Here is a 45,032-nt window from a genome sequence, read left to right as displayed (position 1 = left end):
CGGGATGGAGCAGCATGGTAGCTCGTCGGGCTCATAACCCGAAGGTCGTTGGTTCAAATCCAGCTCCCGCAACCATTTCTCTTAGTCAAACATATCTTGCAGCAACAATATCAGATATCGTTATCGTAATTTCTCATCGATTTATCTAGATTTTCAAGGTATACTAAGAGCACGGTAAACCCATGCACTATGGGTCCAGTTACAAAAGCCCCGAATTTCGGGGTTTTTTGTTATTTGACAATCGAATTAACTGGGCTTTATGCCCTTTTTTTATGTCTGGGGGTGGGCTTGTCCACATTAGAGCAAAAATTAACAGAGATGGTTTCGGCACCAGTGGAAGCACTAGGCTTTGAGTTTGTAGGCTTAGAATTTGTTCGCGGGCGTACGTCGACACTGCGTATTTTCATTGATAGTGAAGAAGGCATCACTGTTGATGACTGTGCTGATGTCAGCCATCAAGTGAGTGCAGTATTGGATGTCGAAGATCCAATTTCTGTGATTTATAACCTTGAGATATCGTCACCGGGTATGGAACGTCCACTGTTCACCATCGCTCATTATGAGCGTTTTATGGGTGAAGAAGTGGCTCTGTCACTGCGTATAGCGATGCAGAACCGTCGTAGATGGCAAGGAATTATCAAAGCCGTTGATGGTGAAATGATTACGGTTACTGTAGATGGTAAGGATGAGGTGTTCGCCCTCGGCAACATCCAGAAAGCTAACTTAGTACCACACTTTTAATTAAGTTCAATGAGGCAACTAGGATGAACAAAGAAATTCTGGCTGTTGTTGAAGCGGTTTCTAACGAAAAATCCCTCCCTCGTGAAAAAATCTTCGAGGCTCTGGAAACTGCGCTGGCGACAGCAACGAAAAAGAAATATGAGCAAGAGATTGATGTTCGCGTAGAAATCGATCGTAAATCGGGTGATTTCGATACGTTTCGTCGTTGGGTGATTGTTGAGGAAGTCACAATGCCAACGCGTGAAATTACACTGGAAGCTGCACAATTTGAAGATCCTGCATTGCAGCTAGGTGAATACGTCGAAGACCAAATCGAATCAGTTGTATTTGACCGTATTACCACGCAAACCGCTAAGCAAGTTATCGTACAAAAAGTTCGTGAAGCTGAGCGTGCGATGGTGGTTGACCAATTCCGTGAGCAACAAGGTGAAATCATCACTGCTCAGGTTAAAAAAGTTAACCGTGAAAACATTACCTTAGATTTAGGTAATAATGCAGAAGCTGTGATCCTGCGCGAAGATATGCTACCACGCGAGAACTTCCGCCCTGGTGACCGTATCCGCGGAGTCCTGTATGATGTTCGCCCTGAAGCTCGTGGCGCACAGCTTTTTGTAACTCGTTCTCGTCCAGAGATGCTGGTTGAATTATTCCGCATCGAAGTACCAGAAATTGGCGAAGAAATCATTGAGATCAAAGCTGCGGCTCGTGATCCCGGTTCTCGTGCAAAAATCGCAGTAAAAACGAACGACAAGCGTATCGATCCAGTTGGAGCTTGTGTTGGTATGCGCGGTGCTCGAGTTCAAGCGGTTTCTAGTGAATTAGGCGGCGAGAGAATCGACATTGTGTTATGGGATGATAACCCAGCGCAATTCGTTATTAATGCTATGGCTCCGGCAGATGTGGCATCTATTGTGGTTGATGAAGACAACTGTACGATGGATGTTGCCGTTGAAAGCAGTAACTTAGCACAAGCAATTGGACGTAATGGACAAAACGTTCGCTTAGCGGCTCAGTTACTGAAAATCCACCGTGGTGATGACAAGTGGGAACTGAATGTCATGACAGCGGAAGAGCTGAATGCAAAACATCAGGCAGAAGCACACGCTTCTATTGAAACATTCACTAAGCATCTAGATATTGATGAAGAGTTTGCTACAACACTTGTTGAAGAAGGCTTCTCGACATTAGAAGAACTGGCTTACGTGCCTATTAAAGAACTTCTGGAAATTGACGGTCTTGATGAAGAAACCGTTGAAGTTCTACGTGAAAGAGCAAAAGCTGCCCTCACCACAATTGAACTAGCTCAAAAAGAGAGTTTGGGTGATAATCAGCCAGCAGAAGATTTGTTGAATCTTGATGGTATGGATCGTACTCTGGCCTATAATTTGGCTACTCACGGTATCTGTACACTGGAAGATCTTGCTGAGCAGGGCATCGACGACCTGATTGATATCGAAGGTCTGAATAATGAGAAAGCAGGTGAACTCATTATGGCAGCACGTAATATTTGCTGGTTCGGAAACGATGCGTAAACACTGTAGCAGGAAGGAACGGCATGACAGAAACTGTAAAATCACTGGCAACGGAAATTCAAACCACAGTTGAACGCCTGGTACAGCAATTTGCTGAAGCAGGGATCGCGAAAGGTGCGAATGACTCTGTTAGCCAGACTGAAAAAGAAACTTTACTGAACCACTTAAACCGTGAACAAGGCGGAGCAGCGGGTCAGCCAAGTAAATTAACACTGCAGCGTAAAACTCGTAGTACGCTGAGTGTTCCAGTCACCGGTGGCAAAAGCAAATCGGTAAATGTTGAAGTCCGCAAAAAACGCACTTATGTGAACCGCGACGCTGAAGAAGCGCAAGCGGAAGAGCAGGCGCAGCGTGAAGCGGAAGAGCAAGCACAGCGCGAAGCTGAGGAACTGGCAAAACGTGAAGTTGAAGCGAAACGTGCAGCGGAAGATGCTGCAAAACGTGACGCTGAAGCTAACGCAAAACGTGAAGCCGAAGAGAAAGCAAAACGTGAAGCAGCTGATAAAGCTACGCGCGAAGTAGCGGAAAGAGAAAAAGTGAAACAAAGCGAAAATCAAAAACCAAGCAAAGCGGCGACAGAAAGTAACGCTGACAAACAGCGTCTTGAAGCCGAAGCTGCCCAACTGAAACGCAAAGCGGAAGAAGAAACTCAACGTAAAGTTGAAGCTGATGCGCGTCGTGTTGCTGAAGAAGCCCGTAAAATGGCTGAAGAAAAAGCGGGAGACTGGAACTCAGAGAGTAAATCTGAAGAAGACAGCGACTATCATACAACGACATCTACTCACGCTCGTGCGGCAGAAGATGAAAGTGATGAGAAAGAAGAAGGTCGTCGTTCACGTAACCGTACCGCAAAAGCACCTCGTCAAAAGAAAGGTAATAAACTTTCTGAAAAAGCGGATCGCGAAGAAGAACGCGCAGCTGGTCGTTCAGGTCGCTCTAAAGGTAAGCAACGTAAAGGTAGCTCTTTACAACAAAGCTTCACCAAACCTGTTGCAGCAGTAAACCGTGATGTCGTTATCGGCGAAACTATCACTGTTGGCGAATTAGCGAACAAGATGGCGGTTAAAGGCTCTCAAGTCATCAAAACGATGATGAAAATGGGCGCAATGGCAACCATCAACCAAGTGATTGACCAAGAAACTGCACAATTAGTTGCAGAAGAAATGGGTCACAAAGTTATTTTGCGTCGTGAGAATGAGTTAGAAGAATCGGTAATGAATGACCGTGACACTGGCTCCGCAGTAAGAGAACCTCGCGCGCCAGTTGTTACTATCATGGGTCACGTTGACCACGGTAAAACCTCTTTACTGGATTACATTCGTTCAACGAAAGTAGCATCAGGTGAAGCAGGTGGTATTACTCAGCACATCGGTGCATACCACGTTCAAACTGACAAAGGTATGATCACCTTCTTAGACACCCCAGGTCACGCCGCGTTTACATCAATGCGTGCTCGTGGTGCTCAGGCAACGGATATCGTTGTTCTGGTTGTTGCTGCGGATGATGGTGTTATGCCTCAAACAATCGAAGCTATCCAGCATGCGAAAGCAGCGGGTGTGCCAATCGTTGTTGCGGTAAACAAAATGGATAAACCAGAAGCTGACCCAGATCGCGTCAGAAATGAGCTGTCTCAGTACGGCGTTATTTCTGAAGAGTGGGGCGGTGACACTCAGTTTATCGGTGTATCTGCGAAAGTCGGTACCGGTATCGATGAACTGTTAGATGCTATTTTACTGCAAGCTGAAGTTTTAGAACTGAAAGCAGTCTATGCAGGCATGGCAAGCGGTGTAGTTGTTGAATCTTACCTAGACAAAGGTCGTGGTCCAGTTGCTACAATCTTAGTTCAAGAAGGTACATTGAACAAAGGCGACATCGTGCTGTGTGGATTTGAATATGGTCGTATTCGTGCAATGCGCAACGAATTAGGTAAGGAAGTGCTGTCTGCGGGTCCTTCAATGCCAGTTGAGATTCTGGGTCTGTCCAGCGTTCCTTCTGCCGGTGATGAAGCTACCGTGGTTCGTGATGAGAAGAAAGCGCGTGAAGTTGCCCTGTATCGTCAAGGTAAATTCCGTGATGTGAAATTAGCTCGTCAGCAGAAATCTAAACTGGAAAACATGTTTGCTAACATGGAAGAAGGTAAAGTTTCTGAACTGAATATTGTACTGAAAACTGACGTTCAAGGTACCTGTGAAGCTATCACTGACTCTCTGATGAAACTGTCAACTGATGAAGTTAAAATTAAAATCATTGGTTCAGGCGTGGGTGGTATCACCGAAACTGACGCAACTCTGGCAGCGGCTTCTAATGCGATTATTCTTGGCTTTAACGTCCGTGCGGATGCATCTGCTCGTCGTATAGTTGAAAGCGAAAGTGTTGATTTACGTTACTACTCAGTTATCTATAGCCTGATTGATGAAATCAAACAAGCGATGAGTGGTATGTTGGCACCAGAATACAAACAGCAAATCATGGGGCTTGCAGAAGTCCGTGATGTATTTAAATCACCGAAATTTGGTGCAATTGCTGGTTGTATGGTTACTGAAGGTACCATCAAACGTAATAATCCAATTCGCGTTCTGCGTGATAACGTGGTTATCTACGAAGGTGAGCTGGAATCACTGCGCCGCTTTAAAGATGACGTTAGTGAAGTTCGTAACGGTATGGAATGTGGTATCGGTGTTAAGAACTACAACGATGTCCGTACCGGCGATATGATCGAAGTCTTTGAAATTATCGAAGTTAAGCGTTCAATCGACGGTTAATTTTGTGAGTACCCACGAGAGATTGTGGTGACAAAATAGTATTGATGAGGGGGCGATTGCCCCCTTTATTGTCAGGAGATATAACGATGGCAAAAGAATTCAGTCGTTCTCAGCGCGTAGCGCAAGAAATGCAAAAAGAAATTGCGATTATCTTGCAGCGTGAGATCAAAGATCCTCGTATTGGAATGGCAACCGTTTCTGGTGTTGAGCTGTCACGGGATCTGGCATACGGTAAAGTCTTTGTTACTTTCTTTAACTTTGCGAATGAAAAAAGTGAAGAAGAGATGGTGGCTGACGGTATCAAAGCCTTAAATGAAGCATCAGGTTTCATTCGTTCATTACTGGGGAAAGCGATGCGTTTACGTATTATTCCTGAATTAACGTTTGAATATGACAACTCATTGGTTGATGGTATGCGTATGTCTAACTTAGTCTCAAACGTGATCCGTAGTGACGAAGAACGTCGTGCTGGTACAGATAGTAAAGAGGAAAAATAATGGGGCGTCGTCGTAGCGGGCGCAATATTGACGGCGTTGTGCTGTTAGATAAGCCCACCGATATTTCCTCAAATGATGCGCTGCAAAAAGTGCGGCGCTTTTTCAACGCGAATAAAGCAGGGCATACGGGAGCACTTGACCCGTTAGCGACGGGTATGCTGCCGGTCTGTCTTGGTGAAGCGACGAAATTTTCACAATTTTTACTCGACTCAGATAAACGTTATCGGGTGATTGCGCGCCTTGGACAGCGAACGGACACTTCCGACTCCCATGGCGAAATTATCTGTGAGCGTGACATTACCTTTACCGCGAAGCAACTCGAAGAGGCTCTAGAGCATTTTCGTGGTGATACGCTGCAAGTTCCTTCCATGTATTCTGCGCTGAAACATCAAGGGCGCCCACTGTATGAATATGCGAGAAAAGGAATTACGGTAGAGCGTGAAGCGCGTCCTATCACGGTGTATGAACTTCAGTTTATTCGTTGGGATAACAATGAATTAGAACTGGAAATTCACTGCTCTAAAGGCACCTATATTCGTACTATCATTGACGATTTAGGGGAAATGCTTGGATGTGGTGCACATGTGACGTATCTGCGTCGTGTACAAGTGGCAAATTATCCTTACGATCGTATGGTCACTTTGGAGCAATTAGCTGCTTTACGGGCAAAAGTGGATGCGGGTGAAGGTTCGTTTGAATCCCTACTCGATTCCCTATTATTGCCAATGGATACCGCTGTGGTTCATTTTCCTGCGGTGAATATCACTGAAGAAACGGCTGCGTATTTTAAACAGGGTCAGCCTGTGCGTGGTGATGTCAAAGACCTTGCAGAAGGCGATATGATTCGTGTCACTTGCGGTTCAGAGCAGCGGTTTATCGGTATTGCTCTGATTAGTGAAGATGGACGTATTGCACCAAAGCGTTTGGTCGTTGAAAATGAACCGTCCGCATAATGGCGCTTATTGCTTTGCTGTCTTAAGCAGCGTAGAATGGCGGCGCTAAATCTTGAGATGCTAAATTAGAGATTGGCTCTCATCACTTAAATTTATATTATTTTGGAGTTTATTATGTCTCTAAGTACTGAAGCGAAAGCGAAAATCGTTGCTGAATTCGGCCGCGGTGAAAACGACACGGGTTCAAGCGAAGTTCAAATCGCTCTGTTAACTGCTCAAATCAACCATCTGCAAAGCCACTTTTCAGAGCACAAAAAAGATCACCACAGCCGTCGTGGTCTGCTGCGTATGGTTGCTCAGCGTCGTCGTTTACAAGCTTACCTGAAAGGTAAAGATATCGCACGTTACACAGCGCTGATCGAGCGTCTGGGTCTGCGTCGTTAATCTTGTCAGTTTCAGAGGAAAGGGGCCAAATGGCCCCTTTTCTTCTAAAAGTTAGTTGAAAGTTGAAGTAATACTCGAATTATACTTAACTAAAATGTTAAGCTATTATCGATAATTGACTGTTTTAATTAAAACCACTGAAAACTACATCCGATTCGCGCGGCTAATGAGAGGATTGATGATTGGAATATCAATCCTCTCATTAGTCGCGAGGCTGTAGTCAGAAAATAAACCATGCTACGTGAGAATCTCTCGTAGCCTTACAAAAAGGGTAATATTTTGTTAAATCCTATTGTTCGTAAGTTCCAGTATGGCCAGCATACCGTTACATTAGAAACCGGCATGATCGCACGCCAAGCAACGGCTGCGGTGATGGTAAACATGGATGACACCGCAGTATTCGTGACTGCTGTGGCACAGAAAAAAGTTAAAGAAGGGCAAGATTTCTTCCCTTTAACTGTTAACTACCAAGAGCGTACTTACGCAGCGGGTCGTATCCCAGGCAGTTTCTTCCGTCGTGAAGGTCGTCCTGGTGAAGGCGAAACCTTAGTTGCGCGTCTGATTGACCGTCCATTACGCCCTCTGTTCCCAGAAGGCTTCCTGAACGAAATCCAAATCATTGCTACCGTTGTATCTGTTAACCCACAAGTTAACCCTGACATCGTTGCGATGATCGGTGCATCTGCTGCACTGGCACTGTCTGGTGTTCCATTCAATGGTCCTATCGGTGCTGCACGTGTTGGTTTCATTAACGACCAATACGTTCTGAACCCAACTGCAGACGAATTAAAATCAAGCCGTCTGGATTTAGTGGTAGCAGGTACTGACAGCGCAGTATTAATGGTTGAGTCTGAAGCTGAACTGTTAAGCGAAGAACAAATGCTGGGTGCAGTTGTATTTGGTCATGACCAACAACAAGTTGTTATCCAGAATATCAACGAATTAGTGAAAGAAGCGGGCAAAGAGAAGTGGGATTGGCAGCCAGAGCCAGTTAACCAAGCTCTGCACGACCGTGTTGCTGCACTGGCTGAAAGCCGTATGGGCGATGCTTACCGTATCACTGAAAAACAAGAGCGTTATGCTCAAGTTGACCTGATCAAAGAAGAAGTGATTGGCGCGTTGGTTGCTGAAGACGAAAACGTTGATGTTTCTGAAGTGTCAGACATTCTTGCTCACTTAGAAAAACAAGTTGTTCGTAGCCGCGTAATCCGTGGTGAGCCGCGTATTGATGGTCGTGAAAAAGATATGGTTCGTGCATTAGACGTTCGTACTGGTGTTCTGCCACGTACTCACGGTTCTGCACTGTTCACCCGAGGTGAAACTCAGGCACTGGTTACTGCAACATTAGGTACAGAGCGTGATGCACAAGTTATCGACCAATTAATGGGCGAATACACTGACCGCTTCTTATTCCACTACAACTTCCCTCCATACTCTGTTGGTGAGACTGGTATGGTTGGTTCACCTAAACGTCGTGAAATTGGTCACGGTCGCTTAGCGAAACGTGGTGTGCTGGCAGTTATGCCTTCACAAGCAGAATTCCCGTACACTGTACGTGTGGTTTCTGAAATCACTGAATCTAACGGTTCTTCTTCAATGGCATCGGTATGTGGTGCATCTCTGGCTCTGATGGATGCTGGTGTGCCAATTAAAGCTGCTGTTGCGGGTATCGCAATGGGTCTGGTGAAAGAAGGTGACGATTTCGTTGTCCTGTCTGACATCTTAGGTGATGAAGACCACTTAGGTGATATGGACTTTAAAGTAGCGGGTAGCCGTGACGGTATCAGCGCACTGCAAATGGACATCAAAATCGAAGGTATCACTCGCGAAATCATGCAAGTTGCTCTGAACCAAGCTAAAGGTGCGCGCCTGCATATCCTTAGCACAATGGAACAAGCAATCAATAGCCCGCGTGAAGAGATCTCTGAATTTGCTCCACGTATTTACACCATTCGCATCAACCCAGACAAGATCAAAGATGTCATCGGTAAAGGTGGTTCTGTAATCCGTGCATTAACGGAAGAAACAGGTACAACGATCGAGATCGAAGATGATGGTACTGTGAAGATCGCTGCGACTGATGGTCTGAAAGCGAAAGAAGCGATTCGTCGTATTGAAGACATTACCGCAGAAGTTGAAGTGGGTCGTATTTACCAAGGTAAAGTGACTCGTATCGTTGATTTCGGTGCATTCGTTGCTATCGGTGGTGGTAAAGAAGGTCTGGTTCACATTTCTCAAATCGCTGACAAGCGTGTAGAGAAAGTGACTGATTACCTGCAAATGGGTCAAGAAGTTCCTGTTAAGGTGTTAGAAATCGACCGTCAAGGCCGTATTCGCCTGAGCATGAAAGAAGCTGTCGCTGGTGAAGAAGCTCCAGTACAGCAGGAATCAGCAGAATAAGCTGACCTAAAGTGTAGCGCCTGATAAACTTGGGCGCTATCAGCCTAAATTTGCTGACTAGTGGTAATGTAAGGGCGTAGTATGCAGAACTGTATTAACTTTCGTTTTTTAGATAGTCGCACCTTAGTTCGTGTGCTATCGGCGTTTATCTTTTTTATTATTATTGGATGTAGTAATAAAGATTGGCGTAAAAACGAGGTTTTCGCGGTTCCATTGCAGCCTTCATTGCAACAAGAAGTGATTCTGGCTCGTATGGAACAAATCCTTGCGAGCCGATCTTTAACCGATGATGAATACGCGCAGCTTTTATATGAGCGCGGAGTATTGTATGATAGTCTCGGTTTAAGGGCGCTGGCACGTAATGATTTTTCAACTGCGTTGTCAATCCGTCCGGATATTCCTGAAATCTTTAACTTTTTAGGAATATATTTTACGCAGGCTGGCAACTATGATGCCGCCTATGAAGCGTTTGATTCTGTTTTAGAGCTTGATCCAACTTACAATTTCGCGCGTATGAATCGTGGCATCGCATTATATTACGGTGGACGATACAAATTAGCGCAGGATGATCTGCTGGCGTATTATCAGATAGATCCAAATGATCCTTTTCGTACTCTGTGGCTTTATCTCGTAGAAAAAGACATAGACCCGCGTATGGCGCAAGACAATCTTGCAGCCCGCTACAATCAAGCGGAGAAAGGGCAATGGGGCTGGAATATCGTAGAATTCTATCTTGGCAATATCAATGAAACAACATTGATGGAGCGTTTGAAAGAGACATCTACGGATAACACTTCGCTCGCTGAGCATCTCAGTGAAACTAACTTCTATTTAGGTAAGCATTACCTAAGTCTGGGGGATAAGGATAGCGCGGCTGCGTTATTCAAACTGACGGTAGCTAACAACGCACACAGCTTTGTTGAGCACCGCTACGCATTGTTGGAATTGGCGCTGTTAGGCCAAGAACAAGACGACCTATTAGAATCGGGCCAGCAATAGCTGACGAACATTTCTCTATCAATTCTTAAACCATCATCCATCATGGGTGAGGGTTTATTTGTTCGTTTAATAACACAATTTGAGCCAGTTCACATTTTAAATGATAATGACCGAAATGATTTTCGCTCCGTTATGTAAACTGGCCGCCATTAAGTATGAGGCACCTTTACATGACGACTGAGACCGATATGTCTTTTGCTGATCTAGGTTTATCAGCATCTATTTTGAACGCACTAAGCGACCTGGGATACGAAAAACCATCTCCAATCCAGCAGCAATGTATTCCATTGTTATTGGATGGTAACGATGTATTAGGTATGGCACAAACTGGTAGTGGTAAAACCGCTGCATTCAGCTTGCCATTACTGCACAACATCGACGCTGATCTAAAAGCGCCACAAATTTTAGTTCTTGCACCAACTCGTGAGTTGGCAGTACAAGTTGCTGAAGCAATGAGCGATTTCTCTAAACATATGAACCGTGTAAACGTGGTTGCCCTGTACGGCGGTCAACGTTATGACGTTCAGCTTCGCGCATTACGCCAAGGACCACAAGTGGTCGTAGGAACTCCGGGTCGTCTGCTTGACCACCTGAAGCGCGGTACTTTAGACCTTTCTAACCTGAAAGGCTTAGTATTAGACGAAGCTGATGAAATGCTGCGTATGGGCTTCATTGAAGATGTTGAAAACATCATGAGCCAAATCCCAGCAGAACACCAAACTGCGCTGTTCTCGGCAACAATGCCAGAACCAATCCGTCGTATTACTCGTCGCTTTATGAAAGATCCTAAAGAGATCCGTATTCAGGCGAGCATTACTACCCGTCCAGACATCGCTCAAAGCTACTGGACTGTTTACGGTATGCGTAAAAATGAAGCGCTGGTGCGTTTCTTAGAAGCTGAAGATTTCGATGCAGCGATTATTTTCGTTCGTACGAAAAACGCAACGTTAGAAGTTGCAGAAACTCTTGAGCGTAATGGCTACAACAGTGCGGCACTGAATGGTGACATGAACCAAGCACTGCGTGAGCAAACATTAGAGCGTTTAAAAGACGGTCGTTTAGATATCCTGATCGCAACTGACGTTGCAGCACGTGGTCTGGATGTTGAGCGTATCAGCTTAGTCGTTAACTACGACATCCCAATGGATGCAGAATCCTACGTCCACCGTATCGGTCGTACTGGCCGTGCAGGTCGTGCGGGTCGCGCATTACTGTTTGTTGAAAACCGTGAGCGTCGCTTGCTGCGTAACGTTGAACGTACGATGAAGCTGACTATTCCTGAAGTTGAGCTGCCAGATGCAGATCTGTTAAGCCAACGTCGTCAGGCTAAATTTGCTGAACAAATTCAACAGCAATTAGAAAGCAGCGACTTAGATCAGTACCGTTCACTGTTAGCGAAAATGTCTCCATCGGAAGATGTTGATATGGAAACTTTAGCAGCAGCATTACTGAAAATGGCTCAAGGCGAACGCGCTCTGATCCTGCCACCAGATGCACCGCGTCGTCCACGTCGTGAATTCAACGACCGTGATGACCGTCGTGGTAATGACCGTCGTGACCGTAACAGCAACGGTAATGGTTTTGACCGTGCAGAACGCGGTGATCGTGGCGCTCGTCGTGAACGTCGTGATGTTGGCGATATGGAAATGTACCGTATCGAAGTGGGTCGTGATGACGGTGTTGAAGTTCGTCATATCGTTGGTGCGATTGCTAACGAAGCGGATATCAGCAGCCGTTACATTGGTAACATCAAATTGTACGGAACTCACTCTACAATTGAATTACCAAAAGGTATGCCAGCTGACGTGTTAACTCACTTAAGCCGTGCACGTATCCTGAACAAACCAACTCAAATGCAACTGATCGGTGATGCTCAGCCATTTGAACGCCGTGGTGGCGGTGAGCGTCGTGGTGGCCCACGTCGTGAAGGTGGTAGCGAAGGTGGCTTCGGTGCAGGTCGTCGCAATGACCGTGGTGGCGATCGTGATGGTCGTCGTGGCGGTGGAGACCGTGAAGGTTTCAGCGGCAACCGTCGTGGTGGAAATCGTGATGGTGCTAACCGTGGTGAGCGTGGTAACTCAGCGCCACGCCAAGAGGGTAACAATGCAGCGCCACGTCGTCGTAGCAGCAGCCATAACGCATAATAGTGCTATCCAGCCACGGAAATGTGGCTGAGATAAATACAAAAAACCCGCATTTTAAAATGCGGGTTTTTATTTTAAGGGAGGCATTTACAGCACCCTCCTTACTGTGGGGTATCAAATTCACATAAATCCTGATTTTTTTAGCTCTTTAACATTGAAATGACGGAGAGGGCTATCACCACTTAATATTTGGTCTAATTGTTTTATTTGTTGCATATACACCGGCTTCAATTCTGAAGAAATATAACGGTATCCACCTTTAAGATAGTCTCTAACAATTTCAATTTTGATATTTTTATCGAGTGAATTTAGGTTATCAGCCGTAAAAATTAAACCAAAATCAACAGGTACAATTTGATTATCTTCTGTTACCAAAAAGTTGTCGGGTTTAGCGTCAGCGATAAAAAAACCTTTTTCGTAGAGCTGTTTTATTCCCTCACTGGTTTCAATAGTAGTAGTTGGAAGCTTACCTTTAATAAATGGCATTTTAATGGCGTTATTGACAATAATGGCATTAGGAACAACATTATTCGATTTGCGATTATACAAGTTACACATATTAATTTCATGTTGGGCTGCGATAAGATCAAATGTTTTAAATTTTTTGACAACTGAATCACCACAACGGTAAATGCGTCCTCTTGCTCCAATTCCTATGGTTTTTTCATCATTGCCTTGATGTTTTTTTATTTGTATTAATGTTTGTGCATTTTCTTTCCAAACCTCCAGTGTTTGATAAATAGCACAACACTTTTTATTCGTGGTAATACTTGATATTTGAGTGATGAATTGAGATATAGCTTTTTTATTTACGGTTCTCGAAATTTGTTTATACCCAAGAATATGAGCGATATCTTGCTCATTGAGTTGAAACTGTGAATTTATAACTTTTTGCAGTTTATCGAGTGTTTTCGAGGACAACTTATTGTTACCGCTTTTCTTACTAATAGCACTCTGAAACGTATCGGTGCGTATATTTATTTTGTGGCTGGAAAATTGAACCATGTTCCTATCTCTTATATTTGTATAAAAATTACCTACTTCTGATTGCGCAATAAAAACATATATATTAGAGATTGTCTTTCATGAAGCGATATAATCAATGGTTATTAATGGCTTGTTTTACTGTAGAACATTGTGGATAGGTACTCCTCGACTATTTACAGCTCAATAAAGCTTTTGCTTGCCGCTGAGGCATGGGGAGAGTATCGCGACTGACGAGTACTTTTTTAATGCGGCGATTAAACGCCCCATAGACCATTTCTGTAAATAGGCGCTCTTCGACCAGACTGACACCCCCATCAATAATTTCAAGGGCTTGTACCAATACACGATGCCGAGAAGCGAAAGGGCGACGGACATTTAGTCCCATATCACACACCAATTGATACAGGACTGATTCAGCATTAAAAAAATCTCCGACGACCATTCGCTGGGTTGAAAACTCTCCGGTAGCACTATGCTCCTCGTGAGTCTCAAGGTTTTTCAACGTCATCGAATTTGTCCGAATTTGCAGGTAAAAATCAGCCATAACCTCTTCTCCTGTACGATTCGCTAAATCAATCCTAGTGCTTCTTTTAATGGTTTTAAATAACGGCGACTAACCGGAATATGCTCTCCTGAGCATAGCACTAATTCAGCTTGCCCATTATCGCCAAATAAAATTTCACTGAGCTGTGTCATATTGACTAAATATTGGCGATGACACCGAACTAACGGTGTGCGCATTTCCAAGGTCCGTAACGTTAATTCAGTGAATCCTTCTTGCCCTTGGGTACTCATAACATAGACACCACTCATACGTGAAGTAACGTATTGTACGTCCTCTAATTTCATTAGATAAATTCGGCTGTGTCCGGTACAAGGAATAAACTTGAGTGGCTCGTTATTATCCAGTAGTTCTAAGTTTTGTTTGTGCTTGCCTTGTCGTAAACGCGCTAGGGTTTTTGCTAGTCTTTCGGGTTCAAGAGGTTTGAGGAGGTAATCGAACGCGTGTTCTTCAAAGGCTTGAATCGCAAATTCATTAAATGCGGTCAGAAAGACGATATGTGGGCGCTCTTCAGGATCCAGCATACGTACCATTTCCAGCCCAGTCACGCGAGGCATTTGAATATCTAAAAACACCACATCAGGCTTTTTTTTGTGAATTAAACTAATGGCTTCTATCGCATTGGCACACTCGCCAATAATTTCGATATCGTCATGTTCCTCAAGTAAACAGCGCACGTTTTCGCGAGCTAGGGGTTCGTCATCAACGATCAATACATTCATAGCGTTATAATCATTTATTATGTGCAATGTTATTAGGTGGACATGTAAGGTAAGCGAATTTTCACGCGGGTGAATTTTTCTGGTTCATATTCCACGCCGATCCCATATTTTTCACCATATTTCAGGCGCAAGCGTTTGTCGACTAAGCCCATTCCTAAGCCATCAGATTGCCCGCTTGGTTGGTATAAACCGGCATTATCTTCGATTTCAATATAGACATGTTCACTGCGAATATAGCTGCGTATTGTAATGTATCCGGTATTTAATAACTGTGAAGTACCGTGTTTTATTGCATTTTCGACAATGGGTTGCAGCGTAAATGCCGGCAATTCTACCTGTTTGACTTCATCAGGGATGTCTAAATGGATCTGCAAATTTTCTTGGAAGCGGGCTTTTTCAATTTGCAGGTACGCATTGATGTGCTCAATCTCTTCCCCTAATGTCGCATTCTGCTCTGGACGTTTTAAGTTATTGCGAAAGAAGGTCGAAATATATTGCACTAGCTGACCTGCTTGCTGGCTATCTTTGCGGATCACGGCTTGTAATGTATTCAGTACATTGAACAAGAAGTGCGGGTTGACTTGGGCATGGAGTAGTTTGACCTCCGATTGCAGCAAGGATTGTTTGTTGCGTTCGTATTGCCCAGCCAAAATTTGTGCGGAAAATAAGCTGGCGATCCCTTCACCGAGGGTACGGTTAATGGAACTGAATAAGCTATTTTTGGCTTGGTATAATTTGATGGTTCCAATGACCCGCTGATTCTCACCTCGCAGGGGGATCACAAGGGTTGAGCCAAGTTTGCATGAAGGGCTTAACGAGCATTTATACGGGGTTTCATTACCATCGGCATAAACCACTTCATTATTATCGATAGCCTGCCGTGATTGGATGGATGAGATAGGTGTGCCGGGAATGTGGTGATCGGAGCCTAACCCGATAAAAGCGAGAATTTTTTCTCTATCCGTAATGGCGACCGCGCCAATATCTAACTCTTGGTAAATAATTTTTGCCACTTTCATACTGTTATCAGCATTGAAGCCTTTACGCAGAATCCCTTCGGTACACAGAGCAATTTTTAAGGCTTGAGCAGAGAATGCGGTGGTGTATTTCTCAACGATAGCGCGTCTGTCGAGCAAAATGCGGATAAACATCGCGGCACCAACGGTATTGGCAATAATCATCGGCGCAGCAATGTTTTTTACTAATTCATAGGCTTCATCGAAAGGGCGAGCAATGAGCAAAATAATCAGCATTTGGATGACTTCAGCGAAAAACGTCACGCAGCTGGCAGTCACAGGGTTAAAAATTTTATTAATTTCCCCCCGTTTCATATAGTGGCGATGCACCAGCCCACCAATTAAGCCTTCGATAATAGTAGAGATCATACAAGCGAAAGCGCTCATCCCACCCAAAGAGTACCGGTGGAGCCCACCAGTAAACCCGACAGCAAAACCTACCGCAGGGCCGCCTAACAATCCGCCAAGTACAGCACCAATAGCACGAGTATTAGCTATGGAGTCATTGATATGTAAACCAAAATAAGTACCGATGATGCAAAATACGGAAAAAATCAGGTAGCACATCACTTTATGAGGTAAGCGAATGGTCACCTTAAGAAGTGGGGTGACAAGTGGCGTGCGGCTGAGCGCCCAAGCGATGACGAGGTAGACGCACATTTGTTGTAAGAGGAGTAATATTAGATCGAATTCGTACATGCTCGTCATATTTCACATTATGGGGGTGTTGACTACGTTCAGCCCCTCTAGTCACATACTTGTGTATGCTCCTAGAGGTATCTTCTCTTGTCGCCTACCCACAATGCGAACTATTTAGAGCATGGCTCGTCATATTTCACATTATGGGGGTGTTGACTACGTTCAGCCCCTCTAGTCATATACTTGTGTATGCTCCTAGAGGTATCTTCTCTTGGTCGATTTAGCCATATACTTTTGGGGGGATATTGTATCTTATTGGGCTGGTTAAGTAATCGTCATTTAATAATTAGTAAAACATCATTATTTGACATAAAGCCAAAAGCCCCTCAGACTAAAAAAATGACCTCAGAAGCGTGATTTTGCGCACAAATTTATTAACGCTCGTGTGAGTTTGTTGTCATAATAAAAAAGTAGTTTCCTCCGTTATTATTCAAGGCCCACATAAATAATGAAAAAAAGAACCATCATACTGATCTTGCTTATGCTGATCTTAATTGCTGCTGCGGCACTTTTTCATTCCCATAATCAATTTTTATTATTGCAAGGGGAAGTGGATGCGCCTGAAGTTATCGTGACTTCAAAAGCCAAAGGTAGAGTCATGGAACGCCATGTAGAACGAGGGGACGATGTGAAAAAAGGGCAATTGCTCATCACACTTGAGAGCCCTGAGCTACAAGCTCAATATGCGGCATTAAAAGCAGCGAAAGATCAAGCTCAAGCGCAACTCGATCAATCCTTAAATGGTACTCGTGAAGAGACCCTACGAGACTTGCAAGCGGCATTAGCCCAAGCCAATTCCCAATACCAAAATGCAGCTCGCGAATTTACGCGTTTAAGTAATCTTTCTGGTAAAGGCTATGTTTCTGCGAATGAACTGGATACAGCCCGTAAAGCAAAAGAGGTGGCTTTCCAGCAAGTTCAAAGTGCAAAAGCGCGTTTGGAAGAGGGAAAAAATGGTGATCGTATTGAGCTACGTCAACAATATGAAGCTGCGGTAAATCAAGCCGAACAGAAACTGGCTGAGCTCCAAGTTCAACTGGATGACTTGCAAGTTAAAGCCCCTGTTGATGGCGAAGTGGGACCAATCCCTGCGGAAATAGGGGAGTTATTTAATGCGGGTAGCCCATTAATTTCACTGATTAGTCTTCCTCAAGCATACTTTGTGTATAACTTACGTGAAGACATTTTAGTGGGTGTGAAAAAAGGGGATAAAATCGAATTAACCGTACCAGCCTTAGGGGACAAAACGGTTGAAGCAGAAGTTCGCTACATTGCACCAAAAGGGGATTACGCGACCAAGCGTGCGACTCGAGCAACGGGTGACTTCGACTTAAAAACCTTTGAAGTTCGTCTTTATCCACAACAACCGATTGAAGGACTGCGACCGGGGATGAGTGTCTTGTGGCATTGGGATAAATAACAGGTGACGCCATGAAATTAAAATTCGCTTGGCATGGATTCGAACATGCCTTTAGCCGCGAAACTCAAATGGCGATCCGCAGCCCAGTCTTTCACTGGCTGAGCTGGCTATTTCCCTTGATGCTGTTCACGTTAGTCAGTGCTAACTTTTCAGAGGGGACCCTGATGGATGTCCCTGTTTCCGTGGTAGATAACAATAACAGCCCTATTTCGCGTCAGATCATTCGTGACCTTGATGCTGGTCCACATGCGGATGTGAAAGCGATTGATGGCAACCTCGTGACGTCTATCAAGCAGTTGGGTAGCGCGAAAGATTATGCCCTATTGTACATTCCTCATAATTTTGAAGAAGATATACTGCGTGGACGTCAACCTGAATTACGTATGTATTACAATGCATTATTCTATGCATCCGGCAGCTACGCGATTCAAGATTTTAGTGGGTTAGTCGCGGAGCTTAACGCAAAATACCGCCAAGAAATGGCGAAATCAATGGGGCAAGCTTTGCCGCCATTGGCACAGGTCACATTGTCTTACGATAGTTTATTTAACCCAAGTGGTAGCTATATTTATTACCAGCAATTTGCTGCTACCATTCATATGCTGCAATTATTTGTCGTGACCGCCACTATCTATACGATGTCGCGGGGAACCATCTTACAGAGTGTGAAGCCTTTCTCTATGGCGTTGCTGGGTAAAATGGCACCGTATACGCTATTTTTCACGACATTACTGATAGTGGAGCTAGCAGCGTTAGTCTCTATCTTTGATGCAAAAGTTGTTGGGAATCCGTTGTATATGATGCTGGTGGGCTTTTTCTATGTGATTGCAGCACAAAGCATCGGGTTACTGCTATTTAGTTTTACCTCCAGTGCCATTATGGCTTACAGCTTAATCGGGATGTTGGTGAGTATCGCGCTAGCCTTTTCGGGGATGGCAGTACCGGAACTTTCCATGGTGTTACCTGCACGAATCATTTCTAATGCAGAGCCGCTCACCCACACCTTAAATGCAATGTTTGATATATTCTTACGGGAAATTTCGTTTGAACGTATTGTCGAAGTTTGTCTGTTTTTGTTGATTTACCCGTTACTCACGGCATTTTTGATTCGTAAGCGTCTAGTCAAACGACTGGAAACCCAAGGAAGTATCGTATGATGACGGTCTATTTCGCGACGTTTAAAAAGGTGCTTTTAGGGATGCTGGAAAAGCCGATGTGGCTGTTGCTACTCGTGTCTTTATGCATCATGAGTTTGGTCTACGCGCGTCCTGTTCTGTGGGATTTACCGGTGGCGGTCATCGATATGGATCACTCTGGCGCGAGCCGTGAATTGATCCGCGATTTGGATGCCACACCCAAAGTGCAGCTACACAGCTATGATAATCTAGCGCAAGCTCGGCAGGATATGATTGCAAGGCAGCTATTTGCGATCGTGATTATTCCAACAGATTTTGAAAAGCATCTGTTGAGTGGGAAAAACATCACCGTACCTGTCTACGGCGATGCGACAAACCGTCTTGCCAGTGGGCAAATTCAGCAAGAATTATCGAAAGCCTATCAAACCTTACTGAGTGCGTATAATACCCAGTTATTGGAGAATGCGGGTTTCAGTCCCGAACAGGCTAAAGTGATTATTGCGCCGGTCAGAAGTGAAACGGAGGCATTGTTTAACCCCGGTATTAGTTTTGCCGCGATTATTTTCCCTGGCTTGTTAGTGATGCTGTTACAGCACTCCTTGCTGATTGCTTGTGTGCGGGTCAGCATCGCCATTCGTTCTACACCAAAAGGTAAGCCACCATTGGCTGTCTATCTGGGCGCTTTGTCTGCGCTGGTGCCAATCTGGTTGTTTCTTTCGACCGTATTCTTTGCACTGTGGCCGTGGATATTGGGTTATCGGCAAGAAGCACCACTGTACCAAATTTGGATGCTGACCTTCCCATTCTTACTCGCAGTCATTGGTTTAGGTAAGCTTGTGACAGAATGTCTACGCAGTGTTGAAATGATTTACCTGACATTGGCATTTATTACCACGCCGGTGTTTTATATGTCAGGAACAATTTGGCCGTTACAAGCAATGCCTGACTGGGTGCGAATGATAGCGTCTGCGCTGCCATCCACATGGGCGACGAATGCCATGGCAGGTATCAACCAAATGGGGCTACCGTTTAGCGATATCTTGATGGACATTGTGATGATGTTAATTCTTGGTGTGATTTACTCATTTATTGGGGTATTCATTGGCATGCTGCGAGATGGCGAACTACGCCACATTAGCCAGACTGTACATCGTTGGCGCAAACATCTTCATAAATAGTCAAAAAGAGGTTGGTTTCCAACCTCTTTTTTTATGCCATTATTCCTCGGCGAGGCTGAGGCTTAAATTGCACTCTTCAGGTGTTGAAACAGAGTATGTCCGTCCATTCGCATTGGTGGTGCCGTGATAGGCTTCACCGTTGCAGTCATTAATAATGATGTAGTTGACTGAAGAGAGGGGCAAATCATTTTCATCGGTTAAGAGGAAGCTCAGGTTGTAATCGTCTCCGCCGATTTGGGAATGAATATTGCCATTACTTTTGGCAGCGAGTCCTGCAATAACAAATGGACCTGTTTTATTCTCTTTGTCTAGTTTGCCAACCGCATTATCTTGGGTTCCTGCTACGATATGGGCATTTTCAGGCACTGCAATAATTTTCTTACCTTTAAATACCACACGATAATAGCCTGAGTCGGAATAACTGACGTCTTGATTTTTTTCGAGATCCGCTTTGGTGTATTCAAGGGACGTTGAGCATCCTGCTAAAAAGATTGTCATAACGAGTAGGGTGCGTTTTATCACGGGCATTTCCTTATAGGTCTGTGAGTTTGATTGCTTATCTAATCTACAGCAGTGCAATCAGATTCAAAGGAGATAACTCCGTATATCTTTGGGGCATATTCAGGTTATAGGCTTATTATTGAGGCTATACGGAATGGGAAGTCATTAGCCATTATATGAAAGCTAATTGACGGTGGGAATGAAGCCGCGTTGATCAGACCGCCCTCATTCCCATCAAGAGTATTATCCTGCTAGCGTCAATCCGGCAATATTACGCCAATAGCCATTGCAGCTTTGCTCTGGGATAGTCAGGGGGGATTGCCCGTGTTGATTAGCTTTAAACTGTTTAATCACATTAAGGGATTCAAGGTCTTCTGGGGAAACGCGCACAATGTCCACCAAATCTCGCATTGATGAAATATCGTTACCTAAGTTATAGCAGTAGCCACTCAGAGTTTGGATGCCGTTCAGTGTGAAAACTTGCTGCTGTTCTTGTGACAGCACTTTGCGCCCTTGAGGATAATTGATGCAGCAGGTTTCGCATTCATCTTTTTGGCGGTTTTCAGAGCGAGCCGTAAAACAGCGGGCAGAATAGGCAAGGGGCAGATGACCGTAGCTGAAAACCTCAATCTCAAATTTATCGCGAATACCAAGGTCTTCACATTGATTGAGCAGATTCACCAGCCAATCACGGGAGAGCTCAACAGGCATACACCAACGTACCATCCCTTGACGCAGCAAAATATTCAGGGAAGGGGCGTTATAGCAATTGAGCCCATGACCTGCCACAAATGGCAATTTACGCTCCGTTAGCATGTTGATGACGCCAAAATCGTGAGCTTCAATCATAAACTCACCATTATCAACTAACTTACTGATTTCTTTAAGTTCAGATGGCGCTTGTAGTAGAGCAAGCGTGCTGAGAATAATTTGTTTTCCACTTCCTGCGAGTTGCTTGGCAAGGTCAATCCAATCATTGGGTTTCATGTCTCGGCGCTTGCTGCACACGGTTTCCCCGAGATAGATAATGTCTGCTTCACTGTTTGCCGCATGCTGATAAAAATCATGTAAGGTTGATGTTGGCCAATAGTAAAGCACTGAGCCTAATGCATATTTCATTGTCTTACCCATTCTCTATGCTGGTGAATAATGCGCATCCGTTACTGCCATTTACGATGATAAGCGCCAAGGGTTGTTTGACTGCCTTCAGAAAGGTCACCAAGGGCTTTAAGCCATCTAGGATCGGTTACAAAACCCTCGGGATTGGTTTTATAACGGTTAATTGCCTGACGCCAAATTTTAGTGACTTGAGTTACATAGGCGGGGCTGCGTTGGCGTCCTTCAATTTTCACTGACGCAATATTGGCGCGCATTAGCTCTGGTAATAGCTCAATCGTGTTGAGGCTGGTGGGCTCTTCCAGAACATGGTATTTATGGTCATCCACTAAATAGCGCCCTTTACACAGCGTTGGGTAACCCGCATTTTCATTTTTCTGGTAGCTGTCGATCAGTACCTCATTTAAACGCGACTCCATACCCTTATCAGTGTGCTGCCAGCGAACAAAACGGGCGGGAGAGCAAGCTCCAACAGTATTAGGTGACTCCCCTGTGAGATAGGAAGAAAGGTAGCAGCGACCTTCAGCCATGATACACAGGCTGCCAAAAGCAAATACTTCTAAGGGAACTGGGCTGGTTTTGGCGAGTTGCTTCACTTGGTGAATCGACAGTACGCGAGGTAGCACCACGCGGTGAACTTGGAAATTGCGTTCATAGAAACGGATAGCTTCAGTATTCGTGGCGGATGCCTGTACAGAGACATGGCGTTCAATATGTGGGTATTTATTGGCGGCATATTCTAATATCGCAATGTCGGCGAGGATCAGTGCATCCGCGCCTAAATCAGCCGCTAAATCCACGGAGTTCTGCCAACGTTGATAGCCATCAGGGTGGGCAAACGTGTTAATTGCGATATGTAATTTACGTTTACGTTGATGAATATAACGTTCTGCTTCATGCAGATTTTTTTCTGTAAAATTCAATCCTGCAAAATGACGTGCGTTGGTATCATTTTTTAGACCGATGTACACCGCATCGGCACCATTATCAACGGCCGCTTTCAAGGCAGGTAAATTCCCAGCTGGGCAGAGTAATTCCATTCGCGTTGTCTCTGTATAAAAATTTAGCAATTGGTCATTCTAGTCAACAGGTCAGATTGAGGTTTTGATTTAGCGCAGAGAAGCTTGGAATGTTGCAGGCAAGATGATTATTTCGTGACTATTATAAAAGTGTAGGAATTATTGAAAATAAATATTGGCGAGATGGATAAAGATTGATATAGGATCGGTATCATCACGTTATTTTTTGGCAAAATATGTCCATATATCGGATAAATGGCGATATATCTCTGTATATCTTTATATCTACACATCAATGTTATCTATAATCGTCCACATTATAGGTATTAAAATTGCCCAAGCGGCTACTTATCCAGTAGCAATGCCCAATGGACAGATAATTGATACGGGAGTTAGCACTGTGTTTGGTAAAATTCGTTCTCAACTGATCACCCAAGGTCCTTCATTTTTGAAGTTTCCTTTGAAAGTGACCCCATTTGTCGTACAGCGTCAAATACTCGAACAACTATTAAGTTGGCAGTTTCGTGAGTCTGTCAAAGAAGGCGAACTCGATTTTCTGGAAGGGAAATGGCTGAAAGTTGAGGTTCGGGATTTAGAGCTGGTTTGGTTTATCAGCTTACAAGAGGGTCAGCTGGTGGTTCAAAAACAGGCTGAACCTGATGTGAGTGTCAGCGGCAATGCGAATGACCTCGTATTGATCGCGGCACGTAAAGAGGATCCAGATACGCTCTTTTTCCAGCGCCGCTTGGTCATTGAAGGGGATACTGAATTAGGTTTATACGTTAAAAACTTAATGGATGCCTTTGAACTTGAAAATATGCCAGCACCATTGCGTTTCGGCTTACTGCAACTCGCTGATGTGATTAAAACCGTACAAGACAATGAGGACGCAGAGCATAAAACGCCAGCGTTAACTTCATGCTAATCCGTGTAGAAATTCCGGTTGATGCCATGGGTATCGACACGCTATTGCGTGAAACGTTTCCCACTGAAGGGGAGGCTGATCTTGTTCAGCATCTTCGTGAAGATGGGCTATTAACCCTCGGTGTCGTAGCAACCAACGATGACGGTGAAGTGATTGGTTATGTTGGTTTTACACCTGTCGATGTCAATGGTGAAGATGTTCAATGGGTGGGACTCGCGCCATTAGCCGTCAAAAAAGAGTACCAAAGCCAAGGTATTGCGGAAAAACTGGTCTATGAGGGGTTAGATAGCCTCAACGAGTTTGGTTATGGTGCTGTTGTGGTATTAGGCGATGAAGGCTATTACGGACGTTTTGGTTTTGAACCCGCTTCAAATCATGATTTGCGTTGCCAATGGCCAAGCTTGCAAAAACACTTTTTAGTCTATGGACTCGAAAATGGCGCGATTGACCAACATAAAGGCGAAGTCACTTACTCATCGCACTTTGATAGCGTGTAAGCCGCTAAATAATGTTGTAAATCATCAGGCTGGTCAATGACCAGCCTTTCTTTTGCCTGTTTACTCAACTGTTTGACACGATATTCTAACCGAGACGCCTCAGCGCGATCCCCTGCTGTACAATGAAACACTAACGTTAAAGGGGCTTTGCCTTTTAACGCTTTAGCCCCTATCCCCGATTCATGTTGTTTAAATCGCCGCGGAACATCCGTAGTAATCCCACAATATAAGGCGTTATTTTTTTGCCGAATCAAGTAAAGCGACCAATTACGCGATGTCATTTCGTTTTTCTTGCGATTAAATTTAGCATTCTGTGCTGATTTATAAGGGAAATTCAGTTGGCTTGCAGCGAATTTTCTCGTGAACATTAATGTTTATAACATACTAAATTATAAATAAAAAATGATATAAAGCTGTCACAAATTTGCAACCTCAATATAGGTTTGCATTCAAAAAATTTGAATAACTATAGCAAAATTAGCTAATTTTCATCTCTAAATAAAGCGCATAGTATGATCCATATCACAGGGAAACACGAAAAACCCCTGTTAATTTCAAACATACAATGAGGAAGTTTACCATGAAAAAATCAACATTATTTGCTGCTGCTTTAGCTTTAGGTGCTGTATCATTTGGTTCAATGGCGGCTGAAGAAGTTAGACAATCTAGTGAGCCTGCTGCGGGTTATGTGACTGTAAGTGGTGCTGCTGGCGTCAATGACCTGACTGCACAATTAGCCAAAAAAGCTGATGAAGCTGGCGCAAAATCTTTCCGTGTGATTTCTGCAAGCGGTGAGAATGAGATGAGTGGTACAGCAGCAATCTACAAATAATTCTACTCGTCAGATTTACTCGTCATACTTCGAGCCGCAGCGTTGTTGGCTGCGTTCACTCCCACTAGTCAGATACTAGTGTATGCTCCTAGCGACTCGTTCGCTTGCCGCCTAGCTACAACTCGAATTATTTAGAGTAAAAGCGAGGAGGAGAGGAGGAACTAGAAGGGAAGTATGGTCGATTTTGAGCAGTAGCTTCGAGTGCTAGCATTGCTGATATAGAACCTTATGTTAGGTGCAACTCGAATGAGTAAGTTATAGTAGTGCGAACTAAGTACAGATAACGTTCAGAACAGCTTAAGCACGCCCAGCCATTTTTATGGGCGTGTTCTGAACGGTCTAACATGGACATTCGCAATGACACCCGAAAACACCTTACAACATATCCAGCGCTATATTGCTCGCCAACACGTTTTTTCCCTGTTTACCTCCTACCAAGATGATATTTGGGCTGCCAGTTGCTACTACGCGTTTGATCGCCAAAATATGCGTTTAATTTTCATGACATCCCCAGATTCGCAACATGGTCAGCTCATGCAAGCAAACCCTCGTGTCGCAGGAACGATCTCTGCACAAACTAAGCAAGTGGGCAAAATTCAAGGTGTTCAATTTGTTGGGGAAATTCGCCAATTTGACAGTGAAGAGGCTGATGCGCAGAAAGCATTTTATTGCCAGCGATTCCCTATTGCCATAGAGGCGAAGCTGCCGATGTGGCAGCTCCAGTTACAGACAGTGAAAATGGTGGATAACACATTAGGGTTTGGTACCAAACTCCATTGGTCGCAAGATATTTAACGTAGCCGATGAATGACTTGGTTGCTGCTACCGCGCCATAACAGCGCGGGGTCATACAGTTCCTGTTCAAATTTTCCATCAATCAGCGTATTCACAAAGCTGACGACTTTCTGCTGTTCCAGTGTTAGCTCATCAAGTTTATAGCCTGTCCACATCCAGATGTCTTTGTCTGGGCAGACGGCTTTCACTCGCTTCACCAACCGCAAGATGGCTGGCAAATTAGCGGGATGCAAAGGATCGCCTCCTGAGAGAGAAAGTCCTTGTCGGCGAATACGTGTATCCTGCAAGTCTTGGATAATTTGGTCTTCCATTTTTTGGGTAAAGGGAATGCCAGAGTCCACTCGCCACGTACTTTGGTTATAGCAGCCGCGGCATTGGTGGACACACCCTGCGACAAACAGTGTGCAGCGTGTACCGGGTCCATTAACCACATCCACAGGATAATATTGGTGATAATTCATACCATTTGTCCGAAGTTAACCTATGCGTTCATTAACCAAGCTGACCATTTCCTAAGTGTTTGATACGGCGCTTCACTTCTTCTTGTTTACCCGCATTAAATGGTCGTGCATCTGGGCTACCTAAATAGCCACATACGCGGCGGATCACCGAAACACGGTTAGTATCGTGGTTGCCGCAAGCTGGGCAGGTAAAGCCCTTGCTCGTACAAGAAAACTCCCCAGAAAAACCACAGTCATAGCATTCATCGATAGGGGTATTCGTCCCGTAGTAAGGAACATGCTGATAGCTGTAATCCCATACATCCTCAAGAGCTTTGAGGTTGTGCTGTAAATTCGGGTATTCGCCGTAACAGATAAAACCGCCGTTAGCGAGTGCTGGGTACGGCTGCTCAAAATCGATTTTATCGTAAGGATTTACCTGTTTTTCGACATCTAAGTGGAAGCTGTTGGTGTAGTAGCCTTTGTCTGTCACGCCATCCACGACGCCAAATTCGGCAGTATCTAAGCGGCAGAAACGGTCACACAGGTTTTCACTCGGCGTGCTGTATAAGCTGAAGCCATAGCCTGTCTGCTCTTTCCAGTCATCGGTAGCTTGGCGCAGACGGTTTACGATAGCCACGGCTTTTTCGCGTAATTGCTCACTGTCATACACATGGGTATCGATGCCAAATAGGGCATTGATAGTTTCGTGTAATCCAATATAGCCTAATGAGATAGAAGCACGCCCATGTTTGAAAATTTCGGCCACGCTATCATTGGCTTTTAAGCGAACGCCACAGGCGCCTTCCATGTATAAAATAGGTGCGACACGGGCTTTGACATTTTCTAAGCGGGCAATGCGAGTCATCAGCGCTTTTTTAGCGATAGCTAAACGCTCATCAAGTAGTGCCCAGAATGCATCTTCGTTACCTTGGGCTTCCAGCGCAATTCGCGGTAAGTTTAGGCTGATGACACCGAGGTTGTTGCGACCATCATGGATTTGTTTGCCATCTTCTTCATAGACGCCCAAGAAACTGCGACAGCCCATCGGTGTTTTAAAGGAGCCAGTGACATCTACCACTCGGTCGTAATTAAGAATGTCTGGATACATGCGCTTACTCGCACATTCCAAAGCTAGCTGTTTGATGTCGTAGTTAGGATCACCGTATTTGTGGTTCAATCCATCTTTGATGGCAAACACGAGTTTTGGGAAAACCGCGGTTTTACGATTTTTGCCTAGCCCTGCAATACGGTTTTTGAGGATTGACTGCTGAATGAGCCTAGCTTCATGGGAGGTTCCTAATCCAAAACCAAACGTGACAAATGGTGTTTGCCCGTTTGCGGTATGCAGTGTATTCACTTCATACTCTAAAGATTGGAAGGCATCGTAACACTCTTTTTCAGTACGGTTTTTTGCGTAAGCCTCGGCATCAGCAATTCCCCACTCTTTGGCGACTTTTAGGTGTTTTTCATGGCTGATAGCCACGTAAGGCGCCAAAATTTCATCAATTCGGTTGATAGTGGTACCGCCATAAATATGGCTAGCAACTTGAGCGATAATTTGTGCTGTAACGGCAGTGGCAGTCGAAATGGATTTTGGTGGCTCAATTTCAGCATTTCCCATCTTAAAGCCGTTGGTTAACATGCCATCAAGGTCGATAAGCATACAGTTAAACATCGGGAAGAAAGGGGCATAATCGAGGTCATGATAGTGAATTTCACCCTTTTCATGAGCAAGTACCACATCGCGTGGCAAAATATGCTGTTTGGCATAATGCTTAGCGACGATCCCGGCTAATAAATCACGCTGGGTTGGGATCACTTTACTGTCTTTATTCGCATTTTCATTGAGTAAAGATAGGTTACTTTGCTCAATTAATCCGCGGATTTCGTGAGTCAGTTGGCTGCGCTTTTCGCGTTCGCTATCTCTATCATGACGATACTCAATATAGGCACGTGCCAGATCTTTATAAGGTCCAGACATCAGCTGGTTTTCGACAGCATCTTGGATTTCGGCGATATCCACTTTTTCTCGATGACACAGTTGTTCAGAAACAACCGTAGCCACTTGCAGACAATAATCATCATCTTTGACATCTACCGCCGCGGCTGCACGTCGCACCGCTTCTTGAATGCGCGGGAGATCAAAATTGACCTGACAACCATCTCGTTTTATAACCACCGTTTTCACTGTCATACTCCTTATTAAATCCCTCACAGGACTGGCGATAGCGTCCATTATCTTTTATCAGTATGGGGCATCCCTGTGAAAGAAATGTGAATTTTTACTACATGTAGTGTCTAGTGAATTAATTAAAGCACAATATGTAGGATATTGCCTTTTTTTAGCTGACGGTAATTTGATTTAAAACAAGGAAAAAAATAATTTGTATGAATATCAAAAGTGCAGGCAGTAATTAAATTGTGCGTTCGATAATTTAGTGAGCCATAAGGTTAGGTGGCGGATATATCCAAGGGGCTATCGTGGCAAAACGTGACGAAGAGAAGAAAATCGCCTTGAGATACAGTGAATAACCTGAAAGTTGATAAGTATATTTAGAATGAAGCTAATAAAAAAAGCCTGCTGACAATGTGTTAGCAGGCTATCAGACTGACAATCTGAAACTGAATAAAACTATTTACGCACCGCGATAGCTTCGATTTCGATTTTCACATCTTTTGGCAAGCGAGCCACTTCAACACAAGAACGCGCTGGGAATGGCGCATTATGTTGTTTGAAAAATTCTTCATAAGTGGCATTAACGGTAGCGAAGTCATTTAAATCTTTCACAAAAACGGTCGTTTTTACGATATTGGCAACGCCCAAACCTGCTTTTTCTAAAATCGCTTTCACGTTCGCCAGTGATTGACGGGTTTGTGCTGCGATATCTTCAGGTACATTACCGGTTTTTGGATCAACAGGAATTTGACCTGAGGTCATAACCATACTGCCTAAATCGACGCCTTGAACGTAAGGACCAATAGCGGCTGGTGCATTTTCAGTGCTGATTTCGTATGACATAGTTTCTCCGTTTATCACGTAAAAAAGGGTTTGGACGCTATTATAGACACGGAACGGCATCCATACAAAGACGCAGTCTACGCCTAAATACCTTACTGATTATTGATCACGGCGTCTCTATCGAACTCTTTTTCACAGAATTTGCAGGTTAATGCCACATGTTTTGCTCGTTGTTTAATGCGGAAGCTGCTGGAAACTGGCTCATTATGGCTAATACAGTTGCTATTAGGGCACACCAGCACGCTGTCGATTTGTTCTGGTAATTTCAGGTCTAATTTTTCCACCACTTGATAATCTTCGATACGATTAACGGTAGCTTCTGGCGCATACATCGCCAATTGGTTGGCTTGTTCTGGGGTTAAAAAGGTATTTTCGATTTTGATAATGTCTTTTTTGCCCATATTGCTGGAGGGTAAATTCAGCCCAATAGTGATGCGCTCATCGGTTTTGGTGAGCTTAAACAGCTTTAGCAATTTGAATCCAATTTGAGCAGGGATATGGTCGATGACAGTGCCGCAACGGATGGCTTCAACTTGTAATTTATGGTCGTGTGTCATGGTGTTCTCCTCAGATTGCCAGTTCTTTATTTAATACCAGAGACAGCAGCGCTTGGCGCGCGTAGATTCCATTGCCTGCTTGCTGAAAATAATACGCGTAAGGAGTGCTATCGACATCCACGGTAATTTCATCAATGCGTGGTAGCGGGTGCAGCACTTTTAAATTGTCTTTAGCGTTGTGCAGGTCTTGGGCTCGCAGGATGAACTGAGCTTTGACATTGGCGTATTCTGATGGGTCTAAACGCTCTTTTTGAACGCGAGTCATATACAAAATATCCACTTCTGGAATGACATCATCAACATTGTTATGCAGGCTGTAAGTGGCCCCTTTTTCATCCAGAATATTCAGGATATGAGGTGGCATCGACAGCACTTCTGGGGAAATAAAGTAGAAGTGATTACCTTCAAACTTCGATAGCGCTTGAGTCAGTGAATGCACCGTTCTGCCATATTTCAGGTCACCGACCATCGCGATTTTCAGGTTCTCTAAGCGGCCTTGAGTTTCTTGGATAGTAAACAGGTCTAACAGGGTTTGCGTTGGATGCTGGTTAGAGCCATCGCCAGCGTTGATAATTGGGACAGAACCTGAGAACTGGCTAGCTAAACGCGCGGCACCTTCTTGTGGGTGGCGCATCACAATCGCATCAACATACTGGCTGATAACGGAAATGGTGTCTGCAAGAGTCTCGCCTTTCTTACCTAATGAGGTATTGGCGCTATCGGAGAAGCCGACGACAGATGCCCCTAAACGATGAATGGCGGTTTCGAATGACAGACGGGTACGCGTCGATGCTTCGAAGAAACAGCTGGCGATAACTTTATGCTTCAGAAACTCGGGTTGAGGTTGCTGCTTTAATGAAGCGGCCACTTTAAGAACTAATTCAAGGTCGGTTTTATCTAAATCGTTAATTGAGATTATGTCGCGGTGATATAACGGATTCGGCATCGTGATTCTCCTGTATCAGCAAGACTTGCTATCTAGTAGGCCAAAAAAAAGCCCCTCAATGAGGGGCTTTTTTATCAATACGGCGGGGAAAAACAGGCTGTCCTGACCGCGTGATGGCAGTGCGGTGTCGGTATTCTCTTTCAAAAATAGAGCAGCAGTGTTCATGGTTTCTCCCGGCAAATTGTGGCGCATTATACGCGTGTGACACAATGACGCAAGCGTTTGCGAACAGAAAAATGAAAAATTTTTACTTATAATCTTATCTTTGCCTTACCTTTGCCCCAATCTCTTTGCCACTCTCTCCAACTTCATCATTAATAACAGCGTGATAGCGACGAGGACGATAGTCAAGGCAGAGCCATCGGCGATATTTCCACGGTCGGTCAGGCTGAAAATGGACACTGGCAATGTCGCCCAACCTGGGGGATACAGCATCATGGTGGCACCCAGTTCGCCGAGGGACAAAGATAGGCTCAAGGCGACTGCGGAAATCATCCATGGCATCAACAGCGGTAGGGTGACATGGCACAAGCGATACCACGGAGAAGCCCCTAAACTGAATGCCACATTTTCAATATCAGCGGAAATGCGGGTTAACCCAGTGGAGACATTGCTGAAGGTGAACGCTGAAATCAGAACAAAATGAGCGGAAAAAACAATCCAGAACGTCCCATTCATTTGCAAATAGCCTTGGCTAAATGCCACTAAGATCCCTAAACCTATCGACACCGAAGGAATAGCACTCGGCAAATAGAACACAATACCCAGATATTTTTGTACTTTGGCACTATGGCGACGTAAGGCTAGGGCTGCCCACAGACCGCAAAACAGTGCAAACAGACTGGCGCAAAAGCCGATAATCAGGCTGGATAAAATGGCTTCCCATGCTGGACCCCGAAACGCATTCACAAAGTGTTCGAAGGTAAAGCCGGAGGGCAAAATACCATTCCATTGCTGGCTAAAGCTGGACATGAGAATCATCACTAATGGCAGCAAAAATAGGCAAGAAAATAGCGTGATGGCGATGGCGGTTGAAATGGCTCGCCCAGTTTTAGACCAAATTAACATGGTTATTTTTTCACTCCGAAACGGGTTGTTGCCATGCGATACAGGCTAAAGAGTCCCACAGACAGCAAAATATTAATTAACGCTATCATGCACGCGACGCTGTAGTCAGATTCCAAAATGGCTTTGCTGTAGACCATCATCGGCAAGGTATTTACTCCTTTTGCTCCGATAAACAGCACGATGCCAAATTCGTTGGTGGTCAGCAGTAAACACAGGCTGCCGCCTGCGAGTAATGCAGGAAGTGCCGCAGGAAAAATCACTTGGCTGATAACGCGGGCAGGGTGCGCCCCTAAAATACTGGCAGCTTCTAATTGGCTTTTATCGATTTGGCGCAGCGCTGCCATTAGCGGGCGCATCACGAGCGGAGTAAAGACGGTGATCTCCGCCAGAATCACGCCATTAATCGAGTATAAAAAGTCCACAGGAGGCAGTTCAAAATCAAACAGCGCCATTAATGTGCCATTGAGTAACCCCGCCGAACCATAAATAAAGGTAAACGCGAGGGTGATCAGAAATGTCGGCAGTGCGATAAAAGTATCAATGACTTGGGTAATAAAACGGCTTCCGGGAAACGGAATAAACACCAAAATCAGCGATAATACCGAGCCAAGTACTAAGCACCCGAGAGTGGCAAAAAAGGCAATTTGTAGCGTATTGAATAGCCCGCTAATAAACCGACGAGATTCAATTACTTGCCAGAACGTTTCTAAGCTTACGCCACCAGTGGGACTCTGAATGGCTTGCTCGCCAATCAACATCAGCGGGTAGAAAAATAACGTCGCTAGAACGAGCAGCGGTGGTGCTATCCAATAAAACGGTTTTAGGTTTATGGATGATGGCTTAGACAGGTGAATAACCGACATATTATTCCTCAATCAACACAGTATCAGAAGGAGAAAACCACAGCGTGAGTTTATCGCCTGCTTGCGGTAACGGGGATAAATGGGTAACAGCGACCGTGACATTCTCCCCTGCGACATCACACAATAAATGGGTAATATCCCCCTGCCAGCGGATAGATCGCAAAGTGGCGTGTAGCTGGTTTGAGGTATCTGCTCGCGGGGTGAGGCTAATATGCTGTGGGCGAATACAGATTAATTTGTGGCTGTTGTTCTGCATACCTTGAGTTTGTGCCTCAATGAGCGTACCGCCACAGCTCACACTGACTTGAGCAGGTACGGAGGAAAAGCCCAAAGCAGTCGCCGACAGAATATTGGCGCGTCCTAAAAACTCAGCAGCAAAGCGATTCGGTGGGCGATGGTACAGTGCATTTTTCTCCCCGTGAGCCACCAAGTAGCCATCTTTCATGATGCCAATCTTATCCCCCAGCGCGAGGGCTTCCGTTTGATCATGAGTGACGTACAAAATCGTGAGCTCAGGAAGTTCACGATGTAGTCTCGCAATTTCTTCCACCATATTATGGCGAATCTGAGCATCGAGAGCGGATAACGGCTCATCAAGCAAAAGCACTCTGGGTCGCACAGCAATCGCACGGGCGATAGCGACGCGTTGTTGCTGACCGCCAGATAACTGATGCGGGTAACGGGCGGCATAGTCGCTCATGCCGACAATGTTTAATGCTTCAGCCACTCGCTCTTTAATTAGTGCTTTAGGCTGCTTTTGAGCGCGCAGACCAAAGGCAACATTATCCTCGACTTTCATATGAGGAAAAAGGGCGTAGTTCTGCACTACCATGCCCAATCCGCGTTGATAAGGCGGAAGCTGGGTAATATCCGTATCACCCATTAAAATGCGTCCGCTATCCGGTTGTGCGAAACCTGCAATGGACCGTAACACGGTGGTTTTCCCGGAGCCTGAAGGTCCAATAAGTACCAATATTTCACCCGGCTCAATAGTTAAGGATAACGGTTTAAGCACCACATTGTTATGGTAAGAAACCCGCAGAGATTCCAGCACAATGCCGGAATGCTCAGTGCGCTGACTTGGAGTTTCTTTATTTCTTTTCATCAACATAACCCGCTCACTCACTTTCGGTGACTTTGTGCCAACGGCTGATATCATCCGAGAGGGATATTTCAACTTCATCCCAATTTGGTTGCCAAGTTTTCACACCCTTGAGGGTTTCGGTGGCTTTGTGGAATTGCGGATCGTTTGGTGTCAGGTCTGAGCGTACAGGCATTCCCCATGACAGTTCGCTAACGTGGCTTTGGGCTTGTTTGTCTAACAGAAAGTTAATCAGCTTTTTGCCATTTTCAGTTTCAGGACCGTTGTTTACTAAGCCAACCACATAAGGTAGAACCAGTGCGCTGCGTTCGCCTTTTTCATCGGCTGGCCAGAAGATTTTGACGTTTGGATTACGTTCCATTTGGGAAAGGTTCATCTGTAAATCGCCGTTTGCAACGTATAGCTCACCTTTATTGACTAATGCGGTGAGTTTTCCTGTTGAGGCAGATGGACCGACGTTATTAGCTTGCAGCTTCCCGAGGTAATTAAACCCTGCATCTTTGCCACCAAAGCTATGGAACACTTGCAGCATAACAGCGGTGCCATCACCTGCTTGCCCTGGTGTGGAGTATTGCAGCTTATTTTTAAAACGGGTATCAAGAAGTTCATTCCACGTTGCTGGTGGGTTTTTTAGCAGTTTGTCATTATAGATAAAGGTCAGGTAGTTATTGACAATGGGGGTGTAATACTCGGTTGAGTTAGGAATGCTTACCGCAGACTCTGGTGTGAATTTTGCCAGTAATTCGGTTTTGGCAGCGCGTTGGATAAACGGGGGGACGGTGACAAGCACGTCCGCTTGTGGGTTAGTACGCTCTTTGGCTAGGCGTTCAACGATGGCACCGGAACCCCCTTCGACGTACTGCACTTTAATCCCAGTTTGCTGGGTAAAGGCATCAAACTGAGACTGATACCAGCTGTTGTTGCCATCATGAAGACCATCTGCGGAGTAAACCGTGACGACAGGGGCGGCACAAACCGAGGTCGAACCTAGGGCTGCAAGAAGCAATACGGCAAGAGGGGTAGGCTTCATTTTACGTTTCATCTCCAGATCTCCAGTTAGTCGTTAAATTTATCTGGTATATACCAGTGTTTTTACGCTAACGGGTTTATGTGACAGAAAAATGAAATTGCTCGAGAAACCAAAAATTTATTTTTAAGAATGAAGATCAGAGAGTATCGACCTCGATACGCAGGCTATCATGACGCCAATATTCCACATCATAATCCAGAATACGCCCATATTGATCATAGTTTAAACGTTGCAGTAACAGTGCGGGGCGACCCACTGCAACGCCGAGTGCGCTGGCGGCTTGCGGTGGCATTGCTGTTGGATAAAAAGACAAATGCATACTGGTATAAATCAGCCCATATTGATGCTCATACACTTCGGTGAGACTGCCATTGAGATCGTGGCTTAATAACTCAGGAACACGAGCAGGAAGACAGTGATTTTCCGAGTAACAAACGGGGCGGTCATCTGCATAGCGTAGGCGAGTGAGCAGATAAATTTGTTCAAAAGGTTGTAATTGCAGCGGCACCATTGCCTCTACGGGGACAGTCACAACATTGCCTTCTAACAGCGTAGTTTTTGGTTGGCGACCTTGCTCTAAGCACAGTTTATGAAAATTAGTATTTTGCGTTGGGTCGAGCCATAAGCGCTCGGGCGTCACAAACCAGCCTCGGCGCTCAGAACGGTAAATTGCGCCACTGGATTCCAGTTGTGCCAAGCTTTCTCTGATAGTCACACGGGTGGTATTAAAAATGGCACAAAGCTCTCGCTCAGAGGGTAGTTTATCGCCACTTTTCAGCGCGCCGCTCTGAATTCTTGCTTGTAATTGCGCTTTGATGAGGAGGTACTGCGGCTGTTCATCCATCGATAATGTATCCGTTTTTCGTCGCAAAATTTTTTATCCATTATACACGCCAATATGAATTTTTTGTTGCAGGGCGTCTTTTCCTTTGACCTTCTTGTTCATCTGCCGTCATTATAATATTAATCTGGTATAGACCAATGGTGAATTTAAATGACAATGAATCAATATCTGCTGTTAACACCGGGACCTTTGACCACGTCGCAAACGGTAAAAGAGGCGATGCTATTTGATAGCTGCACATGGGACGATGACTATAACTTAGGCGTGGTGCAGCGTATTCGCCAACAGCTGGTGGAATTGGCGACAACCCAAGCGGGGTATACCAGTGTGTTACTCCAAGGAAGTGGCAGCTATGCAGTCGAAGCTGTACTGGGTTCAGTGCTAGAGCCTCAAGATAAAATCTTGATTGTGAGTAATGGCGCTTATGGTGCCCGAATGGCTGAAATGGCGCAATTAATGGGTATTTCCCATCATGTTTATGATTGTGGAGAAGTGGCGTTACCTGATGTGTCACAGATTGAGCAACTACTCCAACAAGATAGCCAAATTAGCCATATCGCTATGGTGCACTGCGAAACGACTACGGGTATTTTGAATCCAATTGAGGGAGTCGCTGAATTAGCTAAGCGGTATCAAAAACGCTATATCGTGGATGCGATGAGTAGTTTTGGGGGGATCCCATTGGATGTGGGGGCGCTGAATATTGATTTTCTGATCAGCTCGGCCAACAAGTGTATTCAAGGGGTGCCGGGGTTTGGGTTTGTGATAGCTCGTTCCAGCGAACTGGAAAAATGTGCGGGACGCTCGCGTTCGTTGTCCCTTGATCTGTATGCACAATGGCGCTGCATGGAACAATTTCATGGAAAATGGCGTTTTACTTCCCCTACGCACACTGTTTTGGCTTTTGCGCAAGCATTGAAGGAACTGGTGCAAGAAGGCGGCGTGAACGCTCGTTGCCAGCGTTATCAACAGAATCAGCACAAGCTGGTGGAAGGTATGCGCCAATTGGGCTTTCGCACATTATTAGATGATAGCCAACAATCGCCGATTATCACGGCATTTTATTCGCCAGATGCCGAAGATTATCAGTTCAACCAATTTTATCAGCAGCTCAAAGTACAAGGCTTTGTAATCTATCCGGGCAAAGTTTCGAAGAGCGATTGTTTCCGCATTGGTAATATTGGTGAAGTGTATCCGCATCATATCGATGCCTTATTGGTTGCGATAAAAAATGCGATGTATTGGGAAAAGAAGGATTAATGATGAACCGTATTGAAGCTGTTATTTTAGATTGGGCGGGAACGACGGTAGATTTCGGCTCATTCGCCCCCACTCAAATTTTTATTGAGGCGTTTAAATCCGCATTCGATATTGATATCACCTTGGCTCAAGCTCGTATCCCGATGGGGTTAGGTAAATGGCAGCATATTGAAGCGTTAGGAAAACTACCAGAGATTGATGCGATGTGGCAGGCAAGGTTTGGACGCTCAATGACCAGCGAAGATATCGATGCTATTTACCAAACTTTTATGCCGTTACAGATTGCTAAAGTGGTTGATTTTGCAGCGCCGATTGATGGGGTTGTTAGCACGATCACAACGCTGCGTGGGCAAGGAGTTAAAATTGGTTCCTGTTCAGGCTACCCAAGAGCAGTGATGGAAAAGTTGGTTCCAGCGGCGGCCACATTGGGGTATCAACCCGATTACTGGATTGCCAGTGATGATTTAGCAGCTGGCGGACGTCCAGGGCCGTGGATGGCGCTGCAAAATGTGATTGAACTGGCGGTCAATTCCGTCTCCCATTGTGTGAAAGTGGATGATGCCGTACCGGGAATTGAAGAGGGGCGCAATGCGGGAATGTGGAGCATTGGATTAGCGATTTCAGGTAATGAATTTGGTAAAACATGGGATGAATATCAAGGCATGAGCCAAGAAGATATTTCTCCATTACGTCAGCAAGCTGCGGACAAACTGTATGCGGCGGGCGCCCATTATGTGATTGATACCTTGTCCGATCTTCCTCGAGTGATTGACGAAATCAACGGCAGACTGGCAAACGGTGAGAAGCCATAAGTTTCAGGTTAGTTTGACCAAGTAGGGTCGCCTACTTGGTCGATGAATTTAGAGTATATTTATTGGTAATTCAGGGGCGAGCGTCGCCACCATCACCGCTTTAATGGTATGCAGGCGGTTTTCCGCTTGGTCGAAGACGATGCTGTAAGGGGATTCAAACACCTCTTCCGTCACTTCGAGTCCACCATAAAGATTAAACTCTTTGGCAAGCTGAGCGCCTAATGTAGTGTCTTCATTATGAAATGCCGGCAGGCAGTGTAAGAATTTCACGTCTGGGTTACCCGTCAGTTTGATCACGTCCATATTCACTTGGTACGGTTTCATTAAAGCAATGCGTTGCGCCCAGACTTCTTTAGGTTCTCCCATCGAAACCCACACATCGGTATACAGAAAATCTGCGTCTTTAACGCCTTCTGCCACGTTTTCCGTCAGAATGATTTTTCCGCCAGTGGTTTTAGCTATTTTCTGGCACTCTGCAACTAATTCAGCCTCTGGCCAGCAGCTTTTTGGTGCCACTAAACGCAGCTCCATGCCTGTTAATGCCGCTGCTTCTAACATTGAATTTCCCATGTTATTGCGTGCATCCCCGAGGTAGGCGAACTTGATGTCAGAAAGCGGTGTATTCGGTTTATGTTCTTGGATGGTGAGTAGGTCGGCTAATAACTGTGTGGGATGGAATTCGTTAGTTAATCCATTCCAGACAGGCACTCCCGCATGCTGAGCTAATGTTTCGACGGTGCTTTGTGCATAACCCCGATATTGCACGCCATCGTACATCCGACCCAATACTCTGGCGGTGTCTTTCATGGTCTCCTTGTGCCCGATTTGGCTACCGGATGGCCCAAGATAGGTAACTCTTGCCCCTTGGTCGAAAGCGCCGACTTCAAATGCGCAGCGCGTCCGTGTGGAATCTTTCTCGAAGATCAGCGCAAAATTCTTACCGGCTAATAAAGGTGGCTCTGTGCCAGATTTTTTGGCTAATTTTAGCCAAGCGGAGAGTTTTAATAATGCATGAATATCGTTAGAGGTGAAATCTAATAATCTTAAAAAATGCTTTCCGTGTAGGGGGTTCATAAATTACAGCCTTTTATAATTGAATTAATATTCAATTTATAGTCATAAAAATTCAAAATCAACCCCTCATGCAAAAGAAATTATTTTATTAGGTATGGTTTCACTCTTGACCCTATGGGAGAATGAGCCAGAGACTAATACCACGGAATAAGGGGTGTGGAGATGGTAGATAAAGCTGAATTTGATGCGCAGTACGAAGAAACTCGCCTGATCATTGAAGAGTTACTGGAAGATGGAAGTGATCCTGATGCGCTGTATGCAATTGAGCATCACTTTTCTGCAAACAATTTTGAATTGTTAGAAAAAGCGGCTGTTGAAGCATTCAAACTGGGCTATGAAGTCACTGATGCGGAAGAACTGGAAATTGAAACAGGTGAAACCCTGATGTGTTGCGATGTCATCAGTGAAAGTGCGCTAAATGCAGAACTGATCGACGCACAAGTTGAACAGTTAATGAAATTAGCCGAAAAAATGGGTGTGAACTACGATGGTTGGGGCACCTATTTTGAAGATCCAGACGCAGAATATGATGATGAAGACGGTGACGACGAAGGGGATGATGAGTCCGAAAATCGTGTTCACTAATTGATTCTTCAAATTTCAATCGGTGATAATCTCGCCAGATTGAAAAATAAAAAAGCACTGAACGAGAATATCGTCAGTGCTTTTTTGTTTTTATGTCATTCAGTTAATTCTTGTACCATATAGTGCCATCCATAAATATCCATATAGCGTAATGTGGTGCGAGACGTTTCATATTTCTCATCGGTATAACCACGGCGTAAATAAAGTTCTCTTGCCTTGGTATTCAAATCAGATACATACAAAGAAACTCGGGTGAGCTTAGGATCTGCGGCTACTTGGTTTTCAATGTGATCTAACACGCGATTACCAATTCCTATACCTCGTAACTTGTTATCGACACATAAGTAAGAAAGGTAGGCGGTATCTGGTCTTGGTTTGTGTACAAATAACTGGAAAATGCGTCGAATTTTCATAAAGCGAAAAAAACCTGCTTTACGCAGAATTTGTATTAATGGCACGGGGGTAGATGCTTGTTCTTGAATGCGTTTTACGCCGTAAGTGATGCCATAAACTGCGACTAGATTGTCATTTAATTTAACCTGAAAGTGCCTATCATAGGGGGCACTCAGACCGCGCTGCCAAAATAGAGATAACACCCCCTGACGCTGGGCTTCTGGCATATCGCTAATGGTTTTAAATTTAGAGGAAAAGGCTTCATAAAATAGCGTGTTAGCACTATCAATGCTTGCTTTTTCTAAAGGTTCAATGGCGAGCGGGTCGTGATTGATCATTAAGTTGACCATCATGAGTTCACCGAAGAAGGGCTGGCATGCTCAAGCGTAAATACCATTTCAGGGGAGTTCTCTTGAAAAGCATTCAACTGCCAGTCACCGTAAAGATAACGAACACGTAAACCGCAAAATTCAACGGCCTGAGCAATGTCGCTGAGTGTCGGAAAGGCAATATCCGATTCAGCACGGAATATCGGGCCATTCTCACCTTGTTGGTAGAATGTTTGATAGTGGACAATGCCATTCAGCTCAGCAACATCATTCCAAAGAGTGACTTCGCCAAATTCTTGGGTCGTGAGGGATTCACGAGATAATTCAGGCGTCCACTCTCTCCACTCTTCAACCGCTGGGTTGCGACTATCAAATACAATCGTGCCATCTGCAGTGAGATGTCGCTGCATGGCTTGCAATGCGGAAATTCGTTGTTCTTGAGTCAAAAAAACTTGAAAAGCGTGACCAGATAAAATGATCAAATCAAATTTCATGTCCAGATTGAGCTTTTCGGCAGTACTGTTCAGCCAACGAACGCGACTTGTTTTTTGTTGAGCAATATCCAACATCGCTTGCGCGGGATCGACACCGACCAAAGTAGTATGTGGATATTGCTCCGCAATGGCGGTGAGTAACGTGCCAGTACCGCAGCCTAAATCTAAAATATGCTGTGCAGAAGATGCATGGTTAAGGTAGACCGCATAATCTGCTATTGTCTAGATCATAGAAGCGGGCAAGCATCGGGTCTTCATAGAGTGCATCTTCATACAGTGACGTCATTGGCTGCGATATCTCTTTGATGTTGAATAATGAGGCGGTGAGAATTACAGGGTTTTCAGCATCCGAATTTCACAGTCGCTATGCCCTGTATTACCCAAAGGCTCGTCGATAAAGTCGAAACCTAATTTTTCATACAGTTTAATCGCAGCTTGAAGCTCACTAGTGGTTTCTAAATAGCAGCGGGTATAACCTTGCTGTTTAGCAAATTCCAATGACATCAGAACGATTTGCTTCGCTAAACCTTTTCCACGTAATACGGAAGAGAGGTACATTTTTTGTAATTCAGCGGTATGTTCATCACCACCGGCGACTTGTGAGATACCACCACCGCCAACAATCTTGCCATCCATTTCGACAACCCAATAAGCGCTACGAGGCTTACTGTACACTTCATACAGTGTGTCTAAAATAGGATCAGCAACCGCAAAACCTTTATCTGCGGTTAGCCCGTGTTCAGCGGACACTTCACGAATGACAGCGGCGATTTCTGGGTTATCTTGAGGTTGAATTAAACGAACTTGAACAGTTGAGGTTGTGCTTGTTGTCATAAGAACATCTCTTTTTATTTGTGTTATTTATATTTTTAATTGCACCATTTGCTGGTGCAATAATTATGATATTGAGCATGTGATAAAGCTTTTCAACACCCAGATATAAAAAAGCCCTAACTCATCAAAGACGAGTCAGGGCTAGAGATTTAAAGCTGAATGATTATAAAGAGGCGATGGTCACTTTTTGCGCTTCAATCTTCGCTTTCGCTTCGATATTTTCCGCTAAACGCGCACGCTCTTTCTCAACCACGGCAGCAGGCGCACGGCTCACAAATCCTTCGTTTGCCAACTTGCTTTCGATGGTATCAATTTCTTTTACCACTTTTTCCAGCTCTTTATCTAAACGAGCCAGCTCTGCGTCTTTATCAACCAGACCAGCCATTGGGATCAGCACTTCAGCGCCTGCGACTAATTTAGTCACAGAAACTGGGGCTTCTTCGCCTTCAGCTAGGACACGGATGCTCGCTAAACGCGCCATAGAACGGATAAAGTTTTCGTTTTCTGCAACGCGACGTGCGGCATCAGCTGACGCACCACGTAACATGACATCCAGTGGTTTACCCGGCGCAATGTTCATTTCTGCACGAATATTACGTACAGCAATGATCGCTTCTTTAATCCACTCTAAATCGCTCAGTGCTAGCTCATCCACTTTCGCCGCATCGAACTCTGGGAATGCTTGCAGCATGATGGTGTCAGCTTCAATACCTTTCACCACTTTCACGCGCTGCCAGATGGTTTCGGTGATAAATGGAATGATTGGGTGAGCCAGACGCAGTAAGCCTTCCAGTACTTCAATCAGGGTGAAGCGTGCCGCACGAACTTGGGCTTCATTACCTTTATGAACCGCAGGTTTAGACAGCTCTAAGTACCAGTCACAGAATTCATTCCATGTGAAATCATACAGAATGCCCGCGGCGATATCGTAACGGTGGGTATCTAACGCTTCACGGTACGCTTTTACGGTTTGGTTGAACTGCGCCATGATCCAGCGATCAGCCAATGAGAAGCTCATTTCGCCGCCGTTTTGTCCGCAATCTTGACCTTCAGTATTCATCAGAACAAAGCGGCTTGCATTCCATAATTTATTACAGAAGTTACGGTAGCCTGACAGACGCTTCATGTCCCAGTTGATATCGCGACCCGTCGATGCCAGTGCTGCTAAAGTAAAGCGCAGGGCATCAGTACCGTGAGCTTCGATACCGTCTGGATACTCTTTACGAGTACGCTTAGCAATTTTCTCAGCCAGTTGTGGCTGCATCATGTTGCCAGTACGTTTTTCCAGTAAGGCTTCCAATGAAATACCGTCGATCATATCCAGTGGGTCGATAACGTTCCCTTTAGATTTAGACATTTTCTGACCTTCTTCATCGCGGATCAGACCTGTCATATACACGGTTTTAAATGGAACTTGTGGCTCGCCATTTTCATCTTTGATGAAATGCATGGTCATCATGATCATACGGGCAATCCAGAAGAAAATAATATCGAATCCGCTGACTAATACATCTGTTGGATGGAAAGTTTTCAGCGCATCGGTATTTTCTGGCCAGCCTAAGGTTGAGAATGTCCACAGACCAGAAGAGAACCACGTATCTAATACGTCGTCATCTTGACGCAGTGCTACATCGGCACCTAAGTTGTTTTCGCGGCGAACTTCGTCTTCATCACGACCCACGTAAACATTGCCTTTGTCGTCATACCAAGCTGGAATACGGTGACCCCACCATAATTGACGAGAAATACACCAGTCTTGGATATCACGCATCCAAGAGAAATACATGTTTTCGTATTGGCGCGGAACGAATTGGATACGACCATCTTCAACGGCTTTGATAGCGTCTTTCGCTAAAGGCGCAGTACGTACGTACCATTGGTCAGTCAGCATTGGCTCGATAACCACGCCACCACGGTCACCGTAAGGTACGGTTAAATCGTGAGGTTTGACTTCAACCAGTAAACCTAATTGTTCAAATTCAGCGACGATAGCTTTACGTGCTGCGAAACGCTCCATGCCACGGTAGGCTTCTGGAATTTCGCTGCTGTAATCGGTGCAAGGGTTGCCGTTAGTGTCGAACACTTCCGCTTCGTTACGAACGTTACCATCTAAGTCCATCATGTTGATCATGGTCAGTTGGTGACGTTTACCCACTTCGTAGTCGTTGAAGTCATGGGCTGGGGTAATTTTCACACAGCCGGTACCTTTTTCCATATCGGCGTGTTCATCACCGACGATTGGAATGCGGCGATTGATGATTGGCAGGATAATTTCTTTGCCAATTAAATCCTTATAACGTGGATCTTCAGGGTTAACGGCCACACCGGTATCACCCAGCATGGTTTCTGGGCGCGTGGTCGCAACCACTAAATAGTCTTTCCCTTCAGCAGTTTTCGCGCCGTCAGCCAGCGGATAACGCAGGTGCCACATAGAACCTTTAACTTCGCGGTTTTCAACTTCCAGATCAGAAATTGCGGTGTGCAGTTTCGGATCCCAGTTAACCAGACGCTTGCCGCGATAGATTAAGTTTTCTTTGTACATACGAACGAAAGCTTCTTTAACGGCTTTAGATAAGCCTTCGTCCATGGTGAAGCGCTCGCGATCCCAGTCAACAGAGTCACCTAAACGGCGCATTTGTTGAGAGATAGTGCCGCCAGATTCCGCTTTCCATTCCCAGATTTTGTCGATGAACGCATCACGACCGTAGTCATGGCGGTTTTTACCTTCTTCAGCCGCAATTTTACGCTCAACCACCATTTGAGTTGCGATACCCGCGTGGTCAGTACCCGTCTGCCATAGGGTGTTTTTCCCTTGCATACGCTGGTAACGGATCATGGTATCCATAATGGTTTGTTGGAAGGCGTGACCCATGTGCAGGCTACCGGTGACGTTCGGCGGTGGGATCACGACGCAGAAACTGTCTTTTGAAGTATCACCGTTCGGACGGAAGTAACCGTTTTTTTCCCAGTGGGTATACAGGGACTGTTCGATTTCCGCTGGATTATAAGTTTTGTCGAGGGATGGCTCGATCATTGCGTTGTCTGGTTTCTTTTCCATTTTTATCTTTGTGTTCAGTAAGTTGGCGGCGTCGCCATGGTCAAATTGAAGCCGACGCTCCGGTAAGTTTTATACCGGTCACGCGCCAACTGTTTTAAAGTTTCATCGATAGGCACGAAGTCTATCACTTCATGGAAAGCCGTTGCAAAATCTGCGAATTGGCTTTGTAAATTAATCAGGATATCGCGAGGTGTATTGCCACGTTTATTCGGCCAGCAAATTTCAATTGGCGCACCATAGCGGGGACCTTCTCCTGCTAAATTGTGGGGTACAAATTGGTGAGGATCTCGCTGCCAAAGTGCCTCATCCATTTTTTCAGCTTGTTGCTGATTTTCGCAGGCAATCAGAATACGTTTTCCATTGCGCCACGCTTGTGCAGCAAGCTCACAAGCAAGCCATTCATGGGCTTCATATTCGGCTTGTGGGGAGGGCTGTTCAAGTAAGTAAAATGTACCTTTTTTCATATACCCGTCATACTTCAATTTGTAGGGGTGTTGGCTACGC

44 protein-coding genes are annotated in these 45,032 nt (G+C 45.0%); 19 read left to right on the top strand and 25 right to left on the bottom strand.

Translation table 11 applies throughout. The annotated features are described in order from the left end of the window. Nucleotides 1-288: 288 nt before the first annotated feature. The 9 genes from rimP to PROVALCAL_RS04600 all read left to right on the top strand — a co-directional run bounded on the left by rimP (nucleotide 289) and on the right by PROVALCAL_RS04600 (nucleotide 12,412). Nucleotides 289-741, top strand: a complete 453-nt coding sequence (gene rimP, locus PROVALCAL_RS04640) for a ribosome maturation factor RimP (protein ID WP_006662411.1) — start codon at nucleotides 289-291, stop codon at nucleotides 739-741. Nucleotides 742-764: 23 nt separating this feature from the next. Further along, complete coding sequence (nusA, locus tag PROVALCAL_RS04635) at nucleotides 765-2,273, top strand: transcription termination factor NusA (RefSeq protein ID WP_006657963.1); 1,509 nt, start codon at nucleotides 765-767, stop codon at nucleotides 2,271-2,273. Between the two features lie 23 nt (nucleotides 2,274-2,296). Further along, nucleotides 2,297-5,035, top strand: coding sequence for a translation initiation factor IF-2 (gene infB, locus PROVALCAL_RS04630; RefSeq protein WP_006657962.1), 2,739 nt, complete (start codon nucleotides 2,297-2,299; stop codon nucleotides 5,033-5,035). An 86-nt stretch (nucleotides 5,036-5,121) separates the two neighbouring features. Further along, nucleotides 5,122-5,532 (top strand): 30S ribosome-binding factor RbfA, encoded by a 411-nt coding sequence (gene rbfA, locus PROVALCAL_RS04625; protein WP_006657961.1) that lies wholly within the window; start codon nucleotides 5,122-5,124, stop codon nucleotides 5,530-5,532. Then, entirely contained in the window at nucleotides 5,532-6,485 is a 954-nt protein-coding gene (truB, locus tag PROVALCAL_RS04620; RefSeq protein WP_006657960.1) for a tRNA pseudouridine(55) synthase TruB, read from the top strand. The genes rbfA and truB overlap by 1 nt, the downstream gene beginning before the upstream one ends. 114 nt (nucleotides 6,486-6,599) lie before the next feature. Continuing rightward, a complete protein-coding gene (rpsO, locus tag PROVALCAL_RS04615) occupies nucleotides 6,600-6,869 on the top strand; it encodes a 30S ribosomal protein S15 (RefSeq protein WP_006657959.1) in 270 nt (89 codons plus the stop codon). Nucleotides 6,870-7,148: 279 nt separating this feature from the next. Continuing rightward, on the top strand, nucleotides 7,149-9,269 hold the full coding sequence (pnp, locus tag PROVALCAL_RS04610; RefSeq protein WP_006662414.1) for a polyribonucleotide nucleotidyltransferase: 2,121 nt from the start codon (nucleotides 7,149-7,151) through the stop codon (nucleotides 9,267-9,269). Nucleotides 9,270-9,350: 81 nt separating this feature from the next. Then, nucleotides 9,351-10,268, top strand: a complete 918-nt coding sequence (nlpI, locus tag PROVALCAL_RS04605) for a lipoprotein NlpI (protein ID WP_006657957.1) — start codon at nucleotides 9,351-9,353, stop codon at nucleotides 10,266-10,268. Nucleotides 10,269-10,438: 170 nt separating this feature from the next. Next, nucleotides 10,439-12,412, top strand: a complete 1,974-nt coding sequence (locus PROVALCAL_RS04600) for a DEAD/DEAH family ATP-dependent RNA helicase (protein ID WP_006657956.1) — start codon at nucleotides 10,439-10,441, stop codon at nucleotides 12,410-12,412. A gap of 120 nt (nucleotides 12,413-12,532) precedes the next feature. Here PROVALCAL_RS04600 and PROVALCAL_RS04595 read toward each other — a convergent pair whose 3' ends face one another. The 4 genes from PROVALCAL_RS04595 to PROVALCAL_RS04580 form a co-directional block, all read right to left on the bottom strand. Next, a complete protein-coding gene (locus PROVALCAL_RS04595; RefSeq protein ID WP_006657955.1) occupies nucleotides 12,533-13,417 on the bottom strand; it encodes an AarF/UbiB family protein in 885 nt (294 codons plus the stop codon). 151 nt (nucleotides 13,418-13,568) lie between these two features. Beyond that, nucleotides 13,569-13,943: a YjaA family stress response protein gene (locus tag PROVALCAL_RS04590; protein WP_006657954.1), complete on the bottom strand. Its 375-nt coding sequence runs from the start codon at nucleotides 13,941-13,943 to the stop codon at nucleotides 13,569-13,571. A 23-nt stretch (nucleotides 13,944-13,966) separates the two neighbouring features. Then, nucleotides 13,967-14,683: a two-component system response regulator BtsR gene (gene btsR / locus PROVALCAL_RS04585; protein WP_006657953.1), complete on the bottom strand. Its 717-nt coding sequence runs from the start codon at nucleotides 14,681-14,683 to the stop codon at nucleotides 13,967-13,969. Between the two features lie 32 nt (nucleotides 14,684-14,715). Next, nucleotides 14,716-16,398 carry a sensor histidine kinase gene (locus PROVALCAL_RS04580; protein WP_006662417.1) on the bottom strand — a complete coding sequence of 561 codons (1,683 nt, stop codon included), beginning with the start codon at nucleotides 16,396-16,398 and terminating at the stop codon, nucleotides 14,716-14,718. Between the two features lie 448 nt (nucleotides 16,399-16,846). Here PROVALCAL_RS04580 and PROVALCAL_RS04575 point away from each other — a divergent pair, with 448 nt between their 5' ends. From PROVALCAL_RS04575 to PROVALCAL_RS04565, 3 genes are read left to right on the top strand one after another with little or no spacing between them, the layout of a single operon-like run. Then, the gene (locus PROVALCAL_RS04575) at nucleotides 16,847-17,818 is read left to right on the top strand and encodes an HlyD family secretion protein (RefSeq protein WP_006657950.1); all 972 of its coding nucleotides are present in this window, start codon (nucleotides 16,847-16,849) and stop codon (nucleotides 17,816-17,818) included. Between the two features lie 11 nt (nucleotides 17,819-17,829). Then, nucleotides 17,830-18,975, top strand: coding sequence for an ABC transporter permease (locus PROVALCAL_RS04570; protein ID WP_006657949.1), 1,146 nt, complete (start codon nucleotides 17,830-17,832; stop codon nucleotides 18,973-18,975). Beyond that, nucleotides 18,975-20,132, top strand: coding sequence for an ABC transporter permease (locus PROVALCAL_RS04565; protein WP_036963376.1), 1,158 nt, complete (start codon nucleotides 18,975-18,977; stop codon nucleotides 20,130-20,132). The genes PROVALCAL_RS04570 and PROVALCAL_RS04565 overlap by 1 nt, the downstream gene beginning before the upstream one ends. 39 nt (nucleotides 20,133-20,171) lie before the next feature. Here the strand turns inward: PROVALCAL_RS04565 and PROVALCAL_RS04560 are convergent, their stop codons facing one another. The 3 genes from PROVALCAL_RS04560 to ubiU all read right to left on the bottom strand — a co-directional run bounded on the left by PROVALCAL_RS04560 (nucleotide 20,172) and on the right by ubiU (nucleotide 22,789). Further along, nucleotides 20,172-20,660, bottom strand: coding sequence for a hypothetical protein (locus tag PROVALCAL_RS04560; RefSeq protein WP_006657947.1), 489 nt, complete (start codon nucleotides 20,658-20,660; stop codon nucleotides 20,172-20,174). Between the two features lie 216 nt (nucleotides 20,661-20,876). Beyond that, entirely contained in the window at nucleotides 20,877-21,752 is an 876-nt protein-coding gene (locus PROVALCAL_RS04555) for a U32 family peptidase (protein WP_036967638.1), read from the bottom strand. Between the two features lie 41 nt (nucleotides 21,753-21,793). Further along, nucleotides 21,794-22,789 (bottom strand): ubiquinone anaerobic biosynthesis protein UbiU, encoded by a 996-nt coding sequence (gene ubiU / locus PROVALCAL_RS04550; protein ID WP_006657945.1) that lies wholly within the window; start codon nucleotides 22,787-22,789, stop codon nucleotides 21,794-21,796. Between the two features lie 379 nt (nucleotides 22,790-23,168). On the opposite strand from ubiU, the gene ubiT reads away from it, so the two are divergent. Then, nucleotides 23,169-23,693 (top strand): ubiquinone anaerobic biosynthesis accessory factor UbiT, encoded by a 525-nt coding sequence (gene ubiT, locus PROVALCAL_RS04545; protein ID WP_006662421.1) that lies wholly within the window; start codon nucleotides 23,169-23,171, stop codon nucleotides 23,691-23,693. Further along, nucleotides 23,687-24,190, top strand: a complete 504-nt coding sequence (locus PROVALCAL_RS04540; RefSeq protein WP_006657943.1) for a GNAT family N-acetyltransferase — start codon at nucleotides 23,687-23,689, stop codon at nucleotides 24,188-24,190. The genes ubiT and PROVALCAL_RS04540 overlap by 7 nt, the downstream gene beginning before the upstream one ends. On the opposite strand, the gene PROVALCAL_RS04535 is transcribed toward PROVALCAL_RS04540, so the two are convergent. Continuing rightward, nucleotides 24,163-24,471 (bottom strand): GIY-YIG nuclease family protein, encoded by a 309-nt coding sequence (locus PROVALCAL_RS04535; RefSeq protein WP_006662422.1) that lies wholly within the window; start codon nucleotides 24,469-24,471, stop codon nucleotides 24,163-24,165. The two genes, PROVALCAL_RS04540 and PROVALCAL_RS04535, sit on opposite strands and share 28 nt — an antisense overlap. Before the next feature lie 299 nt (nucleotides 24,472-24,770). On the opposite strand from PROVALCAL_RS04535, the gene PROVALCAL_RS04530 reads away from it, so the two are divergent. Together PROVALCAL_RS04530 and PROVALCAL_RS04525 are read left to right on the top strand one after the other, a co-directional pair. Further along, complete coding sequence (locus tag PROVALCAL_RS04530) at nucleotides 24,771-25,022, top strand: YdgH/BhsA/McbA family protein (RefSeq protein WP_006662423.1); 252 nt, start codon at nucleotides 24,771-24,773, stop codon at nucleotides 25,020-25,022. 357 nt (nucleotides 25,023-25,379) lie between these two features. Continuing rightward, the gene (locus PROVALCAL_RS04525; RefSeq protein WP_006657940.1) at nucleotides 25,380-25,817 is read left to right on the top strand and encodes a YhbP family protein; all 438 of its coding nucleotides are present in this window, start codon (nucleotides 25,380-25,382) and stop codon (nucleotides 25,815-25,817) included. On the opposite strand, the gene nrdG is transcribed toward PROVALCAL_RS04525, so the two are convergent. From nrdG to phnR, 11 genes are all read right to left on the bottom strand, one after another. Further along, nucleotides 25,814-26,278 (bottom strand): anaerobic ribonucleoside-triphosphate reductase-activating protein, encoded by a 465-nt coding sequence (nrdG, locus tag PROVALCAL_RS04520; protein ID WP_036963274.1) that lies wholly within the window; start codon nucleotides 26,276-26,278, stop codon nucleotides 25,814-25,816. The genes PROVALCAL_RS04525 and nrdG overlap by 4 nt on opposite strands. Nucleotides 26,279-26,309: 31 nt before the next feature. Next, nucleotides 26,310-28,448 (bottom strand): anaerobic ribonucleoside-triphosphate reductase, encoded by a 2,139-nt coding sequence (gene nrdD, locus PROVALCAL_RS04515; protein WP_039861603.1) that lies wholly within the window; start codon nucleotides 28,446-28,448, stop codon nucleotides 26,310-26,312. A 444-nt stretch (nucleotides 28,449-28,892) separates the two neighbouring features. Continuing rightward, nucleotides 28,893-29,279 carry a 2-iminobutanoate/2-iminopropanoate deaminase gene (gene ridA, locus PROVALCAL_RS04510; protein WP_006662427.1) on the bottom strand — a complete coding sequence of 129 codons (387 nt, stop codon included), beginning with the start codon at nucleotides 29,277-29,279 and terminating at the stop codon, nucleotides 28,893-28,895. A gap of 92 nt (nucleotides 29,280-29,371) precedes the next feature. After that, nucleotides 29,372-29,836 (bottom strand): aspartate carbamoyltransferase regulatory subunit, encoded by a 465-nt coding sequence (pyrI, locus tag PROVALCAL_RS04505; RefSeq protein ID WP_006657936.1) that lies wholly within the window; start codon nucleotides 29,834-29,836, stop codon nucleotides 29,372-29,374. Between the two features lie 10 nt (nucleotides 29,837-29,846). Further along, complete coding sequence (gene pyrB, locus PROVALCAL_RS04500; protein WP_006657935.1) at nucleotides 29,847-30,782, bottom strand: aspartate carbamoyltransferase; 936 nt, start codon at nucleotides 30,780-30,782, stop codon at nucleotides 29,847-29,849. A gap of 15 nt (nucleotides 30,783-30,797) precedes the next feature. After that, a complete protein-coding gene (locus tag PROVALCAL_RS19715) occupies nucleotides 30,798-30,947 on the bottom strand; it encodes a hypothetical protein (RefSeq protein ID WP_165480219.1) in 150 nt (49 codons plus the stop codon). Between the two features lie 105 nt (nucleotides 30,948-31,052). Then, the gene (gene phnV, locus PROVALCAL_RS04490; protein WP_006657933.1) at nucleotides 31,053-31,850 is read right to left on the bottom strand and encodes a 2-aminoethylphosphonate ABC transport system, membrane component PhnV; all 798 of its coding nucleotides are present in this window, start codon (nucleotides 31,848-31,850) and stop codon (nucleotides 31,053-31,055) included. 2 nt (nucleotides 31,851-31,852) lie between these two features. After that, nucleotides 31,853-32,713 (bottom strand): 2-aminoethylphosphonate ABC transporter permease subunit, encoded by an 861-nt coding sequence (gene phnU, locus PROVALCAL_RS04485; protein WP_006657932.1) that lies wholly within the window; start codon nucleotides 32,711-32,713, stop codon nucleotides 31,853-31,855. A gap of 1 nt (nucleotide 32,714) precedes the next feature. Further along, entirely contained in the window at nucleotides 32,715-33,824 is a 1,110-nt protein-coding gene (gene phnT, locus PROVALCAL_RS04480) for a 2-aminoethylphosphonate ABC transport system ATP-binding subunit PhnT (RefSeq protein ID WP_006657931.1), read from the bottom strand. A gap of 7 nt (nucleotides 33,825-33,831) precedes the next feature. Then, nucleotides 33,832-34,845 carry a 2-aminoethylphosphonate ABC transporter substrate-binding protein gene (locus PROVALCAL_RS04475; RefSeq protein WP_039861609.1) on the bottom strand — a complete coding sequence of 338 codons (1,014 nt, stop codon included), beginning with the start codon at nucleotides 34,843-34,845 and terminating at the stop codon, nucleotides 33,832-33,834. 136 nt (nucleotides 34,846-34,981) lie between these two features. Next, nucleotides 34,982-35,689: a phosphonate utilization transcriptional regulator PhnR gene (phnR, locus tag PROVALCAL_RS04470; RefSeq protein WP_006657929.1), complete on the bottom strand. Its 708-nt coding sequence runs from the start codon at nucleotides 35,687-35,689 to the stop codon at nucleotides 34,982-34,984. A gap of 150 nt (nucleotides 35,690-35,839) precedes the next feature. Between phnR and phnW the strand changes: the two genes are divergently transcribed. Continuing rightward, the gene (phnW, locus tag PROVALCAL_RS04465; protein WP_006657928.1) at nucleotides 35,840-36,949 is read left to right on the top strand and encodes a 2-aminoethylphosphonate--pyruvate transaminase; all 1,110 of its coding nucleotides are present in this window, start codon (nucleotides 35,840-35,842) and stop codon (nucleotides 36,947-36,949) included. A 2-nt stretch (nucleotides 36,950-36,951) separates the two neighbouring features. Continuing rightward, a complete protein-coding gene (gene phnX, locus PROVALCAL_RS04460) occupies nucleotides 36,952-37,761 on the top strand; it encodes a phosphonoacetaldehyde hydrolase (RefSeq protein WP_006662434.1) in 810 nt (269 codons plus the stop codon). Nucleotides 37,762-37,809: 48 nt separating this feature from the next. Here the strand turns inward: phnX and argF are convergent, their stop codons facing one another. Then, complete coding sequence (gene argF, locus PROVALCAL_RS04455; protein WP_006657926.1) at nucleotides 37,810-38,835, bottom strand: ornithine carbamoyltransferase; 1,026 nt, start codon at nucleotides 38,833-38,835, stop codon at nucleotides 37,810-37,812. A 162-nt stretch (nucleotides 38,836-38,997) separates the two neighbouring features. On the opposite strand from argF, the gene rraB reads away from it, so the two are divergent. Beyond that, nucleotides 38,998-39,420, top strand: a complete 423-nt coding sequence (rraB, locus tag PROVALCAL_RS04450) for a ribonuclease E inhibitor RraB (protein WP_006657925.1) — start codon at nucleotides 38,998-39,000, stop codon at nucleotides 39,418-39,420. 95 nt (nucleotides 39,421-39,515) lie between these two features. Here rraB and PROVALCAL_RS04445 read toward each other — a convergent pair whose 3' ends face one another. From PROVALCAL_RS04445 to PROVALCAL_RS04425, 5 genes are all read right to left on the bottom strand, one after another. After that, entirely contained in the window at nucleotides 39,516-40,166 is a 651-nt protein-coding gene (locus PROVALCAL_RS04445) for a GNAT family N-acetyltransferase (RefSeq protein WP_006657924.1), read from the bottom strand. Further along, on the bottom strand, nucleotides 40,163-40,765 hold the full coding sequence (locus PROVALCAL_RS04440) for a class I SAM-dependent methyltransferase (protein WP_409371731.1): 603 nt from the start codon (nucleotides 40,763-40,765) through the stop codon (nucleotides 40,163-40,165). Before PROVALCAL_RS04440 ends, PROVALCAL_RS04445 begins: the two co-directional genes overlap by 4 nt. Nucleotides 40,766-40,966: 201 nt before the next feature. Continuing rightward, entirely contained in the window at nucleotides 40,967-41,470 is a 504-nt protein-coding gene (locus PROVALCAL_RS04435; protein ID WP_006657922.1) for a GNAT family N-acetyltransferase, read from the bottom strand. A 163-nt stretch (nucleotides 41,471-41,633) separates the two neighbouring features. Further along, entirely contained in the window at nucleotides 41,634-44,504 is a 2,871-nt protein-coding gene (locus PROVALCAL_RS04430; RefSeq protein ID WP_039861606.1) for a valine--tRNA ligase, read from the bottom strand. A gap of 38 nt (nucleotides 44,505-44,542) precedes the next feature. After that, complete coding sequence (locus PROVALCAL_RS04425; RefSeq protein WP_036963286.1) at nucleotides 44,543-44,992, bottom strand: DNA polymerase III subunit chi; 450 nt, start codon at nucleotides 44,990-44,992, stop codon at nucleotides 44,543-44,545. Between the last annotated feature and the right edge of the window lie 40 nt (nucleotides 44,993-45,032).

The sequence above is a fragment of the Providencia alcalifaciens DSM 30120 genome (assembly GCF_000173415.1).
GTDB classification, from domain to species: Bacteria; Pseudomonadota; Gammaproteobacteria; order Enterobacterales; family Enterobacteriaceae; genus Providencia; species Providencia alcalifaciens.
The sequence above is the reverse complement of the archived record's forward strand: the minus strand, read 5'-3'. Positions and strand labels throughout refer to the sequence as shown.

Excerpts from the sequence above, each read along its gene's own strand:
- nusA (WP_006657963.1), top strand. The coding sequence starts at position 765 with ATGAACAAAGAAATTCTGGCTGTTGTTGAAGCGGTTTCTAACGAAAAA.
- infB (WP_006657962.1), top strand. The coding sequence starts at position 2,297 with ATGACAGAAACTGTAAAATCACTGGCAACGGAAATTCAAACCACAGTT.
- rbfA (WP_006657961.1), top strand. The coding sequence starts at position 5,122 with ATGGCAAAAGAATTCAGTCGTTCTCAGCGCGTAGCGCAAGAAATGCAA.
- truB (WP_006657960.1), top strand. The coding sequence starts at position 5,532 with ATGGGGCGTCGTCGTAGCGGGCGCAATATTGACGGCGTTGTGCTGTTA.
- rpsO (WP_006657959.1), top strand. The coding sequence starts at position 6,600 with ATGTCTCTAAGTACTGAAGCGAAAGCGAAAATCGTTGCTGAATTCGGC.
- nlpI (WP_006657957.1), top strand. The coding sequence starts at position 9,351 with ATGCAGAACTGTATTAACTTTCGTTTTTTAGATAGTCGCACCTTAGTT.
- PROVALCAL_RS04600 (WP_006657956.1), top strand. The coding sequence starts at position 10,439 with ATGACGACTGAGACCGATATGTCTTTTGCTGATCTAGGTTTATCAGCA.
- PROVALCAL_RS04595 (WP_006657955.1), bottom strand. The coding sequence starts at position 13,417 with ATGGTTCAATTTTCCAGCCACAAAATAAATATACGCACCGATACGTTT.
- PROVALCAL_RS04590 (WP_006657954.1), bottom strand. The coding sequence starts at position 13,943 with ATGGCTGATTTTTACCTGCAAATTCGGACAAATTCGATGACGTTGAAA.
- btsR (WP_006657953.1), bottom strand. The coding sequence starts at position 14,683 with ATGAATGTATTGATCGTTGATGACGAACCCCTAGCTCGCGAAAACGTG.
- PROVALCAL_RS04580 (WP_006662417.1), bottom strand. The coding sequence starts at position 16,398 with ATGTACGAATTCGATCTAATATTACTCCTCTTACAACAAATGTGCGTC.
- PROVALCAL_RS04575 (WP_006657950.1), top strand. The coding sequence starts at position 16,847 with ATGAAAAAAAGAACCATCATACTGATCTTGCTTATGCTGATCTTAATT.
- PROVALCAL_RS04570 (WP_006657949.1), top strand. The coding sequence starts at position 17,830 with ATGAAATTAAAATTCGCTTGGCATGGATTCGAACATGCCTTTAGCCGC.
- PROVALCAL_RS04565 (WP_036963376.1), top strand. The coding sequence starts at position 18,975 with ATGACGGTCTATTTCGCGACGTTTAAAAAGGTGCTTTTAGGGATGCTG.
- PROVALCAL_RS04560 (WP_006657947.1), bottom strand. The coding sequence starts at position 20,660 with ATGCCCGTGATAAAACGCACCCTACTCGTTATGACAATCTTTTTAGCA.
- PROVALCAL_RS04555 (WP_036967638.1), bottom strand. The coding sequence starts at position 21,752 with ATGAAATATGCATTAGGCTCAGTGCTTTACTATTGGCCAACATCAACC.
- ubiU (WP_006657945.1), bottom strand. The coding sequence starts at position 22,789 with ATGGAATTACTCTGCCCAGCTGGGAATTTACCTGCCTTGAAAGCGGCC.
- PROVALCAL_RS04540 (WP_006657943.1), top strand. The coding sequence starts at position 23,687 with ATGCTAATCCGTGTAGAAATTCCGGTTGATGCCATGGGTATCGACACG.
- PROVALCAL_RS04535 (WP_006662422.1), bottom strand. The coding sequence starts at position 24,471 with ATGACATCGCGTAATTGGTCGCTTTACTTGATTCGGCAAAAAAATAAC.
- PROVALCAL_RS04530 (WP_006662423.1), top strand. The coding sequence starts at position 24,771 with ATGAAAAAATCAACATTATTTGCTGCTGCTTTAGCTTTAGGTGCTGTA.
- PROVALCAL_RS04525 (WP_006657940.1), top strand. The coding sequence starts at position 25,380 with ATGACACCCGAAAACACCTTACAACATATCCAGCGCTATATTGCTCGC.
- nrdG (WP_036963274.1), bottom strand. The coding sequence starts at position 26,278 with ATGAATTATCACCAATATTATCCTGTGGATGTGGTTAATGGACCCGGT.
- ridA (WP_006662427.1), bottom strand. The coding sequence starts at position 29,279 with ATGTCATACGAAATCAGCACTGAAAATGCACCAGCCGCTATTGGTCCT.
- pyrI (WP_006657936.1), bottom strand. The coding sequence starts at position 29,836 with ATGACACACGACCATAAATTACAAGTTGAAGCCATCCGTTGCGGCACT.
- pyrB (WP_006657935.1), bottom strand. The coding sequence starts at position 30,782 with ATGCCGAATCCGTTATATCACCGCGACATAATCTCAATTAACGATTTA.
- PROVALCAL_RS19715 (WP_165480219.1), bottom strand. The coding sequence starts at position 30,947 with ATGAACACTGCTGCTCTATTTTTGAAAGAGAATACCGACACCGCACTG.
- phnV (WP_006657933.1), bottom strand. The coding sequence starts at position 31,850 with ATGTTAATTTGGTCTAAAACTGGGCGAGCCATTTCAACCGCCATCGCC.
- phnU (WP_006657932.1), bottom strand. The coding sequence starts at position 32,713 with ATGTCGGTTATTCACCTGTCTAAGCCATCATCCATAAACCTAAAACCG.
- phnT (WP_006657931.1), bottom strand. The coding sequence starts at position 33,824 with ATGTTGATGAAAAGAAATAAAGAAACTCCAAGTCAGCGCACTGAGCAT.
- PROVALCAL_RS04475 (WP_039861609.1), bottom strand. The coding sequence starts at position 34,845 with ATGAAGCCTACCCCTCTTGCCGTATTGCTTCTTGCAGCCCTAGGTTCG.
- phnR (WP_006657929.1), bottom strand. The coding sequence starts at position 35,689 with ATGGATGAACAGCCGCAGTACCTCCTCATCAAAGCGCAATTACAAGCA.
- phnW (WP_006657928.1), top strand. The coding sequence starts at position 35,840 with ATGACAATGAATCAATATCTGCTGTTAACACCGGGACCTTTGACCACG.
- phnX (WP_006662434.1), top strand. The coding sequence starts at position 36,952 with ATGAACCGTATTGAAGCTGTTATTTTAGATTGGGCGGGAACGACGGTA.
- argF (WP_006657926.1), bottom strand. The coding sequence starts at position 38,835 with ATGAACCCCCTACACGGAAAGCATTTTTTAAGATTATTAGATTTCACC.
- rraB (WP_006657925.1), top strand. The coding sequence starts at position 38,998 with ATGGTAGATAAAGCTGAATTTGATGCGCAGTACGAAGAAACTCGCCTG.
- PROVALCAL_RS04445 (WP_006657924.1), bottom strand. The coding sequence starts at position 40,166 with ATGATGGTCAACTTAATGATCAATCACGACCCGCTCGCCATTGAACCT.
- PROVALCAL_RS04435 (WP_006657922.1), bottom strand. The coding sequence starts at position 41,470 with ATGACAACAAGCACAACCTCAACTGTTCAAGTTCGTTTAATTCAACCT.
- PROVALCAL_RS04430 (WP_039861606.1), bottom strand. The coding sequence starts at position 44,504 with ATGATCGAGCCATCCCTCGACAAAACTTATAATCCAGCGGAAATCGAA.
- PROVALCAL_RS04425 (WP_036963286.1), bottom strand. The coding sequence starts at position 44,992 with ATGAAAAAAGGTACATTTTACTTACTTGAACAGCCCTCCCCACAAGCC.